Source organism: Streptomyces drozdowiczii, assembly GCF_026167665.1.
In the GTDB taxonomy this organism is placed as follows: domain Bacteria; phylum Actinomycetota; class Actinomycetes; order Streptomycetales; family Streptomycetaceae; genus Streptomyces; species Streptomyces drozdowiczii_A.
The window spans coordinates 1,491,494-1,549,164 of the sequence record NZ_CP098740.1 but is presented as its reverse complement, the minus strand read 5'-3'; the positions used below and the strand labels follow the sequence as shown (position 1 = coordinate 1,549,164).

The window sequence follows — 57,671 nt, the reverse complement described above, 5'->3', positions numbered from 1 at the left end:
AGCTCGAAGGGACCGGCCCCGGGGAAGTCGACGTGCAGCGTGCCGTCCGGGGCCTGGGTGACCCGGGTGCGCAGGATGTCGTGGTGCTCCTGGAGGCGGGTGAACGCCGCCTCGACGTGCGCGGGGTCGACGGGCCCGGTGAAGTGGTAGGCACTGCACAGGTTGAGCGCGGGGGTGCCGGGATACAGCGCCTCGTACGCCCACAGGTCCTGCTGGGCGGGGCTGAGCCGGACCGGACGGCCGGGGTCGCGGGGCGGGACCACGGCGGGCACGTCCCGCACCCGCCCGGCGGCCACGAGCCGGCGCAGCAGTTCGACGCGCTGTTCGCGCCCGAGGGCACTGAAGCGGTCGGCGAGGGAGGCGGCCGGCCGCGCTCCGGGGACGACGGGGGCGGTCATGACAGGCTCGCCTTCAGTTCGGCCAGCCGTTCGAGGCCGGAGAGTACGGAGTCGGTGCCGAGGCCGAAGTCGATGAAGCAGGCGACCTCGTCCACGCCCAGGTCGGCCAGGTCGGCCAGCATCTTGGCGCAGTGGCCGGGCGAGCCCAGCAGGCTGCCCCAGTTCAGGTAGCGCTCGAAGGCGAACTCCGCGAGCAGCGCGGTCTTCTCCTCGGTGAGCGCGGCGGTGTCCGCGTCGGCGGCGCGGTTGGCGGAGGTCTGGCGCAGGTAGGAGGTGAGGTACGCCTTCAGAGGCGCGGCGGCCAGCCGGCGCACCTCGGCGTCATCGGCGCCGACGTAGGTGTGCGCCATCAGCGTCACCCGGCCGTGCGCGTCGGTGCCGCGCTGGTCGGGGGCGGCGGCGCAGGCGGCGCGGTAGCGGGCGATGCGGTCGGCCAGCTCCTCCCGGCTCTGGCCGACGGTCGCGCCCAGCACGCCGCAGCGCAGCCGTCCGGCCGCCTCCCAGGTCGCGGGGTTGCCGGAGGTGGTCACCCACAGCGGCAGCGTCTCCTGCACCGGCCGGGGCTGGGGCAGCACACGCACCGGGGTGCCGGTGCCGTCCGGGAACTCGGCACCCTCGCCCGCCCACAGGGAGCGGAGCAGGGGGATGTTCTCCAGGGTGCGGGCGCGGCGGTCCTCGTACTGGCCGGGCGCGAGGGTGAAGTCCGCGGAGTGCCAGCCGGTCGCGACGGAGAGCCCGGCCCGGCCGTGCGAGAGGTTGTCGACGACCGCCCAGTCCTCCGCGACCTTTAGCGGGTGGTGGAGCGGCAGGACGACGCTGCCGGCCCGGATCCGGATGCGGTCGGTGGCCACGGCGAGCGCGGCGCTCAGCACCGGCGGGCTCGGGAAGACCTGCCCGACCTGCTGGAAATGGCGCTCGGGCGTCCACAGGGCGTGGAAGCCGAGCCGGTCGGCGGTGCGGGCGACGGTGAGGATGTCCTCGTACGTGCGTTCGTGCCGCACCTCACCGGTCGCGGTGCTGTCCGCACCGAAGAACATCACACTGAGGTCCACTGCCTGTCCTCCTGGTTACGGCTGCCGCGTCGGACCGCGGCCGGCTGGGGGTGGGGGCGACGCCGCGCGGGATGCGCGGCGCGCGGGGGATCGGGGCCGCCGCCGGACGCGCCTGCCCGGCGGCCGACTCGAGTTCCGCGGAGAGCGTGGCCACGGTGGGCGTGGCGAAGAGCTGCGCGGCGGTCACCGGACGGCCGGGGGTGCTGAGCCGGGCGGCGACGCGGACGGCGCGCAGCGAATTGCCGCCCAGCGCGAAGAAGTCGTCGTCGCGGCCGACCTGGGCCACGCCCAGGACCTCGCGCCACACGGCCCCGATGGTCTCCTCCGCGGGGCTTCCGGCCGCGGCCGGTGCGGGGCGGACGGCGGCCGGCAGCCGGTCGCGGTCGTCCGCGCGGCGCGGCGGCTCGGGCAGGCCGAGCGCGGACAGCGGGGTGTCCGGCGCGTCGGACAGGGCGGCCAGGGCGCGCGGCAGGGTGTCGGCGAGCCAGCTGACGAACGGCTCCTCCAGCGCTCCGGTCCGGTACTCGAAGGTGAGGGTGAGGCCGCCGGGGGTGCCGTCGGTGCCGGTGTCCTCCGAGACGTCGACAAGCAGGTCGAAGCGGGCGGACCCGGTGCGCACCAACTCCACGCCCCCCTCGGCGCCGGGCAGGGCGACCTCGGCGCGGGCGTTGTTCTGAAGCGCCAGCACCACCTCGGTGAACGGCTGCCGGCCGGGCCTGCGGGCCGGGTTGAGGGCGCCGACCACCTGCTCGAACGGCACGTCCTGGTGGGCGAGGGCGCCGAGGTCGGCGTCCCGGACCCGGGCCAGCAGCCCGGCCGGTCCGGGGTCGCCGGAGGCGTCGACGCGCAGCACCAGCAGGTTGACGAAGAAGCCGACGACGTCCTCGACGTCGGTGTCCGCGGCCCGCGCGGCCACCGGCGCGCCGATGGCCGTGTCCGGTCCGGTTCCGGCCGCCAGCAGCGCGGTGAGCAGGGCGGTGTGCAGGGCCATGAACAGGGTGGCGCCCCGGGCCCGCGCGGCCTCCTCGATCCGGGCGTGCGCCGCGGCGTCCAGCCGCCGTACGACGACCCCGGCGTCCGGGCCGGGCGCCGCGGGAGCACCCGGTCGGCGCGGCAGCAGCGGACCGTCGGCGTCGAGCCCGGTCAACCGCTCCTTCCAGTAGGCGAGCTGGCGGGCGGCCGGGGAAGCGGGGTCGGTGGGCCGGCCGAGCCCCGCCACCCGGCGGCGGGCGTGCTCGGCGTACGGGACGGTCAGCCGGGGCAGCGCGGCGGCCCGGCCCCCGGTGCGGGCGGCGTAGGCACGCGAGAGGTCGCGGAACAGCGGGCGCAGGGACCAGCCGTCGCCGGCGATGTGGTGCACCAGGACCAGCAGCGCGTGTTCGCCGGGCCGCTCCCGGAGGGTGAACAGCACCGCCCGGAAGGGGAGTTCGGCGGCCAGGTCGAAGCGGTGCCGGGCGGCCAGCTCGACGCGCGCGGTCAGTTCGGCCTCCGCTACCACCTCGTGCGCGAAGGGCGGCCGGGCCCGGTTCCCGGTCCGTACGCGCCGCACGGGGACGCCGTCGCTCTCGCCGAACAGGGTGCGCAGCACCTCGTGGCGGCCGGCCACGTCGGCGAGCGCTCCGGCGAGCGCGTCCGGGTCGACGGGCCCGCGCAGCCGGACCAGCATCGGCAGGTTGTAGGCGGCGCCCGCTCCGGTCCGGTCGAGGAACCACAGCCGCTGCTGGGCGTCGGAGACGGGCAGGGGGCCGGCCGGGGTGGCCGGCGCGGGCCGCCGCACCGCGGCCGGAGCGCGGTCGGCGAGGGGTGCGAGCCGGGCCGGGGTCGGCGCCTCGAAGAGCGTCCGGATGTCGATCTCGACGCCCAGCGCGGAGCGGATGCGCCCGGTGAGGCGCGCGGCGAGCAGTGAGTTGCCGCCGCGTGCGAAGAAGTCGTCGTCGGCACCGGCCGGCACCCCGAGGACCTCGGAGAACAGCGCGCACAGGGCGGCCGTGGTCGGGTCGGCGGTGCCGTCCGCCCTCGTGGCGTCCGGGGACGCGGCGGTGCCGGGGGCCGGGAGCGCGGCGCGGTCCAGTTTGCCGCTGGGCGTCAGCGGCAGCGCGTCCAGGGCGACGAAGGCGGCCGGCACCAGGTGCTCGGGCAGCAGGGCGGCGGCGTACGCGCGCAGGGCCGCGGCGAGGGGTGCGGGGGCGGTTCGCGGGACGACGTACGCGGTGAGCTGCCGGTCGCCCGCCGGGTGGGGGTGGACGGCGACCGCGGCCCGGTCCACGTCCGGGTGCCCGGCGAGCACGGCCTCGATCTCGCCGGGCTCCACGCGGAAGCCGCGTATCTTGACCTGGCTGTCGGCCCGGCCCAGGTGCTCCAGCACACCGTCGGCGCGGCGACGCACCAGGTCGCCGGTGCGGTACAGGCGTCCGCCGCCGGGGCCGGCCACGAAGCGCTCGGCGGTCAGCGCGGGCCGGCCGGTGTACTCGCGGGCGAGGCCCGCGCCGGTCGCGTACAGCTCGCCGGTGGCCCCGTCGGGGACCGGGCGGAGATCCTCGTCGAGGACGTACAGGCGTTTGCCGGCGAGCGGGCGGCCTATCGGGAGGGGCCCGCCGGACGCCAGGTCCGCGCCGGTGACCCGGTGGGTGGTGAGGAACACCATGCACTCGACGGGGCCGTAGCCGTTGCTCAGCCGCAGGCCGGGCCTGCGGGCCAGGGCGCGGGCGACGTGCGGGGGCGACAGCGCCTCGCCGCCGACGATCAGTTCGGCCGGTCCGTCGAGGAGGTCCGGGTACTCGTCCACCACCACGTTGAACAGCGACGACGACAGGTACATCGAGGTGACGCCGTGCGCGGCCACCAGCCGGGACATCTCCAGCGGCTCGGGCCGGCCGGGCGGGTGCAGCACACAGGTCCCGCCGTTGACGAGCGGACCCCACAGCTCCAGGGCGAACGCGTCCCAGGACAGCGGCGCGCACTGGAGCCAGACCGCCCCGGGGCCGAAGGACGCGAAGTCCTGGCCGGTGAGGGTCGCCGTGATCGCGTGGTGCGGCGCGGCGGCCCCCTTGGGGCGACCGGTGGAACCGGACGTGAACATCACGCAGGCGGGGGCGGCCGGGTCCACCGGCACCGCGCCGTGCGGCAGTGGGGCCAGGTCGGCGGCGTCCTCGGGGTGGACCGGCCGCCCGACGACGCCGTCGAGCGGTGTGCCGCGCGGCCCGACCACGGCGGTGACACCCGCGTCCGCCGCCATCGCGGAGAGCCGCGCCGCCGGGAAGGCGGGGTCCAGGACGACATAGGCGGCGCCGGCCTTGAGGACGCCGAGGACGGCGGCGACCAGGGCGGCCGACCGCTCCAGCCGGACGCCGACGGTGTCGCCAGGACGCACCCCGCGCGCCACGAGCAGGGCCGCGAACTCGGCCGCGCGCCGGTCGAGTCCGGCGTACGTCAGCCGCTCGGCCCCGGCCACCAGGGCGAGTGCTCCGGGGCGGGCGAGGGCCTGTTCCTCGACGTGCTCATGGACGCACTTCATCGCGGACCTCCTCGTGGCGCTCGGTCCGGTCACCGGCGTGTTCCTCCGCGGGGGCGGCGTCGGCGTCGGGCATCACCGTGTCGATCTCGCGGATGTTGCGGCTGGCCAGCCCCCACAGGGAGACCCCGATGCCGGCGAGACCGGCCAGGAAGAACATGCCGGCCATTCCGCTGCCGGGAGCGTCGCCGAACAGCGGGCCCAGGACGGTGAACAGGCCCGAGCCCCCGGCGGCCGCCGGTTCGAAGACGGAGTCGGCGAGCGGACCGGCCAGGGCGGTGGCCAGCGGCACGGAGATGTAGCCGAGGAACATCACCGCGCCGAAGACCCGCCCCTGCCACTCCTGCGGGACCTTGGTCTGCACGATCGCGTTCATCTGGGAGTTGACGATCGTCATCAGCAGGGCGCCGATCAGGACGGCAACCGACCAGCCCGCCGTGGAGTCCGCGAAGGCCATGCCGATCAGAGCGGACAGGCACATCCCGACGACGCCGAGCATCATGCCGCGCCCCCGGTCGCGCGGGCCTCCCCAGGCGGCCATCAGCAGCCCGCCCGCCACCCCGCCGATCCCGATCGCGGTGTTGACGGTGGCCAGCGCGGCGCTGTCGGCGCGCAGCAGCACCATCGGCTGGATCAGCGCGAATCCGAAGACCATCACCAGGTTGACCACGCAGAAGTTCACGATGAGGTCCCGGAGTCCCGGGGTGCGGAAGAGGTAGCGCAGGCCCTCGCCGGACTCCGCGGTGATCCGGCGGCGCGGCCCGGTGGGCGGCGGCGCGGGCCGGTCGCCGGTCAGCCGCACCACGCGTACGCCGATCAGCGCGACGGCGTAGCTGACCAGGTCGAGGAGCAGGGTCGGGCCTATCCCGAAGACGGTCAGCATCAGCCCGCCCAGGGCCGGTCCGCCGATGCTCGCGGCGCTCTTCGCGCTGCCCAGCAGGCCGTTGGCGCGCCCGAGCTGGTCCTTGCGGACGAGCAGCGGTACGGCCGAGGACAGCGCCGGGAACTGGAAGGCGGAGGCGGCGCCGAGCAGCGCGGTGGCCACGTAGACGTGCCAGGGATGCAGGGCGTCGAGATAGTGCAGCAGCGCCAGGCAGCCCACCACCAGCAGGCCCCCGGCGTCCGCCAGTTGGAGCGCGGTCCGTTTGCGCATCCGGTCGACGATCGCGCCGGCGACCGGGCTGAGCAGGGCCTGGGGGAGCAGCGCGCACAGCGAGAGCGCGGTGACGGCGCTCGCCTTCTCCCCGGAGGACCAGACGCTGACGACGAAGGCGAACCGGACCGCCGCGCTGCCGACCAGCGAGACGGTCTGGCCCGACCAGACCAGTAGGAGTGGGCCCATGCCGGCGAACCGGCCGGGCCCCGAGACGGTTGGAGTTGCTGTCACTGCACTGCCCCAGGACGGTCGCGTGCGGTCGAGGGAACCGGGGCAGATGGCCCGGACCCGCTCTCTCATGGGCCGTCAGCATGGGGGAGCGGATACCGTCGCGTTCCCGCCGGGATCACCTGAACGGGAATAAAACGGGAACGGAACGGGACCCGATCGGAAGGCGGCCGGGTCAAGGTCCCGGTGTCGTTTGTCCGCACACACCCGCAGAAGGAGTGCTGCCGTGAGAGTTCCGCGGGACCGATCGCCGGATGGGACCGAACTTGCCCACGCGCTCCAGGACTTGTCGTCCGTGGAGCGTTGGGCCGAGCTGGCCGCGACCGGCGGCACGCCGTCGTTCGCCGTCGGCGCACCCGCCGAAGGCCCCACGTTCGACGTGGAGACGGAGACGGTCGACGGGATGCACAGCGTGTCCCGGATCGTTCCGCCGCCCGCCGGGGAGGCGGAGCGGACAGCCATGCGCTCATTGGTGCGCTCGCTGCTCGATCTGGCCGGCCACGAGGCGGGACCGGCCCGCACCCAGGTGGTACTGACCGTCGCCGGACCGAAGGTGGTGGCCTGCAGCTTGCACGAATAACCCCAGGTCGGAGGCGGTTCCCCGGTGTTCCCGGGGCCGTTCCCTATGCGTTCCCGCAGGGCGGTAACGCACGGGGACCGGGCGGGGAACGGTCCCCCGGAAAGTCAGTGGTGTCAGGAAGCGGAAAACACCGCAAGCCGACACAGACACCACTCAAGGGGTATGCAATGGGACGCAAGGTCATCGGGTTCGTCGCTCTGCTCGTCGCCGCTCCGGTCATCGCTCTCGGCGGTCACACCGTCACGGCGGACAGCTTCCGGGCCGACAACCAGAACCCGACGGTCCCGCCGGCCGGTGTCGTCCAGATCGACAACCAGAACCCGACGGTCGTCACGCCGCGGGTCGTGCAGGTCGACAACCAGAACCCGACGGTCGTCACCCCGGGCGTGGTGCAGATCGACAACCAGAACCCGACCGTGGCCACGCCGCGGGTCGTGCAGGTCGACAACCAGAACCCGACGGTCGTCACCCCGGGTGTCGTGCAGGTCGACAACCAGAACCCCACCGTGACCGACCCGGCCACGCCCGACGACCACCAGAACCCGACCGTCCTCGCCGTCTGAGCCGCCGCCCCCGGCCCCGACGACGCGCCAGTGCCCCGCCCGGAGTCAGTCCGGACGGGGCACTGGCGTTTCGGCATCCGGCCGAGCGGAGGCTCAGCGGCGGCGCCGGTCCGGCGCGACACCCATCCGTTCGAACAGCTTCTCCGCCGCCGCCCGGTGGCCGGCGATGTCCGCCTCATCGCCCGCCGCGTCCGCCAGACCGCTCAGCGCGTACGCCTCCTCGATCCGGTAACTCATGGACGCCGCCAGCTCCCGCGCATTGGAGTGGAGTTCGCGAGCGGCCACCCGCTCGCCCTGCCGTCTTCGAAGCCGCCCGACGATGTTCTCCACCTTGGCGCGCCGCAGCGGCGACGCGTTCGACGCCACCAGCTCCAGCGCCTGCTCCGCCAGGTCCGGCACCCGCGCCGGCCGTCCGAGGTGCTCGTCCACGTCGGCCGACAGCGCCAGGGTCACCGCCACGTTCCCGGGGTCGGCGCCCTCGTCGAGGCGGGCGCGGGCCCGGTCCAGACTCAGGGCCGCGTCCTCCCACAGGCCCAGACCGGCGTAGGCGAAGGCGAGATCGGTGAAGGCGGTGAACTGGTTCTCGAACTGGCCGAGCCCCGTCTGGAGCTCTATCGCACGCAACGCCGCCGCCTTTGCCTCCTCGTGCCGGCCCCACTGCTCGTAGAGCGTGCTGAGCAGGGTGAGGCTGTCCGCCTCGGCGCGCGGGACGCCCAGTTCACGTTCGTAGGAGATGGCCCGCTGCAGATGCGTCAGCGCCTCGGGGAAGTTGCCGAGCAGGCTGTGGAACTGGCCGAGGGTGCCCTCGCTGTGCGCCTCGGTGTGCCGGTCCCCGATCCGGGCGGCGACGTCGAGGCCCTCCCGCGCCGCCTCCAGCCCTTCCTCGAACCGGCCCAGCCGCCAGCAGGCGACCCCCAGATTGGACAGGCTGGCGCCCAGCAGCGCGAGGTCGCCCAGCCGCTTCGCCGACGCCACCGAGGCCCGGCCCACGGCCCCGAACTCCTCCAGGTTTCCACGCGCGTTGAGCTGGAAGACGAGGTTGCGGCTCAGGCAGACGACGTACCGGTGCAGGCCCCGCCGCTCGGCCAGGTTCACCGCGGCCAGCAGTGCGTCCTGCTCCTGCGTGAACCAGGTCTGCGCCAGCTCCGCGTCACCGAGGTCGGGCAGGTCCGCCGAGGACTTCTCGATGCCGGTGGGGCGGTGGCGGCGGCCGGGGTAGAGGACGTCACAGGCCGCCTCGGTCGCGGTGAGGTAGTAGCAGAGCAGCCGTTCCACGGCGACCACCGCCTCCTCGCCACTGGGGTCGTCGGCGTCGAACAGGCTCTGTGCGAAGCTGCGCACCAGGTCGTGGAAGGAGTACAGCCCGATGTCCGGCTGGCGCAGCAGGTGTACGTCGAGCAGCCGCTCCAGGACGTCCTCGGCATCCCAGATGCCGCAGCCGAGCAGCGCCGCCGCCGCGTGCACGTTGATGTCGCCGCCCGGGTGCAGCGACAGGATGCGGAACGCGGTGCGGCTCTCCTCGTCCAGGGCCTGGTACGACAGGCGCAGGGTGGCGGAGACGCTGCGCGCCCCGGCGCTGAACTCGTCCAGCCGGCGCGTCTCGTCCCGTAGCCGCTCCGCGAGGTAACGCAGCGTCCAGCGCGGCCGGTTGCGCAGCCGGGCGGTCGCGATGCGCAGCGCGAGCGGCAGATGGTCGCAGAGGCGGGCCAGCTCGGCGGCGGCCTCCGGCTCGGCGGCCACCCGCTCCGTGCCCAGGGTCTCGGCCACCAGCGCGGCGCTCTCGCGCGGCGACATCACTCCGAGCGAGATCCAGTCCACGCCGTCCAGGTCGATCAGCCTGCTGCGGCTGGTGAGGATCACCAGGCAGCCGCTGCCGGTGGGCAGCAGCGGGCGGACCCCGGCGGCCTCGGCCGCGTTGTCGAGCAGGATCAGCAGCCGCTTGCCGGCGAGCGTGGCCCGCCACAGCGCGGTGCGCCCGGCCGTGTCGTCGGGGATGCGGTCCCCGGGGATGCCGAGCGCCCGGAGCAGGCCGTCCAGCGCGGTGCCGGTGGACACCGGCTGGTCGCCCGGGGTGTAACCGCGCAGGTCGATGTGGAGCTGCCCGTCCGGGTACTCGCCGACGAGCCGGTAGGCGGCCCGCACGGCCAGTGAGGTCTTGCCGCTGCCGCCCATGCCGTCGAGCGCCACGATCCGCGGGCCCTGCTCGCCCTTGTGGGTCGCCCGGCGCATCAGTTCGGCCAGCTCGACCTCGCGGCCGGTGAAGTCCGCCAGGTCGTAGGGCAGGGTGCACGGCGGCTCGGCCGGGAGTGGGGCCGCGGCGGCGGGCGGTGGCGGTGCGGCGGGCTCGGGGCCGCCCAGTTCCGGGCTCTCGCGCAGAATGCCCTCGTAGAGCTTGCCGAGCTGCGGGCCGGGGTCGACGCCGAGTTCCTCGACGAGCAGTTCCCGTACCTTGCCGTACTCCTCCAGCGCCTCGGCCTGCCGTCCGGACCGGTACAGCGCCAGCATCAGCTGGCCCCGCAGGGTCTCGCGCAACGGGTGCTGCGCCGTCAGTGCCCGCAGGTCCGGTATTAGTTCGGCGGATTCGCCGAGGGAGAGGCGCAGGGCCAGGTACTCCTCCCAAACCCCCAGCCGGCGTTCCTCGATGGTCGTCGCCGCGGCCTCAATGACCGGGCCCCCTGTACCCGAGAGGACCGATCCGCGCCAGAGCATCAGCGCGGAGCGAAGGATTTCGGCCGCCTCGGAAAGCCGCTGTCCGGCCGCGGCGCTTTTCGCCGCCTGGACCAGCATTCCGAATTCGGCCAGATCGCTCTGGCCCTCCTCCAGTTCCAGGCGATAGCCGGGCCCGTCGGTGAACAGCACGTCCACACCGCCGGGGATACGTTTCCGCAGATCCGCAACGGCCTTGCGGACCTGGTGGGACGCCGTGGCCGGCGGGTCCTCGTCCCAGGCCGCCTCCACCAGCCGGGTGACCGGAAGCACCTTGCCGGGGTCGAGCAGCAAAGTGGCCAGAACTCGTTCCTGAATGACCCCGCCGAGTTTCAGCCGGACACCATTCGACCATCCCTCCACGGGACCGAGGACATTGAACCGAAGTCGTTCTCCTGGCGCCGCCGTCACCGACGACCTCCCCCCTGGGTTTCGTCACTGCCGAGTGGTCCGAGCTACGCGCGGAGGTGATTTTAACTTCCCGGGCAAGGGCGCGGTACTGCGCCGGGAATGGTTCGGGAACGACCTCTTCCAGTCTCTTCCCGTGGCAGGCATCACGGCCGGCTACGGGGGACCCGCCCGGCATCCGGCGGGGCCGAGGACGAAGGAGACACCGATGAATTCCGATTCCGCACCCGGCCTCGATGCGCTGCTGCAGAACGCGCGGCGGCGGGCGGGACTCACCCAGGTCCAGCTCGCCGGGCTGGCCACCGTGAGTGTGCGCGCCATCCGCGATCTGGAGCAGGGCCGGGTACGCAGCCCGCGCAAGGACACCCTCCGGCTGCTCGCCGACGCCCTGCGGATGAGCGACGCCCGCCGCGTCGAGCTGGAGCTCGCCGCCGACGCACACGCGGCCGGCCGGGTCCTTCAGTCCCTCTACAGTGCCGAACTCGCCTCCCCGCCGCCCCCGTTGCACCCGCTGATCGGCCGCCGGGCCGAACTGGACGCGCTGGTCGAGCGGCTGGAGACCGGGCGCGACCGGCTGCTGACCCTCGTCGGCCTGCCCGGGGTCGGCAAGTCCCGGCTGGCGCAGGAGGCCGCGCTGGTGCTGCACGCCCGGAACCGGATGCCGGTGGTGTGGGTGCCCATGGACGGGTCGGCGGACGCCGTCGTCCGGGGACCGCAGGCCCCGCTGGCCGACTGGGTCCGTACGCTGGTGCGCGACGGCGACCGCTTCGAGGAGCTGACGGCGGTCATCGGCGCGAAGCCCACCCTGATCGTGCTGGACGGCGCCGACGACGTGGTGCCCCTGGCATCGGTGCTGGGCCTGCTCAGCGCCTGCGAACAGCTCAGAATCGTCGTCACCGCCCGGCGCGCGAGCCGCCCCCGGCCGGGCGGCTGCTCCCGCTGGCCCCGCTGCCGGCGCCCGCCCGGGCCCGGCCGGACCCGCGCAGCCGGGCGACTCCCTCACCGCGGGGCGGCCCGGGGTCGAGCTGATGCTGTCGTACGTCAGCCACATGCGGCCCGACCTGCTGCTCACCGACGCGGTCGTCGCCTCCGTCGCCGGCATCTGCCACCACATGGACGGCATTCCGCAGGCGTTGGAGGCCGCTGCCTCCTGGCTGCTGCTGTACTCGCCCGACCAGCTCCTGGGAACGGCGCGCACGGCACCGCTGACGCTGGTCGACGGTGTGGTGCCGGCGTCGGAGCGTCCGGAGGGCGGACTCGGCGCGACGCTGGGCGCCGCGCTGGACGAACTGGAGCCCGAGGCGGCCGAGCTGCTGACCGTCCTGGCCGGGCTGCCCGAGCCGTGGACGGTGGACGCGGCGGCGCGCGCGGCCGGCAGACCGCTCGCCGACACCGCGCGCGACGTGCACGGCCTCCTGCTGCGCGGGCTCATCCGGCAGCACACCCCGGAGCCGGACGGCCCCGTCGGCTTCACCGTCCTGAACCTGATCCGCGCGCTGGCGGCGTCCCGTCGGCCCTCCCCGGCACTGACCGCCGCCGCGAGCTGAAACCCCTTCCACCACCCCGTCGAAAGGCACCCCCATGCGCAACCTCATCTCCCTCGCCGACCTCACCCCGGCCGAACTGCACCGGATCGTGCGGCGCGCCGCGTTCTTCGGGCAGGAGGGCGTCGACCGGCGCTCGCTCGCCGGGAAGCAGGTCGGCGTCTTCTTCCGCAAGTCCTCCACCCGCACCCGCACCTCCTTCTGGAGCGGGGCCACCCGGCTCGGCGCCGACGTCGTCACCTTCGGCCCCGACGAGCTCCAGCTCTCCACCGGCGAGACCGTCGAGGACACCGCACGGGTGCTCGGCCAGTACCTGGACGCCCTGGTCGTGCGCACCAACGGGGACGTCGAGGAGATCCGCCGCCTCGGCAGCAGCCCGGACCTCGCGGTCGTCAACGCGCTGAGCCTGGACGAGCACCCCACCCAGGCCGTCGCCGACCTCGCGACGCTCACCGAGCGGTTCGGCTCGCTGGACGGGCTGCACCTGCTCGCCGTCGGCGAGGGCAACAGCTCGGGCGCCGCCCTGGCCCTCGCCACCGCCCTCACGCCCGGCCTGCGGCTGACGCTGCTGTGCCCGAGCGGTTACGAGGTCCCCAAGGACAAGCTGGACCTGGCCGACGAACTGGCGGGCGGACGCGCCTCGGTCACCCAGGTGACCAGCCTGGACGAGGTCGAGGGACCGGCCGACGCGATCTACACCAGCCGCTGGCAGACCATGGGCGTGCCGAAGGCCGACCCGGACTGGCTGACCGCGTTCGAGGGCTTCCGCATCGACGACGCCTTCCTCGACCGGTTCGGCGGACCGGACACGGTGTTCCTGCACGACCTGCCCGCGGTGCGCGGCCAGGAGGTCACCGACGAGGTGCTGGACGGCCCGCGCAGTGTGGCCTGGCGGCAGGCACACCACAAGATGACGGCGGCGATGTCGGTCCTGGAGTGGTGCGTGACCGGCTGAGCGCGCGAAAAGGGGCCGGCCGGACTGGATTCCTCCAGTCCGGCCGGCCCCTTTTTCCCGGACTCAGCCCGTCAGCGCGGCGACGACCGAACGCGGCCGCATATCCGTCCAGTTGGCCTCGATGAAGTCCATGCATTCCTGCTTTCCGCTTTCTTCCTTCACCGTGTTCCAGCCGGCCGGCCGCTCGATACGCGCGGGCCAGAGGGAGTGCTGTCCCTCGTCGTTGACCAGCACGACATAACGGCCCTCGGAGTCCTCGAACGGATTCGTCGTCATGATGACCACCTCTGCGAAGTCGGTTAGTGGAAAAGACGTTAGATCCCGGCGGGCACGGACGCGGGCAGCCCGCCGGGCAGTTGGGCGGCACCCGGACGGTGTGCGACGACCGCGATGCCGGTCGCGACGGTGGCCGCCCGCACGGAAGCCAGCGCCTCGCGCAGCAGCTCCGCCCGCTCGGCGGCACTCCCGGCAGGACCCGGCCGGCCCGCCCGTACGAGAATCGACGCGGCCTCCAGCACCGCCACCTGTGCCTCGCCCAGCGCCTCGCTGCGGTCGATGCCGACCCGGGCGCGGTCCAGTACGTCCTCCAGCGTCTCGGTCATGTCCTCGCTCCTCACTCGGATGTCGTGCCGTCAGTATCGGGAGTCGGCGAGCCCCCGGCGGCCTCCGCGCCCCAACTGCTGCCGTGCTGCCCGCTGGTTGCCGCCGGGGGCGCCGGAACCGCGGCCGGACCGAATCTACGGTGATGTCCGAAGGGAATCCCCGGGACCCATCCGGTGCCGGCGGAACTCCTTTCTTCCCTGTCATCCCATGATGTGGACGAAACGAACATGAAGCCTGTGGAATGGGCGGATCGCCCCCGATCCGGGCCGCTGGACGTCGTCGTTACCGGGCTGCCGTCCGACGCGCACACCTGGAATCTCGTATTCATCCAGTTGCTGCTCGAAGACCTCGGGCACAAGGTCGTCAATCTGGGTCCGTGTGTTCCCCAGGACGAAATAGTGGAATCCTGCTGCAAGTTCGAACCCGACCTGCTGGTCGTCAGCAGCGTCAACGGACACGGCCACCACGACGCCGGGCCGCTGATCGAGGCGATCAGGTCGCGTTGGGAACTGGCGGGGATGCGGGCCGTCATCGGCGGCAAGCTCGGCGTCGGCGGCCCGGACCGGCAGCGGTCCGGCGAACTCGTACGGGCCGGCTACGACGCGGTCTTCGAGGACGGCGGCGACCTGGAGGCATTCTCCTCCTACGTCGGCTCGATGGCGGTGACGCCGTGAACTCCGGGGCGCCCGCGCCGTCCTTCGGGCGTTTCGTCGCCGCCGCCCAGGCCCGCGGCACGCTGGTGGTGCAGCCGCGGATGGGGTTCTCGGACCCCGTCCGGATGCGCGCGGGACTGCGGGCCACCCGGGCCGCCGCCGACGCGGTCGTCGGCACCCTCACCATCGACAGCTACACCCGCGTCGGCGACGAGCCGTCCGCCGTACGGGCCCTGCGCGACGGGGTGCCGCTCAACGGATTCCCGATCAGCTCCTACAGCCCGCACACCGCGGCGTGGGTGCTGGACGGCGGACCGAGCGCCGGCTTCCCCGTGCAGGTCAGGCACGGCTCGGCGCGCCCCCGGCGGATCGTCGCCGCGCTGACCCGGCTCGGCCTGGACGCCACCGAGGGCGGCCCGGTGTCGTACTGCCTGCCCTACGGCCGGGTCCCGCTGCTGGACTCGGTACGCAACTGGCGCGAGAGCTGCGAGGCGCTGGCCGGGCTGCGGGCATCCGGCGCGGAACCGCACCTGGAGACGTTCGGCGGCTGCATGCTCGGCCAGCTCTGCCCCCCGGGGCTGCTCGTGGCGATCTCCGCACTGGAGGCGCTGTTCTTCCACGCCGCCGGCCTGCGCAGCATCTCCCTCAGCTACGCCCAGCAGACCAGCCCCGCACAGGACCGGGACGCGGTGCGCGCGCTGCGCCGGCTGGCCGGCGAACTCCTGCCCGACACCGACTGGCACGTCGTCCTCTACACCTACATGGGCCTGTTCCCCAGCACCCGGCGCGGTGCCCTGGACCTCCTGGAGCGCTCGGCCGAACTGGCCGTCGAGACCGGCGCCGCCCGGCTCATCGTGAAGACGACGGCGGAGTCGCACCGCATCCCGACCGTCGCCGAGAACGTCGAGGCCCTGCGGACCGCCTCCCTCGCGGCGGCCCGCCACCGCGCCCGGCCCGGCGGCACCGCACGGCCCGCCGAGGACACCGGCAACCCCGTGTACACGGAGGCCCGCGCCCTGGTGGACGCGGTGCTCGAACTCGACCGGGACCCCGGCCGGGCCCTGCTGAAGGCGTTCGCGCGCGGTGTGCTCGACGTCCCGTACTGCCTGCACCCCGACAACGCCGGCCGGAGCAGGAGCGCCATCGACCGCGAGGGCCGCCTGGTGTGGTCGGAGATCGGCGCGATGCCCATCGGCGGCGTCTCCCGGCGCGGACGACGCCTGACGGCGGCGGGCCTGTACGACGCGCTCTCGTTCGTACAGCGCCGCCACGACACCCCACACACCCAGGAGGCAGCAGCATGACCAGCACCAGTACCCCCGCGTTCCCGACCTCGCCCGACCAGCACCTGACGCGGGAGGCCACCCGGGCCACCCTGCGGGTCCAGTCCCGCATGCTGGCCGCGACCCGCGCCTTCCTGACCGCACGCGGCTTCCAGGAGCTGCTGCCGCCGGTGGTCGGCCCGGTCACCGACCCCGGCATCCGCGGTTCCAAGCAGGTCGACGTCGACTTCTACGGCCACAAGTACAAGCTGATGACCAGCGCGATCCTCTACAAGCAGGCGTCGCTGCTGGCCTTCGACAAGATCTTCTACATCGCGCCGAACGTCCGCCTCGAACCTCTGGAGACGGCCGTCACCCACCGCCACCTCGCCGAGTTCCACCAGATCGACGTGGAGATACGTGACGCCCGCCGCGAGGACGCGATGGAGACCGCCGAGGAACTGGTGGCACACGTCGTGGCCGAGGTGGTCCGGGAGCAGCCGGGCGACCTGGAGCTGCTGGGCCGGGACGCCGACGCCTTCCGCGAGGTCGTCCGGGGGCCTTCGCCCGGACCACGCACCGCGAGGCGACCGCCGACCTGCAGGCCCTCGGCCACCCGCAGGACCCCGGCGCGGAGATCGACTGGCAGGGCGAGGAGATCATCTCCGCGAAGAGCAGCAGGCCGTTCTTCGTCGTCGACTATCCCAAGGGCTCACGCGGCTTCTACGACCGCGAGGACCCCGCCGACCCCGGCGTGCTGCGCAACTTCGACCTGATCGCGCCCGAGGGCTACGGCGAGCTGGCCAGCGGCAGCGAGCGCGAGCACGACTACGCGGCCCTGGTCACCCGGATGCGGGAGACCGGCGAGAACCCCGCGAAGTACGGCTGGTACCTGGACCTGGCCCGGCGCGGCATCCCCGCCAGCTCCGGCTTCGGCATCGGTCTCGAGCGCTTCACCCGCTACGTCACCGGACGCACTGCGGTCTGGGAGGCCAGCGCCTACCCGAAGGTCCCGGGAGTGGTGTCGGCATGAGCGCGCACCTGAGCGCCGCCGGCTTCCCCGAGGAGCAGGTACGGCACCGGGCCAGGACCGGCGCCGCCGCCGCGTTCCCCGCCCTGGAGGGCTACGGCAGCGGTCTCCTCGGCTCCGTCCCGGCCGGGCAGGACCCCGAGGACCTGCTGGAGCGGGCCCGGATCGTGCCGCCGGTCTTCATGCCGGAGCGGCTGAAGAAGCTCATCGAGCTGGCCCGCGAACCGCTCTACACGGACGTCGAACTCGACGCCGCGATCGGCGGGTTCGCCGCGCCGCTGCCGCTGTACGTGTCGGCGTTCGGCTCCACCCAGGTCGCCAGCCGCGACCTCGGCGAGGCCGCGGGCCGGCAGGCCGGACGGCTCGGCATCCCGATGGTCGTCGGCGAGAACGTCGTCCCCGTCAACGGCTACCGCGCCGCCGCCGAGGACGCGGTCTCGCCGCTGCTCGGCCGCATCGCCGCCTACGCCGAAGCCGCCGCGCACGGCAACGACGCGCTCGGCGGGGTCGTCGTACAGCAGTCCACCGAGGACGCCGACGCCGAGGTGTGGAACCAGGTCTACAGCGACCCGGTGACCGAGCCCCTGCTGTCCTCCGGCCGGCTCGCCTTCGAGCTGAAGGTGGGCCAGGGCGCGAAGCCCGGCCTCGGCGGCCTGACCGTCCTGGGGCGCGAGGCCGCCGGGCGGGTGGCCGGGCAGTACGCCACCGACGAGGTGTTCGGCACCGGGGACCGGGTGCTGAGGATCAGCAGCCCCGGCACGTTCACCGAGGAGATCCTGCGCCAGCAGATCCGGCTGATGCGCAACAACTTCCCCCGGGCCCGGGTGTGGGTGAAGCTCCACCCCGGCCGTGACGTGGCGCACGCCGCGGCCACCGCGTGGGCGGCGGGGGCGGACTCCGTCACCGTCGACGGCGCGGAGGGCGGCACGGCCTGGGCCCCCAGCGGCTTCCTCGCCCGGGTCGGGCTCCCGCTCGGCGAGTGCCTGGCCCGGATCGGCCGCACCGGCAACTGCCTGCTGGCCAGCGGGCGCATGTGGGAGGGCACCCGGGCCGTGAAGGCCCTCGCGCTCGGCGCCCATGCGGTGGGCCTCGGCCGGGCCGCGCTCCTCGCGGTCGACGAGGACCCGGACGACGGGCTCGTCCGGCTCGTGGAGAGCATCGCCCTGGAGATGCGGCTGCTGATCAGCGCCGTCGGCAAATACCGGGTGGACGCGCTGGACGCCGAGGACGTCCTGCTGCCGGCCCCCTGACCCGCGAGGCACGCCCCGCAGTACGCCCGGACGCGTCCGGGCCCACCAGCACCCCCGTTCCGCCCGTCCCGTGGCTCCCGCCGGTCTCCCGGTCGCCGCGAGCCGGCCCACCGAGCTTCCGGCCAACCGAGCCTCCCGAGAAGGTGTGTCGAGATGTCCCCTCAGCAAGCCGAACCGCTTATCCCCCAGGGCGCCGACAGCACGGCCGCCCGCGTCAGCGCGTACAACGACACCGCGGTCGACCTCCCCGTCGGAACCCTGCACGGGATGTTCGGCGCGCAGGCGGCCCGCACCCCGGACGCGGTCGCCCTGGTGGCCGGGGGCCGCGAGATCACCTACCGGGAGCTGGACGCCGCCTCCGACGCACTGGCGCACCGCCTGGCCGCCGCCGGTGTGCGCCCGGCCGACGCGGTCGGCCTGCTCTTCGACCGCTCCGCGGCGTACGTGGTGACCGTGCTGGCCGTGCTCAAGGCCGGCGGCGTGTACGTGCCGCTGGACCCGCGCCAGCGGGCCGAGCGGCAGAGCTGGATCCTGGACAACACCTCCGCCGTGCTGCTGGTGACGGACCGGCAGGAGGCCACCGCGACCGCCTTCGCGGGCGAGCTGCCGGTCGTGCGGGTGGACGACGCCGGCGTGCTGGCGCACCGGGCGCTGCCCGCGCCGGACGTCGAGGTCCACCCCGACCAGCCGCTGTACGTCATGTTCACCTCCGGGTCCACGGGCACCCCCAAGGGAGTCGTCAACACCCACCGCAACGTGGTGGAGCTGGCCCTCGATCCCGGCTTCGGCACCGCCGCCCACGAGCGGGTCCTCGCCTACTCGCCGCTGGCCTTCGACTCCTCGACGTACGAGCTGTGGGTGCCGCTGCTGCGCGGCGGTCTGGCCGTGGTCCTGTCCGCCCCCAAGATCGACCTCGGGGAGCTGGCCGACGCCGTGGTCCGCCACGGTGTCACCGCCGCCTACTTCACCACCGCCCTGTTCGACGCGATGGCCGGCGAGGCCGTCGGGGCGCTGGGCCGGCTCCGCGAGATCTGGACCGGCGGCGACGTGCTGTCGGAGACCGCGCTGCGCCGCGTCCTCGACACCTGCCCGGACACCCGGGTCGTGCATGTGTACGGCCCCACCGAGGCGACCGTCTTCTGCAGCTACCAGGCGTTCGGGCCCGACACGCGCACCCTGGAGCGGCTGCACCTCGGCGTGCCGATGGCGAACACCGCGATGTACGTGCTCGACGCCGGACTGCGGCACACCGCACCCGGCGAGACCGGTGAGCTGTACGTCGCCGGGCCGCACCTCGCGCAGGGCTACAGCCGCCGCCCCGGCACCACCGCCGAACGCTTCACCGCCGACCCGTTCGGCCCGGCCGGCAGCCGCATGTACCGCACCGGCGACCTCGCCGCCTGGAACGAGCACGGCGAGATCGTCTTCCAGGGCCGCGCCGACCAGCAGATCAAGCTGCGCGGCAACCGCATCGAGCCCGGCGAGATCGAGACGGTCCTCACGCACCACCCCTCCGTGGTCCAGGCCGCCGTGATCGTCCGCGAGGACCGCCCCGGCGACAAGCGCCTGGTCGCGTACGTCGTCCCGGCCGCCGGGCAGGGCGTCGACCCCGCCGCGCTGATCCGGTACGCCGCCGGTGAACTCGTCGAGTACATGGTCCCGTCGGCGGTCGTGCCGCTCGACGCGCTGCCGCTGACCGCCAACGGCAAGCTGGACCGGCGGGCCCTGCCGGCGCCCGCCGCCGCCACCAGGGCCGACGGCCGCACCGCCCGCAACGGTGTCGAGGAGGTACTCGGCGGCCTGTTCGCCCACGTCCTGGGAGTGCCCTCGGTCGGCATCGACGACGACTTCTTCAACGTCGGCGGCCACTCGCTCCTCGCCACCCGCCTGGTCAGCCGGGTGCGGACATCCCTCGGCGTCCAGCTCTCCCTGAGGGAGTTCTTCGAGTACCCGACGGTCGCCCGGCTCGCCGAGCACATCGCCTCCGCGGCCGGCGGGTCCGGCCGCCCCGAACTGACGGCGGCCGAGCAGCGGCCCGATCTCCTCCCGCTGTCGGCGGCCCAGCAGCGGCTGTGGTTCCTCGACCAACTGGAGGGCCCCTCGGCCACCTACAACATCCCGCTGACCGTGCGCGTACGCGGCGAACTCGACGTGCGCGCACTGGAGTCGGCCTTCACCGACGTGGTCGCCCGGCACGAGAGCCTGCGCACCGTCCTCGTCGCCGACGGCGCCGGCGCCCGGCAGCGCGTGCTGCCCGCGGACGCGGCCCGCGTCGACCTCCCGGTCACCGCAACGGACGCGACGGCGGCGCCGGGCCTGCTGGCAGCCGAGGCCGCCCGGCCCTTCGACCTGGCCGGTGAACTCCCGCTGAGGGCGCACCTGTTCAGCCTCGGTAAAACCGAACACCTGCTGCTGGTGGTGATGCACCACATCGTGTCCGACGGCTGGTCCTACCAGCCGCTGATGCGGGACCTCTCCACCGCCTACACGACCCGGGCACGCGGCCAGCGGCCCGCCTGGGAGCCCCTGCCGGTGCAGTACGCCGACTACACCCTCTGGCAGGAGAAGCTGCTGCGGGGCTGCGAGGGGGAGCAGCTCGACTACTGGCGGACCGCCTTGGCGGACCTGCCGGAAGAGGCGACGCTGCCGGCCGCCCGTCCGCGCCCCGCCGTCGCCTCCTACCGCGGTGCCACCCACACCGTGCACTGCCCGCCCGGGGTGCATGCGGCGCTCGCCGCGCTGGCCCGCGAGTCCGGGGCCTCGGTGTTCATGGTGGCGCAGGCGGCGGTGTCGACGCTGCTGTCGCGGTCCGGCGCCGGTACGGACATCCCCGTGGGCTCCCCGATCGCCGGCCGCACCGACCAGCAGCTCGACGATCTGGTCGGGTTCTTCGTCAACACCCTCGTGCTGCGGACGGACTTGAGCGGTGACCCGACCTTCCGTGAGCTGCTGCACCGGGTGCGGGAGACCGACCTCGCGGCCTGGGCCCATCAGGACCTGCCGTTCGACCGGCTGGTGGAGGTCATCAACCCGGAGCGGTCCGCGTCCCGGCACCCCCTGTTCCAGGTGATGCTGACCCTGACGGACGCGGCGACCCCGACCCTGACCGCCGACGGACTCGACACCGAAGCCGAGTTCACCTGGCTGCGGGCCGCCAAGTTCGACCTGACCTTCTCCTTCGCCGAGCACCGCGGCCCGGACGGCACCCCCGGCGGCCTGGACATCACCGTCGAGTACGCCACCGACCTCTACGACGCCGACGCCGTCGAGGCGAGCGCCGACCGCCTCCTGCGGCTGCTGCACGCGGCGGCCGGCACGCCGGACGTTCCGGTCGGTGAACTGGATCTGCTCTCGTCCGACGAGCGGGAGCTGCTGCTCGCGGGGCGGGCCGGTGCGGTCACGGAGGACGCGGGTGCGGGTCTGGGGGAGTTGTTCGCGGCGCAGGTGGCCCGGACTCCGGACGCGGTGGCGCTCGTGGAGGGCGCGCGGGAGCTGACGTACCGCGAGCTGGACGCACGAGCGAATGCGTTCGCGCGTCGGCTGATCGCCGAGGGTGTGGTGCCGGGTAGCCGGGTCGCGTTGTTCCAGGAGCGTTCGGTGGACGCGGTGGTGGCGACGCTCGGTGTGGTGAAGGCGGGTGCGGTCTACGTGCCGCTGGACACCCGCTACCCGATGGAGCGCGTGGAGCTCATCGTCGGCCAGTCGGACGTCGGGTTCTTCGTCACGGGGAGCGATGCCGAGGCGTTGCGGCTCCCGGCGGGCGTCAAGGTGCTGACCGGTGGGGTGCCGTCCGAGGACGGTACGGATCCGGGGGTGCGGGTGCATCCGGACCAGGTCGTGTACGCGATGTTCACGTCGGGTTCGACGGGTGTGCCGAAGGGTGTTGCGGTGACGCACCGTAATGTGGCGGATCTGGCGCGGCAGGGGATGTACGCGAATGGCGCGCATCGTCGGGTGTTGTTGCACTCGCCGTTGGCGTTCGACGCCTCCACGTACGAGATGTGGGTGCCGTTGCTGTCGGGCGGCACGCTGGTCGTGGCCCCGGCGGGGCACCTGGATCCGGTCGCGTACGGCAGGCTGATCGCGGAGCACGGTGTTACGGCGTTGTGGCTGACGACGGGGTTGTTCCGGCTGGTGGCCGAGGAGGCTCCGGAGACGTTTGCCGGGGTGTCGGAGGTGTGGGCCGGGGGTGATGTGGTGCCGCCGGAGGCGGTGCGGCGGGTCCTGGACCGTAACCCGGGTATCGCGGTGGTCAACGGCTACGGCCCGACGGAGACCACGACGTTCGCGGCGACACACCGGGTGGCGGGCGCCTTCGCGGGTTCGGGTGCGGTGCCGATCGGGCGGGCGCTGGACAATCACCGCCTGTACGTACTGGATTCGGGGCTGCGGTTGGTGCCGCCGGGTACGCCGGGGGAGTTGTACATCGCGGGTGCGGGGTTGGCGCAAGGCTATCTGGACCGGCCGTCGCTGACTGCGGACCGTTTCGTCGCCGACCCGTACGGTCCGGCCGGCGGGCGGATGTATCGCACCGGTGACCTGGTGCGCTGGAACGGCGAGGGCGCGCTCGAATACCTGGGCCGCGCCGACCAGCAGGTCAAGCTCCGTGGTTTCCGTATCGAGTTGGGCGAGATCGAGTCGGTGCTCGCGGGTCACCCGGCCGTGGGCCAGGCGGTGGTCTCCGTCCGCGAGGACCGCCCCGGCGACAAGCGCCTCGTCGCCCACGTCGTCGGCGACGGCCTCGACCTCGACGAGCTGCGCCGGCACGCCGCCGCGCTGCTGCCCGACTACATGGTCCCCTCCGCCATCGTGCCGATGGACGCGATCCCGCTCACCGCCAATGGCAAGGTCGACCGCAAAGCCCTGCCCGCGCCGGTGGCCGGTCAGGACACCGCCGAGGGACGCGCCCCGCGCACTCCGGCCGAGGAGCTGCTGTGCGGGCTGTTCGCCGAGATCCTGGGCGCCTCCGTCGTCACCGTCGACGACCACTTCTTCCACCTCGGCGGGCACTCGCTGCTCGCCACCCGGCTCATCAGCCGCGTCCGGCAGGCGTTCGGCGTGGGCATCACCGTCAAGGACCTCTTCCAGGGGCCCACCCCGGCGGCGCTCGCCGAGCTGGTCGAGGCGCGGGTGGGCGAGGACGTACAACGCCCGGCGCTGCGGCCGGCCGCCCGGCCCGAGCGGGTGCCGCTGTCGTTCGGGCAGCGCCGGCTCTGGTTCCTGGACCAGCTGGAAGGGCCCTCGGCCACGTACAACATCCCGCTCGCGATGCGGCTCACCGGGGCCGTGGACACCGAGGCGCTGCGGCTCGCGCTGACCGACACGGTCGTGCGCCACGAGAGCCTGCGCACGCTGTTCTCGGCGACGGACGGCGAGGCCGGGCAGGTCGTACTGCCGGCCGGTGAGATCCGCCTCGACCTGCCGGTCGTGCCCGCCGAGGAGCACACCCTGGACGGCCTGCTCGGCGCGGAGGCCGCCCGCACCTTCGACCTGGCGGCCGAACTCCCGCTGCGCGCCGCGCTCTTCCGTACCGGGCCACGGGACCATGTGCTGCTCGTCGTGATGCACCACATCGTCTCCGACGGCTGGTCCACGGCGCCCCTCCTGCGCGACCTGGGCACGGCCTACGCGGCCCGGGCCGAGGGCCGGGCCCCCGCGTGGGAGCCGCTGCCGGTGCAGTACGCCGACTACACCCTCTGGCAGGAGGAGCTGCTGGCCGCGGACGGTGAGCGGCAGGCCGAGTTCTGGCGGCGGACACTGGGCGAGCTGCCGGAGGAGGCCACCCTGCCCGCCGACCGTCCGCGCCCGGCGACCGCGACCTTCCGCGGTGCCACGCACGCCGTCCGGTGCCCGGGAGAGCTGCACGAGGGGCTGACCCGGCTGGCCCAGGAGACCGGCACGACGCTCTTCATGGTGGTCCAGGCCGCGGTGGCGACCGCGCTGGCCCGCTCCGGCGCCGGCACGGACCTCCCGATCGGGGCGCCGATCGCCGGCCGTACCGACCAGCGCCTGGACGATCTCGTCGGCTTCTTCGTCAACAGCCTGGTACTGCGCACCGACGTCGAAGGGGACCCGTCCTTCCGCGAACTGCTCGACCGGGTCCGGGAGACGGACCTCGCCGCGTGGGCCCACCAGGAACTGCCGTTCGACCGGCTCGTGGAGATCCTCAACCCCGAGCGCAGCACTGCCCGGCACCCGCTGTTCCAGGTCGCGCTCACCCTCCAGGACGCCGCGAAGCCGGCGCTCGAACTCCCCGGCGTGCACACCGAGTCGGGCTTCACACCGCTGGAGATCGCCAAGTTCGACCTGACCTTCTCCTTCCACGAGCACCGCACGCCCGACGGCCGGCCCGACGGCCTGGAGGTGGCCGTCGAATACGCGACGGACCTCTACGACGCGCGGACCGTCGAAGGACTCACCGACCGCCTGGTGCGGCTCCTCGGGTCCGCCGTCGCCACCCCGGAACTGCCGGTCTCGCAGCTGGAGTTCACCGGTGCCGAGGAGCGGGGGCGGTTGCTGGAGCTGGGCGCGGGCCCGGTGACCGACGGCGCCCTGCCCGAGGCCGGCCTCGCGGAGCTGTTCGCCGCGCAGGTGGCCCGCACCCCGGACGCGGTCGCGGTGGCATCCGACGAGCGCTCCTTCACGTACGCCGAACTCCACGCCGAGAGCGACCGGTTCGCCACCCGTCTTACCGGCCTCGGGGTCGGTCCGGAGTCCGTCGTCGCCGTGATGATGGAACGCTCCGCCGACCTCCTCGTCGCCATGCTCGCGATCGTCAAGGCGGGCGGCGCCTACGCGCCCCTCAACCCCGCCGACCCGGACACCCGGCACGCCCAGATCCTCGGGGAACTGGACGCGCCGGTCCTCATCACCGACCGGGCGCTGGCCGACCACACCCTCGTCACCACCGCCAGGACACGGGGCCTCGTGGTGGACGCCAAGGACCTCTCCGGCCGCCCCGTGCGCCGGCCCGGCGTGGCCACCCACCCCGACCAGTGGCTGTACGTCATGTTCACCTCGGGCTCGACCGGTGTCCCGAAGGGCGTCGCGGTGACCCACCGCAACGTCGCGGACCTGGCCCGGCAGCGGATGTACGCGGGCGACGCCCACCGCAGGATCCTCTTCCACTCCCCGCACACCTTCGACGCCTCCACCTACGAGATCTGGATTCCGTGGCTGACCGGCGGCACGGTGGTCGTCGCACCCCGCGGGCACCTGGAGGCCGACACGCTGGGCGGTCTGCTCGCCCGCAACGAGATCACCAGCCTGTGGCTGACGGCGGGCCTGTTCCGGGTGCTCGCAGAGGAGGTGCCGCAGGCGTTCGCGACCGTCCGGGAGGTGTGGGCGGGCGGCGACGTGGTGCCGCCCGAGGCGGTGCACCGCATCCAGGAGCACTGCCCGGACACCACCGTCGTCAACGGCTACGGGCCCACCGAGACCACGACCTTCGCCGCTTCCCACCGGGTGCGCCGCCCCTGCGACTACCCCGGCTCCGTGCCGATCGGCGAACCCCTCGACAACCACCGGCTCTACGTCCTCGACCCGGCGCTCCAGCCCGTGCCGGCGGGCGCGCCCGGCGAGCTGTACATCGCCGGTGCCGGACTGGCGCGCGGTTACGTGGGCCGCCCGGCGCTGACCGCCGAGCGCTTCGTGGGCGACCCGTTCGGGGCCCCGGGCACCCGCATGTACCGCACGGGCGACCTGGTCCGGTGGGACCGGAACGGCTCCCTGGAGTACCTGGGCCGCGTCGACCAGCAGGTCAAGCTGCGCGGCTTCCGCATCGAGCTGGGCGAGATCGAGACCGCGCTCACGGCGCACCCGGCCGTCGTGCGGGCCACCGTGATCGTCCGCGAGGACCGCCCCGGGGACAAGCGGCTCGTCGCCTACCTGGTGACCGCCGAGGGCGGCGTCGACCTGGGCGACCTGCGCCGGCACACCGCGGAGGCGTTGCCCGAGTACATGGTCCCCGCCGCCTTCGTACTGCTCGACGCGATCCCGCTCACCGCCAACGGCAAGATCGACCGGCGCGCGCTGCCCGCGCCGCAGGTCGTCGACGACGTCGTCGGACGCGCCCCGCGCAACCCGCGGGAGGAGATCCTGTGCGGGCTGTTCGCGGCGGTCCTCGGACTGCCGTCGGCCACCATCGACGACCACTTCTTCCACCGCGGCGGTCACTCGCTGCTCGGTACCCGCCTCATCAGCCGTATCCGGCAGGCATTCGGTGTGCAGCTCGGCGTGAAGGACCTCTTCCGGTACCCGACCGTGGTCGCCCTCTGCGAGCGGGTCACCGAGCGCATCGCCGAGAGCAGCGGCGAGGCGCCCCGTGCCGCGCTGACCCGGGCCGCCGAGCGTCCGGAGCGCGTCCCGCTCTCCTCCGCGCAGCAGCGGCTGTGGTTCCTGGACCAGATGGAGGGCCCCTCGGCCACCTACAACATCCCGATGGCGCTGCGGCTGACCGGGGCGCCGGACGTCGGCGCGCTGCGGCAGGCGCTTACCGACCTGGTGACCCGGCACGAGAGCCTGCGCACCGTCTTCCCCGTCCACGACGGCAAGGCGTACCAGGAGGTGCGCGCGCCGCAGCCCGTGGAGCTGCCGGTGCTGCCGGTCACCCCGGACACCCTCGCGGCCGGGCTGGCGGAACTCTCCGCCACGGCCTTCGACCTCGCGGCGGGCTTCCCGCTGCGGGCGGGCCTCTTCCGGCTCGGCGAGGAGGACCACGTCCTGCTGCTGGTGCTGCACCACATCGCCTCCGACGGCTGGTCCAACGCACCGCTGTTCCGCGACCTGTCCGCCGCCTACGCGGCACGGACCGAGGGCCGCGAGCCGAACTGGGAGCCGCTGCCGGTGCAGTACGCCGACTACGCGCTCTGGCAGCAGCAGCTCATGGCGGACGACGAGGAGCGCCAGCGCGACTTCTGGCGCCGCACCCTGGCCGACCTGCCCGAGCAGGCCACCCTGCCCGCCGACCGTCCGCGGCCGGCCACCGCGTCCAACCGCGGCAGCACCCGCACCGTGCGCACCGGAGCGGCGCTGCACCGGGCACTCACCGCGCTGGCCCTGGACTCCGGCACGAGCCTGTTCATGGTGGCCCAGGCAGCCGTCTCCGCCCTGCTGGCCCGCTCCGGCGCCGGGTACGACGTGCCGCTGGGCTCCCCGGTCGCCGGCCGCACCGACCAGCAACTCGACGACCTGGTCGGGTTCTTCGTCAACACCCTGGTACTGCGGACGGACTTGAGCGGTGACCCGACCTTCCGTGAGCTGCTGCACCGGGTGCGGGAGACCGACCTCGCGGCCTGGTCCCACCAGGACCTGCCGTTCGACCGCCTGGTGGAGATCCTGAACCCGGAGCGCACCCCCGCCCGGCACCCGCTCTTCCAGGTCATGCTGACCCTCGGTGACACGAGCGCCGAACCGCCCGAACTCCCGGGCCTGGAAACGGCGTACGAGTTCTCCAAGGTGGAGATCGCCAAGTTCGACCTCACCTTCGGCTTCGCCGAGAACCGGGGCCCCGACGGCGAACCGGACGGCCTGGACATCACCGTCGAGTACGCCACCGACCTGTACGACGCGAGCACCGTGGAGGCGAGCGCGAACCGGCTCGTCCGGCTCCTCGAAGCGGTGGCGGACGACCCCGAAGTCCTGCTCAACGAGATCGAGCTGCTGTCCCCCGATGAGCGGGAGCTGCTGCTCGCGGGGCGGGCCGGTGCGGAGACGGAGGACGCGGGTGCGGGTCTGGGGGAGCTGTTCGCGGCGCAGGTGGCCCGGACTCCGGACGCGGTGGCGCTCGTGGAAGGCGCGCGGGAGCTGACGTACCGCGAGCTGGACGGGCGGGTGAACGCGTTCGCGCGTCGCCTGATCGCCGAGGGCGTGACCCCGGGCAGCCGGGTCGCGTTGTTCCAGGAGCGTTCGGTGGACGCGGTGGTGGCGACCCTCGGCGTGGTGAAGGCGGGCGCGGTCTACGTACCGCTGGACACCCGCTACCCGATGGACCGCGTCCAGCTCATCGTCGGCCAGTCGGACGTCGGCTTCTTCGTCACGGACCGCGAACGCGGAGCGGTGCCGCTGCCGGAAGGCACCAAGGTGCTGACCGGCGGGGCGACCGCGGAGGACCGCACCGACCCGGGCGTGCGGGTGCATCCGGATCAGGCGGTGTACGCGATGTTCACCTCGGGTTCGACGGGTGTGCCGAAGGGTGTTGCGGTGACGCACCGTAATGTGGCGGACCTGGCGCGGCAGGGGATGTATGCGAATGGTGCGCACCGTCGGGTGTTGCTGCACTCGCCGTTGGCGTTCGACGCCTCCACGTACGAGATGTGGGTGCCGTTGCTGTCGGGCGGCACGCTGGTCGTGGCCCCGGCGGGGCACCTGGACCCGGTCGCGTACGGCAGGCTGATCGCGGAGCACGGTGTCACGGCGTTGTGGCTGACGGCGGGCTTGTTCCGGCTGGTGGCCGAGGAGGCTCCGGAGACGTTTGCCGGGGTGTCGGAGGTGTGGGCCGGGGGTGATGTGGTGCCGCCGGAGGCGGTGCGGCGGGTCCTGGACCGCAACCCGGGCATCGCGGTGGTCAACGGCTACGGCCCGACGGAGACCACGACGTTCGCGGCGACACACCGGGTAGCGGGCGCCTTCGCGGGATCGGGCGCGGTGCCGATCGGGCAGGCGCTGGACAATCACCGCCTGTACGTACTCGATTCGGGGCTGCGGTTGGTGCCGCCGGGTACGCCGGGGGAGTTGTACATCGCTGGTGCGGGGTTGGCGCAGGGGTACCTGGACCGGCCGTCGCTGACTGCCGACCGTTTTGTCGCCGACCCGTACGGGCCGGCCGGCGGGCGGATGTATCGCACCGGTGACCTGGTGCGCTGGAACGGCGAGGGCTCGCTCGAATACCTGGGCCGGGCCGACCAGCAGGTCAAGCTCCGTGGTTTTCGTATCGAGTTGGGCGAGATCGAGTCGGTGCTCGCCGGTCACCCGGCCGTGGGCCAGGCGGTGGTCTCCGTACGCGAGGACCGCCCCGGCGACAAGCGCCTCGTCGCCCACCTCACCGCCCAGGACGGCGCGCCGGTCGACCTCGCGGACGTCCGGCGGCACACCGCGGCGCAACTGCCCGAGTACATGGTGCCGGCCGCTCTGATGGTGCTCGACGCGATCCCGCTCACCGCCAACGGCAAGGTCGACCGCAAGGCGCTGCCGGCGCCGGAGGCACCCGAGGAGGCCCCGGCCGGACGCGCGCCGCGCACCCCGAAGGAAGAGGTGCTCTGCGGGCTCTTCGCCGAGATCCTGGGCCTCCCCGTCGTCACCGTCGACGACCACTTCTTCCACCTCGGCGGGCACTCGCTGCTCGCCACCCGGCTCGTCGGCCGGATCCGCACCGCGCTGGGGGTCGAGATCTCCGTGGCGACCCTCTTCGAGAACCCGATCGTGGCAACGCTTGTCGAGAAGCTCGACGGCGCCGAGGCCGCAAGGCCGAAACTGCGGCCGATGCGCCGGATGGGAGCGACCAAGTGATCCCCTTGTCCTTCGCCCAGCAGCGTCTGTGGTTCCTCGCGCAGATGGAGGGGCCCTCGACCACCTACAACATTCCGCTCGCCGTCCGGCTCACCGGAGCGCTCGACCAGGACGCGCTGCGGGCCGCCCTGACCGATGTCGTCGTCCGGCACGAGAGCCTGCGCACCCTTTTCCCGGACGACAACGGAACCCCCTACCAGCACATTCTCGACGAGAACGAGGTGGACTTCCCGCTCCCCGTGGTGCCCGCCGCCGCGGACTCCCTGGCGGCCGTCCTCGCCGACGAGTCGGCCCAGGTCTTCCACCTCGCCGAGGACCTGCCGATCCGGGCCCGGCTGATCGCGCTCGCCGAGCGGGAGCACGTCCTGCTGGTCGTCATGCACCACATCGTCACCGACGGCGGCTCCACCGGACCGCTGCTGGCGGACCTCGCCGCTGCCTACGGGGCGCGTGCCCGGGGCGCGGCCCCCGACTGGGAACCGCTGCCGGTGCAGTACGCCGACTACACGCTCTGGCAGCAGGAACTGCTCGGTGACGCCGACAAGCCGGAGTCCACCGCCTCCCGCCAACTGGCCTTCTGGAAGGAAGCGTTGGAAGGGCTGCCGGAGGAGACCACCCTGCCCGCCGACCGGCCCCGGCCGGCCTCCGCGTCCTATCGGGGCGCGCTGTGCACCTACCACCTCCCGGCCGACCAGCACACCGGACTCACCGCGCTGGCCCGGGAGTCGGGGGCCACCCTCTTCATGGCGGTGCAGGCCGCGGTCGCCACGGTGCTGTCCCGCACCGGAGCCGGCTCCGACATCGCCCTCGGCTCCCCGGTCTCCGGGCGCATCGACGAGGCCCTGGACGGTCTGGTCGGCTTCTTCGTCAACACCCTGGTGCTGCGCACCGATCTGTCCGGCGATCCGAGCTTCCGGGAGCTGCTGGGCCGGGTACGCGCCACCGACCTGGCGGCCTGGAACAACCAGGACCTGCCCTTCGACCGGCTGGTGGAGGTCCTCAACCCGGAGCGTTCGGCGTCCCGGCACCCGCTGTTCCAGGTCATGCTCACCCTGGGCGAGGCCGGCTCGAACGCGGTCGGCTTCCCCGGCCTGGACGCCCGGACCGAGTACAACGAACTCCAGATCGCCAAGTTCGACCTGACCTTCGGCTTCGCCGAGCACCGCACCGGCGACGGGCGGCCGGGCGGCCTGGACATCACCATCGAGTACGCCACCGACCTGTACGAGGCCCGTACCGTCGAGGCCCTGATGGCCCGGCTGCGGCGGCTGCTGGAAGCGGTGCTGACCTCCCCGGACACCCCGCTCTCCGTGCTGGACCTGCTCGGCGAGCACGAACGCCGGCTGCTCCTGGAGGAGTGGGCCGGCCGGGTCACCGAAGCGCCGGACGCGGGCCTGGCCGAGCTGTTCTCCGCACAGGCCGCCCGCACCCCGGACGCCGTCGCCATGGTCGACGAGTACGAGGACCACAGCTACCGCGAACTGGACGAGCTGACCAACCGGCTGGCGCACCACCTGATCGCCCTCGGCATCGGCCGCGGCGACGTGGTCGGCGTCCTCATGGAACGCTCCGCCGGGCTGCTCACCGCGCTGCTCGCGATCGTCAAGGCGGGCGCGGTGTACGCGCCGCTGAACACCACCGACCCCGACACCCGCCTGAGCCAGATCCTCACCGACACGGGCGCCCCCGTGCTGCTCACGGACCGGGCGCTCGCCGACCACCCGGTCGCCGCCTCGACCGCGGCCCGCGTCGTCGTCCTGGACGGCACCGCGCTCCCGGCGGACCTGCCGGTCACCGCGCCGGTCACCGGCGCCCACCCCGACGAGCCGGTGTACGCCATGTTCACCTCGGGCTCGACCGGTGTCCCGAAGGGCGTCGCGGTGACCCACCGCAACGTCGCGGACCTGGCCCGGCAGCGGATGTACGCGGGCGGCGCCCACCGCAGGGTGCTGTTCCACTCGCCGGCCGCCTTCGACGCCTCGACGTACGAGATATGGGTGCCGTGGCTCAACGGCGGCACCCTCGTCGTCGCCCCGCCCGGCCACCTCGATCCCCTGGCCTACAAGGAGCTGGCCGACACCTACGGCATCACCGGCATGTGGCTGACGGCCGGCCTGTTCCGGGTGCTGGCCGAGGAGGCCCCGGAGACCTTCGCCGGGATCCGGGAGGTGTGGGCGGGCGGCGACGTGGTGCCGCCCGAGGCGGTGCGCCGTATCCAGGAGCACTGCCCGGACACCACCGTCGTCAACGGCTACGGACCCACCGAGACCACGACCTTCGCCGCCACCCACCGGGTGCGCCGCCCCTGCGACTACCCGGGCACGGTGCCGATCGGTGAACCCCTCGACAACCACCGGCTCTACGTCCTCGACCCGGCGCTGCGGCTGGTGCCGCCCGGGACACCGGGCGAGCTGTACGTGGCGGGCGCGGGACTCGCCCAGGGCTACCTGAACCGGCCCGGCCTCACCGCGGAACGCTTCGTGGCCGACCCGTTCGGCGCCGCCGGCACCCGGATGTACCGCACCGGCGACCTGGTCCGCTGGAACCACGAGGGCTCCCTGGAGTACCTGGGCCGGGCCGACCAGCAGGTCAAGCTCCGCGGCTTCCGCATCGAGCCCGGCGAGATCGAGACCGCGCTCACCGCGCACCCGGCCGTCGCCCAGGCCACCGTGATCGTCCGCGAGGACCGCCCCGGGGACAAGCGGCTCGTCGCCTACCTGGTCGGCGCCCAGGACACCCGGCCCGACCCGGAGGAGGTGCAGCGGGAGGTCTCCGCCGCACTGCCCGACTACATGGTCCCGTCCGCCTTCGTGGTCCTCGACGCGCTGCCGCTGACCACCAACGGCAAGGTGGACCGGCGGTCGCTGCCCGCGCCCGCGCAGAGCACGGACGGCGGCGGGCGCGCCCCGCGCAACCCGGCCGAGGAGGTGCTGTGCGGGTTGTTCGCGGCGGTCCTCGGACTGCCGTCGGCCACCATCGACGACCACTTCTTCCACTGCGGCGGCCACTCGCTGCTCGGCACCCGCCTCATCAGCCGCATCCGCGCGGTGTGGGACGCCGACATCACCATCCGCGACCTGTTCCGCTGCCCGACCGTCGCGCTGCTCGCCGAACGGCTCGCCGAGGCCGACGGCGGTGTACGCCGCCCCGCCCTCGCGCCCCAGGAACGGCCCGAGCGCGTCCCGCTCTCCTCCGCGCAGCAGCGGCTGTGGTTCCTGGACCAGATGGAGGGGCCCTCGGCCACCTACAACATCCCGATGGCGCTGCGGCTGACCGGCACCCTCGACACGGAAGCCCTGCGGCAGGCCCTCACCGACCTGGTTGCCCGGCACGAGACGCTGCGCACCGTCTACCCGGTGCACGACAACACCCCCTGGCAGCGGGTCCTGCCCAGCGTTCCCGTCTCCCTGCCGCTCACCGACACGTCCGAGGCGGACCTGCCGGCGCTGCTCGGCGCCGAGGCCGCGCACACCTTCGACCTCAAGAGCGAACCGCCCTTCCGGGTGCGGCTGTTCCGGCTCGGTGCGCAGGCGCACGCGCTGTCCCTGGTGATCCACCACATCGCCACCGACGGCTGGTCCAACGCCCCGCTGTTCCGCGACCTCTCCGCCGCCTACACGGCCCGGACCGAAGGCGCCGCACCCGAGTGGGAGCCGCTGCCCGTCCAGTACGCCGACTACGCGCTCTGGCAGCAGAGGCTGGCCGGTGACGAGGAGGAGCGGCAGCTCGCCCACTGGAAGGAGGCCCTCGCCGGACTTCCCGAGGAGGCGACCCTGCCGACGGACCACCCCCGCCCGGCCACCGCCTCCAACCGGGGCCGCACCCACACCGTCCACGCCGACGCGGCCCTGCACCGGGCGCTGACCGCGCTGGCCCAGGAGACCGGCTCGACCCTCTTCATGGTCGTCCAGGCCGCTGTCTCCACCCTGTTGTCCCGCTCCGGGGCCGGACCGGACGTGCCCCTGGGCTCACCGGTCGCGGGCCGCACCGACCAGCAACTCGACGACGTCGTCGGGTTCTTCGTCAACACCCTGGTGCTCCGCGCCGACCTGGGCGGCGACCCGAGCTTCCGCGAACTGCTGAGCCGGATCCGGGAGACCGACCTCGCGGCCTGGGCCCACCAGGACCTGCCGTTCGACCGGCTCGTGGAGGCGCTGAACCCCGAGCGCACCGCCGCCCGGCACGCCCTCTTCCAGGTCATGCTCACCCTCGGCGAGGCGTCCGCGGCGGCGCCCCGGATCGGCGGCCTCGACGGCGAGTTCCTCTTCCCGTCCGCCTCGGTGTCGAAGTTCGACCTGACCTTCGCCTTCGCCGAGCGGCGCGGCCCGGACGGCATGCCGGACGGCCTCGACGTCACCATCGAGTACGCCACCGACCTCTACGAGGCGAGCACCGTCGAGGCGACCGCCGACCGGCTGCTGCGGCTGCTCGCCGCCGCCGTCGCCGACCCCGGACTCCCCGTCACCGAGCTGGAGTTCCTCTCCGGCGGGGAGCGGGCCCGGGTGCGTGAGTGGAGCGGCGCACAGCTGCCGGCCCCCGCCCTCGGACTGGACGGCCTCTTCGCCGCCCAGGCCGCCCGGACCCCCAACGCCCTCGCCCTGGTCCACGAGGAACAGCGGCTGACATACGCCGAACTCGACATCTGGTCCAACCGGCTGGCCCGGCACCTGACCGCGCGCGGCGTCGCCCCCGGCACTCTCGTCGCCCTGCACCTGGAACGCTCACCGCACCTGATCGCCGCGATCCTCGCGGTGCTGAAGGCGGGCGCCGGCTACACCGTCCTCGACCCGCAGTTCCCGGCCGCCCGGCTGACCACCGTGCTCGACCAGACCCGGCCGTCCGCCCTGGTCACCCAGAGCCACCTGACCGAACTGCCCACCGAGACCGCCCGCATCGACCTGACCGAGGACTCCCCGGCGGTCAGTACGCTGCCCGGCACGGCCGTGGCGACGGGCGGACACCCGGAGGCCACCGCCTGCGTCATGTTCACCTCGGGCTCCACCGGCGTGCCCAAGGGCGTCGCCGCCTCGCACCGGGCGCTCGCCGCCACCTTCATCGGGCCGGACTACCTCGACTTCGGCCCCGGCCAGACGTACTTGCAGAGTTCCCCGGTGTCCTGGGACGCCTTCGCGCTGGAGGTGTTCGGGCCGCTGCTGCACGGCGGGGTGTGCGTACTCCAGCCCGGGCAGCACACCGACCCGCACCGGATAGCGGAGCTGGTGGAGCAGCACGGGATCACCACCCTGCAGATGTCGGCGAGCCTGTTCAACCACATGCTGGACGAGCACCCGGCCGTCTTCGCCCGGGTGCGGGAGGCCATGACGGCGGGCGAGGCCGCCTCACCCGCCCACACCGCACGGGCCCTGGCCGACCATCCCCACCTGAACCTGGTCAACGGCTACGGCCCCGCCGAGAGCATGGGCTTCACCACCGCCCACCGCATCACCGGCCCGGCGCCCGCCATCCCCATCGGCCGGCCGATCGCCGGCAAGCACGCCTACGTCCTCGACGGGAACCTGCGGTTCCTGCCGCCCGGCGTCCCCGGCGAGCTGTACGTCGCAGGACACGGCCTCGCCCACGGCTACGTCGGACGGCCCGCGCTCAGCGCCGAGCGGTTCGTCGCCGACCCGCACGGGCTGCCCGGCAGCCGCATGTACCGCACCGGGGACCTGGCGCGCTGGAGCAGGGAGGGCGCGCTGGAGTACCTGGGGCGTGCCGACCAGCAGATCAAACTGCGCGGGTTTCGCATAGAACCGGGCGAGATCGAGTCCGTGCTGCTGCGGCACCCCGGGGTGGCCCAGGCCGCCGTGCTGATCCGCGAGGACCGGCCCGGCGACAAGCGGCTCGTGGCCTACGTGGTCGCCGCCGACGCGGCGAACCGGCCCATCGACGTACCGGAGCTGCGCCGGCACGCGGCGGCGGCCCTGCCCGAGTACATGGTGCCCGCCGCCGTCGTCCCGCTGGAGGCGCTGCCGCTGACCGTCAACGGCAAGCTGGACCGCCGCGCGCTGCCCGAGCCCCCGCTCACCGAGGCCGTCGCGGGGCGGGCGCCGCGCACCCCGGCCGAGGAGATTCTCTGCGGTCTGTACGCGGCGGTCCTCGGGGTGCCGTCGGTCTCCGTGGACGACCACTTCTTCCACCTCGGCGGCCACTCGATGCTCGCCACCCGGCTCATCGGCCGCATCCGCGCGGTCTGGGGGACCCCGGTCACCATCCGGGACCTGTTCCAGCACCCCACCCCGGCCCAGCTCGCGGAGCACATCGACCGCGACAACGGCGGGGACCCGCTGGAGACGATGCTGCCCATCCGCGCCCTCCCCGCCTCCGGCGCCGCGGGCGCCGGGCAGGCCCCGCTGTTCTGCGTGCACCCGATCTCCGGGATGAGCTGGTGCTACGCCGGACTGCTGCGGCACCTCGGCGACCGGCCGCTGTACGGGCTCCAGGCAAGGGAGTTGACCGATCCGGCCGGCCGCCCGGCGAGCGTGCCGGACATGGCGGACGACTACCTCGCCGAGATCCGCTCCGTCCAGCCGCACGGCCCCTACCACCTGCTGGGCTGGTCCTTCGGCGGCCTGGTCGCGCACGCCGTGGCGGCCCGGCTGGAGGAGGCCGGGGAGGAGGTCGCGCTGCTCGCGCTGCTGGACGCCCACCCGCTGCCCGACGGGTTCACCGCCCCGGCGGTCGACGGACACGAGGTGCTCACCGCGTTCCTGGGCGCCCGGGGTGCCGAACTCGACGTGCGGTGCGCCCGCTCGGCGCCCGACCCGGCCGAACTCGCCGAGGTGCTGCGGCGGGAGGACCCGATCCTCGGCGCCCTGGAGCCGGTGCAGGCGGCGGCGGTCGTCGAGGCCACCGCGGCGCACCTGCGCATGCGCTACCGGTACGTGCCGGAACGCCGGTTCAGCGGCCCGGCGGTCTTCTTCGGCGCGGCCCGCACGCCGGCCGCGGCCACCGGCGCCGACGCCTGGGCGCCGTACGTGCTCGGCCGGGTCGAGGAGCACGAGATCGACTGCGAGCACTGGGCGATGACGGGCACCGAACCGCTGCGCGAGATCGGCAAGATCCTTGCCGAACAGCTCAAGGGGGTGCCCCGCTAGGACCCGTCCGACCAGGTGCCCGGATCCGCCGTGAGGCGGGTCCGGGCACCTTCGCGTGTCCGGACACCGGCCCGCCGCCAACCTGCCGCCCACGCCGCCGGAACGGGGGGTGCGCGCGCCGTAGCGTAACGGTGTCCGCAGGTCACGGCTTCATCGGCGACAGAGAGTCAAGGACATGGTGGATCATTCCGACTGGCGTGTCGGGGCAGCTTCGTCCCCCGTCCATCACGGCGAGATTCTGCAAGGTGTCTTCACCGGCCGCGCGGGACTCGTACGGGGACTGGTGACACTGCCCTGCACCATTCACACCACCCGGGCGACCTTCACCCCGGCGCCCGGCGCCGCGGTCACCGTGTCCCCGGAGTGGCGGAGCAAGGCGCGGCGCGCGGCCGAACTGGCCGTGCGGACGGTGGTGCCGGCGGACGCCGGCCCGGTCGGCGGCCACCTCGAACTGGCGGGCGACGTCCCGCTGTGCCGGGGGTTCGGCTCCTCCACCAGCGACGTGCTGGCGGCCGTCTGGGCCGTGAAGGACGCCTTCCGCGCCCCGCTGCCGCCACGCGAGGTGGCCCGGCTCGCGGTGCGCGCGGAGACCGCCTCCGACTCCCTGATGTTCGAGGACTCCACGGTGCTGTTCGCGCAGCGCGAGGGCACCGTCATCGAGGACTTCGGCTACCGGATGCCGCCCCTGCGGGTGCTGGGCTTCGGCTCCCGCCCCTCCAACCGGGGCAAGGGCGTCGACACGCTCGCCCTGCCGCCCGCCCGCTACGACGCGGCCGAGATCGACCGGTTCACCGAGCTGCGCCGGCGATTGCGCGAGGCCATCCAGACGAAGGACTGCGCACTGCTCGGCGCCGTGGCCACGGCCAGCGCCGAGATCAACCAGCGGCACCTGCCGGTCCCCGGCTTCGACCGGATCCGCGACATCGCCCGCACCTCCGGCGCGGTCGGCGTACAGGTGGCGCACAGCGGGGACATCGCGGGACTCCTCTTCGACCGGGACGACCCGCAGGCCGACGCGCACGTCGCAGCCGCGAGCGAACTGCTGCGCGGCAGCGGCATCGACGAGCAGTGGAACTACACGACGGGTGACTGACATGACGACGACGACCCTGCCCCGAGCCCATTCCTCGATCGTGGAGGCCACCGAGCTGCCACGCATCATCAAGGTGGGCGACAACCTCTACGCGGCGGCCTTCAGCCTGATGAAGCTGCTGCCCGCCCGCTACATCATCGACCGGGCCGAGGCCGCCGGGGTGCTCACCCCGGGCACCCCGGTCATCGAGACCTCCTCCGGCACGTTCGCGCTGGGCCTGGCGATGGTGTGCGGGCTGCGCGGCTACCCGCTGACCATCGTCGGCGACCGCGCGATCGATCAGGAACTGCGCACCCGGCTGGAGATGCTGGGCACCACGGTGGAGATCGTCGAGCACACCGGTGAGGCCGGCGGCATCCAGGGCGCCCGGCTGGCCCGGGTCGCCGAGCTGTGCAGACAGCACCCGGACGCCTTCGTCCCCGGCCAGTACGACAACCCCGACAACCCGGGGGCGTACGGAGTCGTGGCCGACCTGGTCGCCGACACCGTCGGAGCCGTCGACTGCCTGGTGGGCCCGGTCGGTTCGGGCGGCTCGACCGGCGGACTCGCCGCGGCGCTCCGGCCCCGCAACCCGCAGCTCCACCTGGTCGGCGTCGACACCCACGGCAGCATCATCTTCGGCACCCCGGACGGCCCGCGCACCCTGCGCGGCCTCGGCAGCAGCATCCACCCGGGCAACGTGCGGCACAGCGCCTACGACGAGGCGCACTGGGTCACCGCCCCCGAGGCGTTCCACGCGACCCGCGAACTGTACCGGGGCCACGGCCTGTTCATGGGCCCGACCAGCGGCGCGTCCTTCCAGGTGGCGTCCTGGTGGGCCGCGGCCAACCCGGACAGCACGGTCGTGATGGTGCTGCCCGACGAGGGCTACCGCTACCAGTCCACCGTCTACAACGACGCCTGGCTCGCCGAGCAGGGCATCGTGCCCGCGCCCGCCCCCGGCGGCGCCCCGGTCACCGTGGAGCACCCGCTGGACGCGCCGCCCGTCTGGTCGCGCCTGATGTGGGCGCGGCGCGGCTTCGACGACGTGATGATGCCGGAGATGCCGTCGTGAGCGGCCGGCTGCTGCTCCTGGTGGAGTCCAACACCACGGGAACCGGGCGGCTGTTCGCCCGCCGGGCCGTCGAACTCGGCGTCGTGCCGGTGCTGCTGTGCGCGGACCCGGACCGCTACCCGTACGCGGCCGAGGACGGCCTGCGTACCGTCGTCACCGACACCGCCGACCCGGACCGGCTGGCCGCCACCGCCGAGCGGCTGGCGGCCGACACACCGGTGGCCGGAGTACTGACCAGCTCCGAGTACTACGTGCCCGCCGCCGCCGCCCTGGCCGCACGGCTCGGCCTGCCCGGCCCGTCCGCGGACGCCGTGCGGGCCTGCCGGGACAAGGCCGAGCAGCGCCGGACACTGGCCGCCGCCGGGGTGGGCGTGCCCACCTTCGCCGTCGTGTCGACCCCCGCCGCCGCCCGGTCCGCGGCGGCCCACCGGATGCCGGTCGTCGTCAAGCCGTCGCAGGGCTCCGGCAGCCTGGGCGTGCGGTTGTGCGCGGACCTCGACGAGGTCGAGGCGCACACCCGCACCCTGCTGGCGGCCGGCGTCAACGAGCGCGGGGTGGCCGTCCCGGGACGCGTCCTGGTCGAGGAGTACCTGACCGGCGCCGAGTACTCCGTGGAGGTGTTCGGCACCGAGGCGGTGGTCACCGTCGCCAAGCACGTCGGGCCGCTGCCCTCCTTCGTGGAGGTCGGCCACGACCTGCCCGCCGCGCTCCCGGCCGAGGTGGAGCGGGAGCTCGGGCGCACCGCCGTGCGGGCGGTGACGGCCCTCGGCCTCGGATGGGGCGCCGCCCACGTCGAACTGCGGCTGGACGGGGCGTCGGCCAAGGTGATCGAGGTCAACCCCCGCCTGGCCGGCGGAATGATCCCCGAACTGGTCCGCCGCGCCTGCGGGGCCGACCTCGTGCGCGCCCAGGTGCTCGCCGCGCTCGGCCGCCCGGCGCACCCCGAGCACACCGGCCGGGGCCGCGCCTCCATCCGCTTCCTGACCACCGACCGCGACGGCGTCCTGGCGCCCGACCTGACCGGCGCCCTCGCCCGCGCCCGGGCCGTGCCCGGGGTGGCGGAGGCGGTCCTCTACCGCTCGCCCGGCGAACCGGTCGGCCCCGCCGCCGACTTCCGGGGCCGGCTCGGCCACGTCATCGCGGTCGCCGACCGCGCCGCCGCGGCGGCCGACGCCGCCGAGCTGGCGGTGGCGGAGCTGGCCGGAGCGATCACCCCCACGGCCACCGACCGCGAGGAGGCGCTGACATGAGCGTCGACCGCCTCCTGCCGCTCCTTACCCCCGAGGAACCGTCATGACCGCCCTGTCGCACGACGGGGTCCGCACCGGGCGGCTCAGCTCGGCCCTGGACCCCGAGGCGCACGCCATCGTCTACGCCCCGTTCACGGACGCGGGGGACGCCGACCCGCTCGGCGACGAGCTGCGCCGCATCAGCGAGGTCGACCGCGCCCACCTGATCATGCTCACCGAGCGGGGCGTCGTGGAGCCGGGCCGTGCCGCCGCCCTGCTCCGGGCCGTGGAGGAACTGCGCGCCGCCGACTTCGGGCCGGTGCGCGGACGCCCCATGCCACGCGGGGTGTACCTGGCGTACGAGGGCCACCTCATCGAGACGCTGGGGGACACCACCGGCGGTGTCCTGCACACCGGCCGCTCCCGCAACGACCTCAATGCCACCACCGCCCGGCTGCGCGCCCGCACCCCGTTCCTCGCCCTGCTGGACGCGGTGGACGGTCTGGCCGACGTGCTGCTCGCGCGGGCCGCCTCGTACGCGGACGTGACCATGCCCGCGTACACCCACGGCCAGCCGGCCGTGCCGATCACCTACGGCCACTACCTGGCCGGCGTCGCGGGCGGTGTGCTCCGCGCCTACGGCCGGCTCCTCGAAGCCGGCGACCAGCTGGACGTCAACCCGCTGGGCGCCGGGGCCGTCGGCGGCACCTCCGTCCCCGTCGACGCGGAACGCACCGCGGAACTCCTCGGGTTCACCGCGACCGTGCCCAACTCCGTGGACGCCGTCGCCTCCCGTGACTTCGCCCTGGCGCTGCTGTCCGCGTCCGCGATGCTCGGCGTCACCCTCGCCCGGGCCGCCCGCGACCTCGGCGTGTGGACCTCCGAGGAGTCGGGGCTGCTGCGGGTCACCGACACCATGGTCGGCTCCAGCTCGATGATGCCGCAGAAGCGCAACCCCTTCCCGCTGGAGCACGTCCAGGGCCGCGCCACCGCGAGCCTGGGCGCCTTCGTGGCCGCCGCCACGGCGATGACCACGGCCGGCTACACCAACGCCATCGCCGTCGGAACCGAGGCCATGCGCCACCTGTGGCCGGGCCTCGGCGACACCACCGACGCCGTGACGCTGCTGAGGCTGGTCGTGGCCGGGACCGAGCCGTGCCCCGACCGGATGGCCGAACGCGCCCGCGACGGCTTCACCGCGGCGACCTACCTGGCCGAACGCCTCGTCGCCGACGGTATGCCGTTCCGCGCCGCGCACCACCGGGTGGGCGAGACGGTACTGGAGGCCCTGGAGTCGGGCCGCTCCCTGGAGGAGACGGCCCGGTTCGACGGCGACCTCGCCCCCGACCGGGTCGCGGCGGCCTGCGCCTTCGGCGGCGGCCCCGGCGCGGACGGGCTGCCCCCGCTGCGCGACCTGCTCACCCGGCACCGCGCCGAGACCGCCGCCCGGCGCGACCGCTGGTCGGCCGCCGCCGCGCTCCTCGACGAAGCCGTCGGAAAGGCGGTACGCGCATGAGCACCGAACCGATCGCGGAAACCCCGGCCCCACCGGCCCCGTCCCTCGCCGGGCACCGCGACTTCCGCCTGCTGTGGATCGGCGAGACCACCAACCGCGTCGGCATCAACATCACCACCGTCGCGATGCCGCTGGTCGCCGTGGTCACCCTGAACGCCAGCACCCTCGCGGTCAGCGTGCTGGCCGCGGTGCCCTGGCTGCCCTGGCTGCTGATCGGCCTCCCGGCCGGTGCCTGGGTGGACCGGATGCGGCGCCGCCCGCTGATGCTGGTCTGCAACGCCTCCTCGGTCGTGCTGCTCGCCAGCGTGCCGGTCGCTGCCTGGCTCGGCGTGCTCACCATGACCCAGCTCCTGGTGGTGGGCCTCCTCAACGGCCTGGCCGCGGTGTTCTTCGGCATCTCGTACAAGGTCTACCTGCCGTCCATCGTGGACCGCGGCCTGCTCCAGCAGGCCAACGCCCGGCTCCAGGGCAGCGAATCGGTCGCGCAGGTCGCCGGCCTCGGCGGCGGCGGCCTGCTCGCCCAGGCATTCGGCGCCGTCTCCGGACTGCTCGTCAACGCCTGCACCTTCGTCGTCTCGGCGCTGTGCCTGTTCGGCATCCGCAGCCGGGAGAAGATGCCCGAGCCCCCGCCGAGCGCACCCCGCTGCGCCGCGAGGTGGGCGAGGGCCTGCGCTACGCCGCGCACGACCCGTACCTGCGGGTGCTGACCGCGTACGGCACCGTCACCAACCTGCTGCTGACGGCGTATCAGGCGATCATGCCGGTGTTCATGATCCGCCAGCTGGACGTCCCCGAGGGCGCCACCGGCTGGCTCATGGCCTCCAGCAGCATCGGCGGGATACTCGGCGCGCTCGGGGTCAAGCGGGTCACCGCCCGCTGGGGCACCGCCCGCGGCCTGCTGGTCGCCACCGTCGGCACGGCCCCCTTCGGCCTGCTGATCCCGATGGGCGGCAAGGGCTGGATGCTCGCCGCGCTGGTGGCGGGCAACGCCCTGCTCGCCGTCGGCGTGGTGCTCGCCAACGTGGTCCAGGGCGCCTTCCGCCAGCAGTACTGCCCGCCGCAGCTTCTCGGCCGCGTCACGGCCTGCATCTCGGTCGCGAGCTTCGGCGCCATCCCGTTCGGCTCCCTGCTCGGCGGTGTGCTCGGCACGGCACTCGGACTGCGCCCGACGCTGTGGCTGCTCACGGCCGGACTCGCCGTCACCCCGCTGCTGCTCCTGGCCGGACCACTGCGTGCGCGACGCGACCTGCCCACCGCGCCCGGTGACGCGTGACACCCGACCGGACCCCGCGAGGACGAACAGGAGGGATCCCGTGGACCGCGTGGACCGCATGGACGAAACACCGCCGTGGGTCGCCCGCGAGCTGCCTTCCCCGGGCTCGCCCGACCTCTGGCTGCTGAGGGTCCCGGACGCCGCCGCCGGCGCCCTGGACGAGGCGGTGCTCGACGCCACCGAGCGCCGCCGGGCCGCCGCCCTCGTGCACGGCACGGACCGCGTTCGGTTCACCGCCGCGCACGTCGCCCTGCGGCGCCTCCTCGGCGCGTACCTGCGCCGGCCCCCCGAGGAGATCCGCTTCGGCCGGGAGACCTGCCCCTGCTGCGGTGGGCCGCACGGCCGGCCCACCGTGCTCGGCCCGGGCCGCGACGAGCTGTTCTTCTCCCTGTCCCACCGGGGCGACCTCGCCCTCGTCGGCACGGCCGCCGTACCGATCGGCGTCGACGTGGACCTGGTCGCCGATCCGGAGGCGGGCGCCGAACTGGCCACCATGCTGCACCGCGCCGAGCAGCGGGAACTCGCGGCGCTCCCGCCCGCCCTGCGGCCCCGCGCCCTGGCCCGGCTGTGGACCCGCAAGGAGGCCTACCTGAAGGGCCTCGGCTCCGGACTGGGACGCGACCCGTCCCTGGACTACGTCGGCTCCGCACCCGGGGGCCCGGCACCACCGGCCGGCTGGACCCTGCTGGACGTCCCCGTGGACCGCGGTTACGCGGCGGCCGTGGCGGTACGCGGCGAACTCGCCGTACCGGACCCGACCGTCGTCCGCCTCGAGGGTTCCCTGGCCGCCGAACTGGTACGCGCGACGCCGCCCGTGCTCCTGACGGGAGGGAGGCCGAGCTGACCGCCCGCCGCCCGGCACACCACTTCATCCTTCCTACGAACCTTGGGACCGACCATGTCACATGCTGTGCACCAGGCCCCCGCGGCCCACCTCCCGCGCGTCCACGCCGCCGACGGAACCATGACCGGCGCCCAGTCACTGATCCGCTCCCTCGAAGACGCCGGCGCGGACACGGTGTTCGGGATTCCCGGCGGCTGCATCCTCCCGGCCTACGACCCGCTGATGGACTCCACCAGAATCCGCCACGTCCTGGTCCGGCACGAGCAGGGCGCGGGCCACGCGGCCACCGGCTACGCGCAGGCCACCGGGAAGGTGGGCGTCTGCATCGCGACCTCCGGCCCCGGCGCCACCAACCTGGTGACGCCGATCGCCGACGCCCACATGGACTCCGTGCCGCTCGTGGCGATCACCGGCCAGGTCCCGTCGCAGGCAATCGGCTCGGACGCCTTCCAGGAGGCGGACATCGTCGGCATCACCCTGCCGATCACCAAGCACAACTTCCTGGTCACCTCGGCCGAGGACATCCCCCGGGTGATCTCGGAGGCGTTCCACCTGGCCGCCACCGGCCGACCGGGTCCGGTGCTCGTCGACATCACCAAGGACGCCCTCCAGGCCCGCACCCGCTTCGTCCCGTCCGGGGCCGCCCACCTGCGCGGGTACCGGCCGCGCACCCGCCCGCACCCGGGTCAGGTCCGGGAGGCGGCCCGGCGGATCGTGGCCGCCGAGCGGCCCGTCCTCTACGTCGGCGGCGGTGTCCTGAAGGCGCGGGCCACCGCCGAGCTGCGCGACCTGGCCGAGCTGACCGGCGTACCGGTGGTGACCACGCTGATGGCGCTCGGCGCCTTCCCCGGCAGCCACCCCCAGCACCTGGGCATGCCCGGCATGCACGGTGACGTGGCCGCGGTGGCCGCCCTCCAGAGGGCGGACCTGGTCGTCGCCCTCGGCGCCCGCTTCGACGACCGGGTCACCGGCCGCCCGGACACCTTCGCCCCGCACGCCGCCGTGATCCACGCCGACGTCGACCCGGCGGAGATCGGCAAGAACCGCGCCGTGGACGTGCCCATCGTCGGCGACGCCCGCGAGGTGATCGGCGCTCTCGCGGAGGCCGTCCGGGCCCTGGGCGGGGCCGGTCGGCGCACCGCCTGGTGGCAGGACATCGACCGCTGGCGGACCACCTACCCGCGCGGCTACGAGCTGCCCGCCGACGGCACCCTGTCCCCGCAGCTCGTCATCGAACGCATCGGGCAACTGGCGCCCGAGGGAACCCTGTTCGCGTCCGGGGTCGGCCAGCACCAGATGTGGGCCGCGCAGTTCCTGCCGCACGAGGAGCCGGGCACCTGGTTCAACTCCGGCGGCGCCGGGACGATGGGGTACGCGGTGCCGGCCGCGATGGGCGCCAAGGCCGGACGGCCCGACCGCACCGTCTGGGCGATCGACGGCGACGGCTGCTTCCAGATGACCAATCAGGAACTCACCACCTGCGCCCTGAACAACATCCCCATCAAGGTCGCCGTCATCAACAACGGCGCCCTGGGGATGGTCCGCCAGTGGCAGAACCTCTTCTACGACGCGCGGTTCTCCAACACCGTGCTGCACGACGGCGCCACCAACGCCGCCACCGGCTCCACCCTGGGCGTCGGCTCCGCCGCCAACCGCGGCACCCGCGTCCCGGACTTCGTCATGCTCGCCGAGGCGATGAACTGCGTCGGACTGCGCTGCGAGACCCCCGAGGAGCTGGACGCGGTCATCGACAAGGCCAACTCGGTCACCGACCGTCCCGTGGTCGTGGACTTCATCGTCCACGAGGACGCGATGGTCTGGCCGATGGTCCCGGCCGGCACCTCCAACGACGACATCATGGCCGCCCGAGACGTCCGCCCGGACTTCGGCGACGCGGCGGACGACTGAGAGGACCCTCCGACATGACCCAGCACACGCTCTCCGTCCTGGTGGAGAACACCCCGGGCATCCTCGCCCGGATCGCCGCGCTGTTCTCCCGCCGCGGCTTCAACATCGACTCGCTCGCCGTGGGCACCACCGAGCACCCGGACCTCTCCCGCGTCACGATGGTGGTCCGCGTCGAGAACGAACTGGCCCTGGAGCAGATCACCAAGCAGTTCAACAAGCTCGTCAACGTCCTGAAGGTCGTCGAGCTGGAGAACACCGACGCGGTCCAGCGGGAACTGGTCCTGGTGAAGGTCCGGGCCGACAACAACGCCCGCGCCCAGGTGCTGGAGATCGCCGGCCTGTTCCGCGCCCGCGCCGTCGACGTGGCCCCCGAGTCGGTGACCCTGGAGGCGACCGGCGACGGCGACAAGCTCGACGCGATGCTGCGGATGCTGGCGCCGTTCGGCATCAAGGAGCTGGTGCAGTCCGGGGCCATCGCCATCGGCCGGGGCTCCCGCTCGCTCACCGAACGCACCGCACGCGAGGCCCGCCCGCTCCGCATCACCGACTCCCCGGCGAAGACCGCCCGCACCGCCTGACCCCCACCGTCACCCCCGTCACCCTCACCCCGTACACCAAGGAGAAGACCCAGTGGCCGAGCTGTTCTACGACGACGATGCCGACCTGTCCATCATCCAGGGCCGCAAGGTCGCGGTCATCGGTTACGGCAGCCAGGGCCACGCCCATGCGCTGTCGCTGCGTGACTCGGGTGTCGATGTCCGTGTCGGTCTGCACGAGGGTTCGAAGTCCAAGGCGAAGGCCGAGGAGCAGGGCCTGCGTGTGGTGACGCCGTCCGAGGCCGCGGCCGAGGCGGACGTCATCATGATCCTGGTCCCGGACCCGATCCAGGCCCAGGTCTACGAGGAGTCGATCAAGGACAACCTCAAGAAGGGTGACGCGCTGTTCTTCGGCCACGGCCTGAACATCCGCTTCGACTTCATCAAGCCGCCGGCCGATGTCGATGTCTGCATGGTCGCCCCGAAGGGCCCGGGTCACCTGGTCCGCCGCCAGTACGAGGAGGGCCGCGGTGTTCCGTGCATCGTGGCGGTGGAGCAGGACGCCACGGGCAATGGCCTGGCGCTCGCCCTGTCGTACGCGAAGGGCATCGGCGGCACCCGTGCCGGGGTGATCAAGACGACGTTCACGGAGGAGACGGAGACGGACCTCTTCGGTGAGCAGGCCGTTCTCTGCGGTGGTACGGCCGCTCTGGTGAAGGCCGGTTTCGAGACGCTGACGGAGGCCGGTTACCAGCCGGAGATCGCGTACTTCGAGTGCCTGCACGAGCTGAAGCTCATTGTGGACCTGATGTACGAGGGCGGTCTGGAGAAGATGCGCTGGTCGATCTCGGAGACCGCCGAGTGGGGTGACTACGTGACCGGTCCGCGGATCATCACGGACGCCACGAAGGCGGAGATGAAGAAGGTTCTCGCGGAGATCCAGGACGGCACGTTCGCCAGGAACTGGATGGCGGAGTACCACAACGGTCTGCCGAAGTACAACGAGTACAAGAAGGCGGACGGCGACCACCTGCTGGAGACCACGGGCCGTGAGCTGCGCAAGCTCATGAGCTGGGTCAACGACGAGGACGCGTAACACCCCCGCGCCGGGGGCGGGTCAGCCCGCCCCCGGCGCACGCCTCACCGCCGCAACGCCTCCGCGACGACCTGCACCAGATGGCGGCTGTCCAGGCCCGCCAGGTCACGGACCTGCGTGCGGCAGGAGTAGCCGTCCGCGAGGACGCGGCGGTCCGGGGCCGAGGACGCCTTGGCGAGGATGCCGTCCCGGGCGATCTTCTCGGAGACCTCGTAGTGGCCCTTCTCCATGCCGAAGTTGCCCGCCAGGCCGCAGCAACCGGACGAGACCTCGACATCGCAGCCCATGGACTCCAGCAGCGAGCGGTCCGCCTCGTAGCCCATCACCGCGTAGTGGTGGCAGTGGGGCTGGACCAGGAGGTGTTCCGCTGCCTGCGGGGGAGTCCAGTCGATCGAGGTGAGGAATTCCGCCACCGTGCGGACCGCGCCCGCGAGTTCGACGGCGCCGGGGTCGTCCGGCAGCAGCTCCACCAGGTCCGAGCGGAGCGTGGCCGTGCAGCTCGGCTCGATGCCGATCACCGTGCGGCCGGCCCGGACGTGGGGGAGCAGCAGGTCCACCGTGGCCCGGAGCTTCGCCTTGGCGGCGGTCAGCTGGCCCGTGGAGATCAGGGTCAGCCCGCAGCAGGCGCCCGGGGCGGCGATCTCCACGTCGCAGCCGGCCGCCGTCAGGACCTCCACGGCGTCCCGGGGGATGTCCGGCGCGAGCGCGTCCGAGAAGGAGTCGACCCAGAGCAGCACCTTGGGTCCGTCCGCCCTCGAAGCGGCGGCCCCGCCCCACCGGAACGGCTTCGCCGGCAGCGGCGGCAGTGAGCGGCGGGGGTCCGCGCCCATCAGGGTCATCATCGTCCGCCGCAGCACCGGCACCCGGCCCGCCAGATTGACCAGCGGCGCCACCGGCGCGAGCAGGCGCAGCCACTGCGGGAGCCGCCCCAGCGTGTAGTGGCTCAACGGGCGGCGGCGGCCCTTGTACGTCTGGTGCAGGGCCTCCGACTTGAACGCGGCCATGTCGATCCCCGTCGGGCAGTCGTTGGCGCACGCCTTGCAGCTCAGGCACAGGTCCAGCGCCTCATGGACCTCAGGGGAGCTCCAGCCCGCCGAGACGAAGCCGCCGTTCAGCATCTCCTGGAGCGCCCTCGCCCGCCCCCGCGTGGAGTCCTTCTCGTCGCGGGTGGCCGTGTACGAGGGGCACATGAAGCCGCCCTGGCCGCGCAGGTCCGCCCGGCACTTCCCCACCCCGACGCACCGGTGCACGGCGTCCGTGACGTCCCCGCCGTCGTGCGCGAACGCGAAACCGTCGGTCGCCCGCAGCCGCCGCGCCCCCGGCCGCCGGAGGTCCGCGTCCAGCGGCGCCGGGCGGACGACGACACCGGGGTTCATGACGTCGTCCGGGTCCAGGAGCGCCTTGAACGCCTCCATCGCGCGCAGCGCCTCGGGGCCGTACATCGTGGGCAGCAGCTCGGAGCGGGCGCGGCCGTCGCCGTGCTCGCCGGAGAGCGACCCGCCCTGCTCGGCGGCCAGGGCGGCGGCGCGTTCGAGGAAGTCGCGCATCGGCCCGCCCCCGGCGTCGAGCGGGAAGTCGATGCGGGCGTGGACGCACCCGTCGCCGAAGTGACCGTAGGCCAGCCCGGAGAGCCCCTTCTCGGCCATCAGCGCCTGGAGCCCGCGCAGATAGTCCCCGAGCCGCTCCGGCGGCACGGCGGAGTCCTCCCAGCCGGGCCACGCCTGCTTGCCGTCGGCGGTGCGACCGGCCAGCCCGGCCCCGTCGGCGCGGATCTGCCAGAGCCGGGTCGCCTCGGGGCCCGCCGGCAGGACCACGCTGTCGGCGGCGTGCGAGGCGGCGACGAGCGCCCGCGCCGACGCGACCGCCTCCGCCGAGGTCGCCCCGCCGACCTCCGCGATCAGCCAGCCACCGCCCCCGGGCAGCGCGGGTACGGCCGCGTCGCCGTGCGCCCGGCGCACCACGTCCACGAGCTGCGCGTCCAGGCCCTCCAGCGCGAGCGGGCGGAACGGCAGCAGGTGCGGCACATCGTCCGCGGCCGTCGCCATGTCCGCGTAACCGAGGACGGCGAGCGCCGGGGCGGGGGCCTGCGGGACCAGCCGGACCGTGGCTTCGAGGAGGACGCCGCAGCTGCCCTCCGTGCCGGTCAGCGCGGCCGCGAGGTTGCGCCCGTTCTCCGGCAGCAGGTGCTCCAGCGAGTAGCCGGAGATCTGCCGCCCGAACCGCCCGAACTCGGTCCGCAGCACCGCCAGATGCTCCGCGACGAACGCGTCGAGCCCGGGCACCGCGTGAAGCGCCTCAGGTCCCGAGCCCGCCGTGATCACCTCGCCCGTTCCCGTCAGCCAGGTCATCGACACCACGTTGTCGGCCGTACGCCCGTACGAGAGGCCGTGCGGCCCGCACGCGTTGTTGCCGATCATCCCGCCGATCGTGCAGCGGGTCGCCGTCGAGGGGTCGGGCCCGAACCGCAACCCGTGCGGTAGGGCCTTCTTCTGAAGGGCGCTCAGGACCGCTCCCGGCTCGACCACGGCCGTCGAGGTGTCGGGGTCGACCGACAGCACGCGGTTCATCGAGCGGGAGAAGTCGATCACCAACCCCGGCCCCACCGCGTTCCCGGCGCACGAGGTCCCGCCGCCCCGGACGGTGACCGGGACGCCGTGCTCACGCGCGATCCGGACCGCGGCGATCACGTCCTCCTTCGAGCGCGGCATGAGCACGGTCCCCGGGACGATCCGGTAGTTCGACGCGTCGGTCGAGTAGACCGCCCGCGTCGTCGCCGAGGCGTCGACGAGATCGCCCAGCTTCCCGCGCAGGGCGTCGAGAAACGCCTCGGTGAGGGGGATCGGGGCGTCTGCCATGGTCGCGTCCATCGGGTGCTGCTCCTGGGGGGCGTCGGTTCTGGTGGTGCGGGCACGGTCCCGCCGTGCCACAGGCGTAAGCGCGGTTACGCCATCCTCATCGCAGCACCAGCTTCCGGGGGACCGCACTCGCCGCGTCCCGCAGCCATCCCGCGTCCAGCCCCTCCCCGGCCAGCGCGGCGATGAGCTGTTCGAGGGCGGCGGCCGGCTCCGGGCTGTCCGGCTGCCCGGCGTCGGAGGCCAGCACCAGGCGCGGCCCCGCCGCCCGCGCGACCTCGGCCAGGCGGGCCGGGGTCATCCCCGGCTGGTGGAGGAGCTGGTACGCCGTGATCTCGACGTACGCCCCGCGCGCCGCCAGCTCCGCGATCTCCACCGGCTCCATCCCGGGCACCGTGTACGAGGGGTGCGTGAGCAGGAACCGGCCGATGCCCCGGGCCTCCGCCGCGTCCAGCAGCCACCGGCACTCCGGGCCGCTGACATGGCCCGTGCACAGCACCGCGTCGTGCTCCGCGATCAGGTCCAGGACGAGCGCGGCGTCCCGGGCGGTCGGGTGATCGGCGTCCAGGACCGGCGGGACGGCCAGCGCGGTGCGGCCCAGCCGTTCGTCCAGGTCGCCCAGGCGGGGGAGCCCGGCGCTCTCCTGGGTGTGGGCGTCCGCCGTGGGGAACCAGACGACGCGCCCGCCCGTGGACAGGGCCGACAGGACCGCCGCCGGGTTGATCCCGCCGACGGCCCGGTTCAGGGTGATGCCGCCGACGACGTCCAGACCGGTCGAGCGGGCGAGGGCGCTGGCCCGGCCCACCGTCGACTCGTGGTGCGCCTTCAGGACGAAACCGCTGTAGCCGGCGGCCGCGTAACCGGCCGCGATCTGGTCGTCGTGCCCGATCCGGGCGAGGACGTCGGGGGCGGCGTGGACGTGCACGTCAAACATGGAGCGGCTCACTCTCGGAGGACTTCGGGGCCGGGGTCGTCCCGGCGGGTGCGGGGAGGAGGTCGGTCCTCGCCTCCGCGCGCATCGGGACCTCCGCGCGCAGCCGGCGCAGGGCCGCCAGGTCGAGTTCGGCGACCGCGGACCCCGGCTCGTCGCCCAGCTCCGCGAGGGCCCGGCCGTCCGGGCCGAGCACGCGCGAGCCGCCCCAGAACCGGGAACCGCCTTCCGTGCCGCACCGGTTGACGAAGACGACGTAGCACTGGAGCAGCACGGCGGCGTGCTCCAGGATCACTTCCCAGGTCCGGCGGATCCGCGCCTCGTCCTCACCGGCCATGCTGGCGACGGGCACGAACAGCACCTCGGCGCCGCCCTGCGCCGCCAGCCACGGCACGATCGGGTGCCACATGTCGTTGCAGATGGCGGTGGCGACCGTGGCCGCGCCGAAGTCCGCGGTACGTAGTCCGTCGCCCGCCTGGAACGACAGGTGCTCGTTCCACGGCGCGTACGAGACGGGGTGCAGCTTGTCCTGGAGGTGCCGGGTCCCCGTCAGCGGGTCCCCCAGCAGGTAGCTGTTCCAGGGCAGCCCGGACGGGTTCCGCCGGGCGAAGCCCACGCCGACCCCAGCGGAGACCAGGGCCTCCAGGCGCGGGTCGTCGACCGACAGCAGGTCCGCGTCCCGGTGCGGGGTGAAACCGTAACCGTGGGCGGAGAGTTCGGGCGTGAGCGCCAGGTCGACCGGGCCGCTCAGGCCCTCGTGAAGCTCCCTGATTCCGGCCAGGTTGGCGTCCACCGCACCGAACTCGGGGGCGTTCTGGAGCAGTCCGACGCGCAGCGTCGTCAGGCCAGCTTGTTGGCGCTGAGCCACTGGTGTGCCACCTCCTCGGGGCGCTTGCCGTCCACGTCGATCCGCGCGTTGAGCCGCTGCATCTCGGAGGTGGTCAGGAGTTCCGCGACGGGGGCCATCGCGGTCCGGATCTCCGGGTACTTCTTCAGGGCCGCGCTCCGGACGTTCAGCGACAGGTTGTACGGCGTGAAGTACTTCTTGTCGTCCTTCAGGACGGTCAGCCCGAGGGCGGCGATCCGGCCGTCGGTCGCGAAGACCTCGCCCGCGCTGCACGGGTTCCCCTTGGCGACCGCGTTGTAGATCGGCCCCTCGGCCAGCTCCGCCACCTTGTTCTTCGCCAGGCCGAAACCGTACGCCTTCTTGAGCCCGGTCCAGCCGTCGTCCCGGCCGAAGAACTCCGAGGCGCCGCAGAACCGCGCCTTCGACGGGTCCTTCTCCGCCAGTCCGGCGTAGTCGGAGAGGGTCGAGACGCCCAGCTTCCTCGCGGTCCGGGTGCGCATCGCGAGGGCGTAGGTGTTGTTCGCGGCAGCCGGGGGCAGCCACACCACGCCGTTGCGGGACTCGTCCAGGGTGCGCACCTTCTCGTACACGGCCTTGGGATCGGTGGTGCTGCCCTGCTGTTTCAGGGCCAGCCAGCCGGTGCCGGTGTACTCCCAGTACATGTCGACGGAACCGGCGGTCAGCGCCGAGCGCACGGCGTTGGAACCGCTCATGCCGCAGGTCCGCTTCACCTGCGCCGCCTGCGCCTCCAGCCGCTGGGCGGTGATCTCGCACAGCAGCAGCTGCTCGGTGAAGCTCTTCGACGCGACCTTCACGGTGGCCCCTTGAGGGGCCCCTCGGCCGCGGGTCCGTCGCCCTGCCCGGGCGGGTTCGCGGTGAGAGCGCAGCCGCTGGTGAGCACGAGGCCGAGCGCACTCGCCACCACCACCCTGTACGTACGCATGCTGAAGCCCTTTCGTGGTGCCTGAGAGGTGTACGGGGATGACCGGCGCCGCTACATGCCGCGCGGCCGCAGGGCCCGCTCGGCGAGACCGGCCAGCCAGTCGACGGCCAGGGCCAGGGCCATCGTGAGCGCGCTGCCCACCACGAGCACCGGAGTCCGGTCCAGGGAGATGCCGGAGGAGATGATGGAGCCGAGCCCTCCGGCGTTGGTGAAGGCGGCCAGGGTGGCGACGCCCACGTTCAGGATCAGGGCCACCCGGATGCCCGCCAGCATCACCGGGACCGCCAGCGGCAGTTCGATGGTGAACAGGATCTCCCGGCGGCTCATCCCCATGCCCCGCCCCGCGTCGATCAGCGCGGGGCTGACCTGCCGGATACCGACCATGGTGTTCCGGAGCACGGGCAGCAGGGCGTAGAGGACCAGCGCCACCACGGCCATCCAGAAGCCGACGCCCACGACCATGGCCAGGATCACCAGCACCCCGATCGACGGCACCGCCTGGCTGGCGTTGGCCGCCGCGAGCACCACCGCACCGGCCCTGCTGATCCCCGGCCGGGTCAGCAGCACCCCGAGCGGGACCCCGATGACGATGGTCAGCAGCGTCGAGGCGACGACGAGCTGGATGTGCTGCCACAGCGCGGTGAGCACGACCTCCGAGGTCAGGCTCCGGCTCTCCACCGAGTCCAGGTCGCGCGTCCCGATGTACGCCCACAGCGCGCCGAGCAGGACGAGGACGACCACGGGTGGCACCCAGCTCCGCGACCGGCGGACCCCGGTCCGGGCGGCCCCCGCCGCCTGCACGGCCCCGGCGCTCACGAGAGCACCTTCGCGGGCCGGGCGGCCGCGGTGAGCAGGGACTGGAGGTCCAGGAAGCGGCCGTCGTCCCCGGCGACCTCGATGCCCTCCGCGCCCGCCGCCAGGACGAGTTCGAGCGCCTTGTGGACGGAGTCCCCGGCGCCGACCGCCACGGTCCGCGCCGCACCGGCCGCCTGCGCCGGGGCGGACGCCAGGACGTCGGCGACCTTGAGGAGGGTGAGGCGGCGGACCGGGGCGCCCGAGCCGATGAAATCGCGTACGAAGTCGTCGGCCGGGTGGGACAGGATCTCCAGCGGGGTGTCGTACTGCGCGAGCCGGCAGCCCGGCCCGAAGACGGCGATCCGGTCGCCCAGGCGCAGCGCCTCGTCGATGTCGTGCGTGACCATCACGATGGTCTTGCGGATACGTTCCTGGAGCCGCAGGAACTCGGCCTGGAGCTTCTCCCGCGCGATCGGGTCCACGGCACCGAACGGCTCGTCCATCAGCATCACGGGCGGATCGGCGGCCAGCGCGCGGGCCACGCCCACCCGCTGCTGCTGCCCGCCGGACAGCTGCTTGGGATAGCGGTCGGCGTAGGTGGCGGGATCGAGGCCCACCATGTCGAGGAGTTCCCGCGCCCGTTCGCGCCGCTCGGCCTTCTTCACGCCGAGCATCTTGGGCACCAGGGCGATGTTGTCGGCGATCGACAGGTGGGGGAGCAGGCCGATCTGCTGGATGACGTAGCCGATGGAGCGCCGCAGTTCGTCCACGTCGGTGTGCGTGACGTCCTTGCCGTCGATGAGGATCCGGCCGTCCGTCGGCTCCACCAGGCGGTTGATCATCCGCAGCGTGGTCGTCTTGCCGCAGCCGGACGGGCCGACCAGGACGACGAACTCGCCGCGCCGGATCTCCATCGACAGCTCGGAGACGACGGCCTTCTCCTGGCCCGGATAGCGGGCGGAGACCCGGTCCAGCCGGATCATGGCGTCGGGGTGCGGGGCGGACCGGTCAGACATGGGAACCTCGCAGGGCAGTGATCTTGGCTATCGCGATGAACAGCAGGTCGAGGACCAGAGCGACGAGCACCACTCCGATCACTCCGGACAGGGCTTCCTCCAGCGCGTTGGCCCCGCCGATACGGTCGAGCCCCCGGAAGATCAGCTGGCCCAGGCCGGGGCCCCGGACCACGGCACCGATGGCCGCCGTCGCGACCAGCATGATCGTCGCCGTGCGGATGCCGTTCAGGATGACCGGCCAGGCCATGGGCAGGACCACCGTGCGCATCCGCCGGGCCGGTCCCATGCCGAGGCCGCGCGCCGCCTCCACGACCGCCGGGTCGACCTCCTCGATGGCCGTGACCGCGTTGCGCAGGATCGGGAAGACCCCGTACACGGTCAGGGCGACGATCGTCGGGGCGACGCCGAGGCCCATGACCGGGATCATCAGCGCGAACAGCGCGAACGACGGAATCGTCAGCAGGGAGCCCGTGAAGGACAGCAGGACCTGGCGCGGACCGGGCGCGGCGTGGGTGAGCACGGCGAGCCCGACGCCGATGACGGAGGCGATCCCGACGCTGATCAGCACGAGTTCGATGTGCTGCTGGGCCAGGAACAGCAGGTACTCGGTGTTGTCCGACATGTAGGAGAAGAGGTTCACGGCGCCGCCGCCCTCGTGCCGGCGGGCCCGGACGCGGGCAGGGGGCGATCAGGGTGTCGCATGGTGTTCTCCGGTTCTGCGGTTCTCCGGGGCGCGGGCGGGGACGGGGCGGCCGGCTGCGGCGGCCGTTCAGAGATCGCTCGGGCCGGCGCCGGGGCGCGCGTCCGAGCCGAGGGAGGAGTGCAGGGTCCGCGTCGTGGCGAGCAGGTGCCCGGCGAGGGACTGGATGTGCGGCTCGATCCGGAACGCGGGGCCCGAGATGTTCACCGCGGCCTTGATCCGGCCCGTGAAGTCCCGGACCGGCGCCCCGATGCCGACCAGCTCCGGGTCGAAGATCCGGTTCGCGACCGTGTAGCCGCGCACCCGGGCCTCCTTGACCTGGGCCAGGAACGCCTTGGCCTCGCGCTCCGAGCCCCCTTCGCCCCGCCGGACGAGGTCGAGGATGTGCTCGTCCTCGTAATCCATCAGCAGGGCCATGCCGCTGGAGCTGCGGTGCGCCGGGATCGTCCGGCCCACCCAGTTCACGGCCTCGATCGAGCGCCGGGAGCCCTCCGAGAGGACGGTGAGCACCTCGCCGTCGCTGAGGACGCTGAGGTAGGTGCGCTCGCGTACGGTCTCGGTCAGCCTGAGCAGCAGGGGCGCCGCGAGTGTCGTCAGCCGCTGGTCGCCGGCCCGCACCGCGAGGGCGAACAGCCGCCAGCTCAGCTCGTACCCCATCGAGGGGCGCCGGGCGACCATGCCGGTCTCCAGCAGGCTCTTGAGCTGCCGGGACACGACGGACTTCTCGCGGCCGAGCACCCTGGCCACGTCGGCCACGCTCATCCCGTCCGGGAACACGGCCGGGTCCGCCGACGCGAGCGCGTCCAGCACCGCCATCACGCGCGAGGCGCCACTGCGTGCGGCGGGAGTGTTCTTCTGCTCAGAGTGCTCAGAGGCCATACCGAATCCTTGGTAGCGGTATGAATAGATAGACGGATCGCGACGATACATGCAACGCGCGATTGCGTTTTCTGCACCGCCCGGCCCCGGCCGCCCCCGGTGCGGGGGCGGCGCGGCACGCGGGGTCAGGCCGAGACGGTCCGGGCCGGAGCGGCGGACTCGGTGAACGCCACGTCGAAGAAGTCCCGCAGCCGGTCGCAGAGGGCCACGAACTCCGGGTGGTCCACGAACATGAAGTCGTTGTGCCGCCCGTCGATCGTGTAGAGCGTCTTGGGCGAGGCGGCCGCCTCGTACAGGGCCGCGGCCTCGTCGTACGGGTGCAGCGAGTTGCGCTCGCCGTGGGCGAGGAACAGCGGGGTCGGCGCGAGGTTCGCCACCACGTTCTGCACCTTCAGGTCGAGGATCGACTCGGTGAACTGGAGCCGGGTCGGGTGCCCGAAGCCGTAGACCTGCGACAGCTCCTTCTCGACGTAGTCGCCGGTCGCCGGGTCGAGCGGGTAGTGCTCGAAGGTGTCCGCGAGCCGGGACTCGCCGTTCAGCACCCGGTTCGTCCGGTCCTCGGCCACCTCGGCGACGATCTTCTGGAACTCGTCGTAGGTGTGGATGGACTTGAGCCAGCGCTCACCGTCGTAGAACCCGTTCAGCGAGGCGACGCCGGCGACGTCCCCGCCCTTCTCGGCGGCGAGGATGACGTTGGCGGCGCCCATGCCCCAGCCGACGAGCCCGATGCGCCGGGGGTCGATGCCCTCCTGCGCGCGCAGGAACGTGACGGCGTTGCGCACGTCCTGGGCCTGCTCCTCGATGAGCACGCGGCCCTTCTCGCCCTCGCTGTCGGCCATGCCCCGGTAGTCGAAGCCCAGGCAGACGAAGCCGCGCTCGGTCATCCGCTCCGCGAACATCTTCGGATAGAACTCGTTGAAGCCCTGGTAGCCGGAGTTGACGACGAGCGCCGGGCGCGGGGCGCCGTCCCGCGCCGCGTCCTCCGGGTAGTAGAGGGTCGCTTCGAGGCGGCTGCCTTCGCTGTAGAACGCGGTGTCCTTCTGAATCACGGTCATTCCTCGGGTCGGTCCGGGTCTCTCCGGTGGCCACTCTCCCGACGCGATGCGGTCAACGCAACCATGCAGTGCAGTTTCTGCAACACACGGGCCGGGTCCGCTGCGTGGTGGCCAAGCCCCCGCGACGGGCCCGAGTTGCCGGTGACCAGGTCTGTAATGGCCGAGTAACGGCCCGCTCCTACGGTTCGCGCACCTCGTATGTGCTGTCACTCGGAGGAGTGCTCGATGCCCCAGCTCCAACCGTCCAGGCGCAGAGGCGCCGTATGGACGGTGGCCTCGCTCGCCGCGGCTGCCCTGCTCACCACCCCGCTGCCCGCCCTCGCGGCGGACTCCCCGTCCCCCTCCGCCATCGCCTCGGCCAAGGTCGACTCCTCGCTCGAGAGCGCGGTGCGTGACGGCAAGGACGCCACCTTCTTCGTGGTCCTGAAGGACCGGGCCGACCTGTCCGGCGCGAAGAAGCAGAAGACGCACGCGAAGAAGGCCACCGCCGCGTACGGCGAACTCCGTGCGCACGCCAAGTCCAGCCAGAAGTCGCTCAACGCCTTCCTGGACAAGAAGAAGGTCGGCCACCAGGACTTCTGGATCGCCAACGCGGTCAAGGTC

38 protein-coding genes and 2 pseudogenes (2 of these 40 running past the window's edge) are annotated in these 57,671 nt (G+C 73.4%); 23 read left to right on the top strand and 17 right to left on the bottom strand.

What is annotated here, in order from left to right:
• The 4 genes in view from NEH16_RS06815 to NEH16_RS06800 are tightly spaced (each overlapping or abutting the next) and all read right to left on the bottom strand, a layout consistent with a single transcriptional unit that may run on beyond the window.
• Nucleotides 1-398, bottom strand: partial view of a condensation domain-containing protein gene (locus tag NEH16_RS06815; RefSeq protein ID WP_343299510.1) — the beginning only. Its footprint begins 2,299 nt before the window's first position; the window shows 398 of its 2,697 coding nt (coding positions 1-398); it begins with the start codon at nt 396-398; its stop codon lies beyond the left edge, outside the window.
• Nucleotides 395-1,450, bottom strand: coding sequence for a MupA/Atu3671 family FMN-dependent luciferase-like monooxygenase (locus tag NEH16_RS06810; protein ID WP_073967613.1), 1,056 nt, complete (start codon nt 1,448-1,450; stop codon nt 395-397). Before NEH16_RS06810 ends, NEH16_RS06815 begins: the two co-directional genes overlap by 4 nt.
• The gene (locus NEH16_RS06805; RefSeq protein ID WP_265540106.1) at nt 1,401-4,964 is read right to left on the bottom strand and encodes an amino acid adenylation domain-containing protein; all 3,564 of its coding nucleotides are present in this window, start codon (nt 4,962-4,964) and stop codon (nt 1,401-1,403) included. Before NEH16_RS06805 ends, NEH16_RS06810 begins: the two co-directional genes overlap by 50 nt.
• Nucleotides 4,948-6,303, bottom strand: coding sequence for an MFS transporter (locus NEH16_RS06800; protein ID WP_073967615.1), 1,356 nt, complete (start codon nt 6,301-6,303; stop codon nt 4,948-4,950). Before NEH16_RS06800 ends, NEH16_RS06805 begins: the two co-directional genes overlap by 17 nt.
• A gap of 337 nt (nt 6,304-6,640) precedes the next feature.
• Here NEH16_RS06800 and NEH16_RS06795 point away from each other — a divergent pair, with 337 nt between their 5' ends.
• Both NEH16_RS06795 and NEH16_RS06790 read left to right on the top strand, forming a co-directional pair.
• Entirely contained in the window at nt 6,641-6,925 is a 285-nt protein-coding gene (locus NEH16_RS06795) for a hypothetical protein (protein ID WP_265540104.1), read from the top strand.
• A 167-nt stretch (nt 6,926-7,092) separates the two neighbouring features.
• Nucleotides 7,093-7,488, top strand: coding sequence for a hypothetical protein (locus NEH16_RS06790; RefSeq protein ID WP_265540102.1), 396 nt, complete (start codon nt 7,093-7,095; stop codon nt 7,486-7,488).
• A gap of 93 nt (nt 7,489-7,581) precedes the next feature.
• On the opposite strand, the gene NEH16_RS06785 is transcribed toward NEH16_RS06790, so the two are convergent.
• On the bottom strand, nt 7,582-10,557 hold the full coding sequence (locus NEH16_RS06785; protein ID WP_265540100.1) for an AfsR/SARP family transcriptional regulator: 2,976 nt from the start codon (nt 10,555-10,557) through the stop codon (nt 7,582-7,584).
• On the opposite strand from NEH16_RS06785, the pseudogene NEH16_RS33835 reads away from it, so the two are divergent.
• From NEH16_RS33835 to NEH16_RS06775, 3 genes and pseudogenes are all read left to right on the top strand, one after another.
• Nucleotides 10,511-11,011, top strand: a pseudogene (locus NEH16_RS33835) (helix-turn-helix domain-containing protein); the annotation flags it as partial. The gene NEH16_RS06785 and the pseudogene NEH16_RS33835 overlap by 47 nt on opposite strands.
• 619 nt (nt 11,012-11,630) lie before the next feature.
• Entirely contained in the window at nt 11,631-12,149 is a 519-nt protein-coding gene (locus NEH16_RS06780; RefSeq protein ID WP_265540098.1) for a hypothetical protein, read from the top strand.
• A gap of 34 nt (nt 12,150-12,183) precedes the next feature.
• The gene (locus NEH16_RS06775) at nt 12,184-13,101 is read left to right on the top strand and encodes an ornithine carbamoyltransferase (RefSeq protein ID WP_073967620.1); all 918 of its coding nucleotides are present in this window, start codon (nt 12,184-12,186) and stop codon (nt 13,099-13,101) included.
• A gap of 63 nt (nt 13,102-13,164) precedes the next feature.
• On the opposite strand, the gene NEH16_RS06770 is transcribed toward NEH16_RS06775, so the two are convergent.
• Entirely contained in the window at nt 13,165-13,377 is a 213-nt protein-coding gene (locus tag NEH16_RS06770; RefSeq protein ID WP_073967621.1) for an MbtH family protein, read from the bottom strand.
• 38 nt (nt 13,378-13,415) lie between these two features.
• Nucleotides 13,416-13,703: a hypothetical protein gene (locus NEH16_RS06765; RefSeq protein ID WP_073967622.1), complete on the bottom strand. Its 288-nt coding sequence runs from the start codon at nt 13,701-13,703 to the stop codon at nt 13,416-13,418.
• Between the two features lie 228 nt (nt 13,704-13,931).
• On the opposite strand from NEH16_RS06765, the gene NEH16_RS06760 reads away from it, so the two are divergent.
• The 17 genes and pseudogenes from NEH16_RS06760 (at nt 13,932) to ilvC (ending at nt 47,050) form a co-directional block, all read left to right on the top strand.
• Nucleotides 13,932-14,378, top strand: coding sequence for a cobalamin B12-binding domain-containing protein (locus NEH16_RS06760; RefSeq protein ID WP_073967703.1), 447 nt, complete (start codon nt 13,932-13,934; stop codon nt 14,376-14,378).
• A complete protein-coding gene (locus NEH16_RS06755; RefSeq protein WP_265540095.1) occupies nt 14,375-15,661 on the top strand; it encodes a methylaspartate mutase in 1,287 nt (428 codons plus the stop codon). Before NEH16_RS06760 ends, NEH16_RS06755 begins: the two co-directional genes overlap by 4 nt.
• Nucleotides 15,658-16,059: pseudogene (locus NEH16_RS33635) on the top strand (amino acid--tRNA ligase-related protein); the annotation flags it as partial. The gene NEH16_RS06755 and the pseudogene NEH16_RS33635, both read left to right, overlap by 4 nt.
• Nucleotides 16,060-16,217: 158 nt before the next feature.
• Nucleotides 16,218-16,652 carry an amino acid--tRNA ligase-related protein gene (locus NEH16_RS33630; RefSeq protein ID WP_343299530.1) on the top strand — a complete coding sequence of 145 codons (435 nt, stop codon included), beginning with the start codon at nt 16,218-16,220 and terminating at the stop codon, nt 16,650-16,652.
• Nucleotides 16,649-17,899, top strand: a complete 1,251-nt coding sequence (locus NEH16_RS06745; protein WP_265540093.1) for a glutamate synthase-related protein — start codon at nt 16,649-16,651, stop codon at nt 17,897-17,899. Before NEH16_RS33630 ends, NEH16_RS06745 begins: the two co-directional genes overlap by 4 nt.
• A 153-nt stretch (nt 17,900-18,052) precedes the next feature.
• Nucleotides 18,053-29,404: a non-ribosomal peptide synthetase gene (locus NEH16_RS06740; RefSeq protein WP_265540091.1), complete on the top strand. Its 11,352-nt coding sequence runs from the start codon at nt 18,053-18,055 to the stop codon at nt 29,402-29,404.
• A complete protein-coding gene (locus tag NEH16_RS06735) occupies nt 29,401-36,501 on the top strand; it encodes an amino acid adenylation domain-containing protein (protein WP_265540090.1) in 7,101 nt (2,366 codons plus the stop codon). Before NEH16_RS06740 ends, NEH16_RS06735 begins: the two co-directional genes overlap by 4 nt.
• A 283-nt stretch (nt 36,502-36,784) precedes the next feature.
• On the top strand, nt 36,785-37,594 hold the full coding sequence (locus NEH16_RS06730; RefSeq protein ID WP_265540089.1) for a kinase: 810 nt from the start codon (nt 36,785-36,787) through the stop codon (nt 37,592-37,594).
• Between the two features lies 1 nt (nt 37,595).
• Nucleotides 37,596-38,648, top strand: coding sequence for a PLP-dependent cysteine synthase family protein (locus NEH16_RS06725; RefSeq protein ID WP_242442199.1), 1,053 nt, complete (start codon nt 37,596-37,598; stop codon nt 38,646-38,648).
• Nucleotides 38,645-39,898 carry an ATP-grasp domain-containing protein gene (locus NEH16_RS06720; RefSeq protein ID WP_265540087.1) on the top strand — a complete coding sequence of 418 codons (1,254 nt, stop codon included), beginning with the start codon at nt 38,645-38,647 and terminating at the stop codon, nt 39,896-39,898. The genes NEH16_RS06725 and NEH16_RS06720 overlap by 4 nt, the downstream gene beginning before the upstream one ends.
• 43 nt (nt 39,899-39,941) lie before the next feature.
• On the top strand, nt 39,942-41,393 hold the full coding sequence (locus NEH16_RS06715; protein WP_265540085.1) for an argininosuccinate lyase: 1,452 nt from the start codon (nt 39,942-39,944) through the stop codon (nt 41,391-41,393).
• A complete protein-coding gene (locus NEH16_RS33625; RefSeq protein ID WP_343299508.1) occupies nt 41,390-42,100 on the top strand; it encodes an MFS transporter in 711 nt (236 codons plus the stop codon). Before NEH16_RS06715 ends, NEH16_RS33625 begins: the two co-directional genes overlap by 4 nt.
• Nucleotides 42,049-42,666 (top strand): MFS transporter, encoded by a 618-nt coding sequence (locus tag NEH16_RS33620; protein WP_343299507.1) that lies wholly within the window; start codon nt 42,049-42,051, stop codon nt 42,664-42,666. The genes NEH16_RS33625 and NEH16_RS33620 overlap by 52 nt, the downstream gene beginning before the upstream one ends.
• Before the next feature lie 40 nt (nt 42,667-42,706).
• Entirely contained in the window at nt 42,707-43,510 is an 804-nt protein-coding gene (locus tag NEH16_RS06705; RefSeq protein WP_073967632.1) for a 4'-phosphopantetheinyl transferase family protein, read from the top strand.
• Between the two features lie 54 nt (nt 43,511-43,564).
• Complete coding sequence (locus tag NEH16_RS06700; protein WP_265540082.1) at nt 43,565-45,418, top strand: acetolactate synthase large subunit; 1,854 nt, start codon at nt 43,565-43,567, stop codon at nt 45,416-45,418.
• 14 nt (nt 45,419-45,432) lie between these two features.
• Nucleotides 45,433-45,996: an acetolactate synthase small subunit gene (gene ilvN, locus NEH16_RS06695; RefSeq protein ID WP_073967634.1), complete on the top strand. Its 564-nt coding sequence runs from the start codon at nt 45,433-45,435 to the stop codon at nt 45,994-45,996.
• A gap of 52 nt (nt 45,997-46,048) precedes the next feature.
• Complete coding sequence (gene ilvC, locus NEH16_RS06690) at nt 46,049-47,050, top strand: ketol-acid reductoisomerase (protein WP_265540079.1); 1,002 nt, start codon at nt 46,049-46,051, stop codon at nt 47,048-47,050.
• Between the two features lie 44 nt (nt 47,051-47,094).
• Here ilvC and NEH16_RS06685 read toward each other — a convergent pair whose 3' ends face one another.
• The 10 genes from NEH16_RS06685 to NEH16_RS06640 all read right to left on the bottom strand — a co-directional run bounded on the left by NEH16_RS06685 (nt 47,095) and on the right by NEH16_RS06640 (nt 57,062).
• Nucleotides 47,095-49,917, bottom strand: coding sequence for an FAD-binding and (Fe-S)-binding domain-containing protein (locus NEH16_RS06685; RefSeq protein ID WP_265540077.1), 2,823 nt, complete (start codon nt 49,915-49,917; stop codon nt 47,095-47,097).
• Nucleotides 49,918-50,002: 85 nt separating this feature from the next.
• On the bottom strand, nt 50,003-50,836 hold the full coding sequence (locus tag NEH16_RS06680) for a DUF6282 family protein (protein WP_265540075.1): 834 nt from the start codon (nt 50,834-50,836) through the stop codon (nt 50,003-50,005).
• A complete protein-coding gene (locus NEH16_RS06675; protein WP_265540073.1) occupies nt 50,829-51,701 on the bottom strand; it encodes a carbon-nitrogen hydrolase family protein in 873 nt (290 codons plus the stop codon). Before NEH16_RS06675 ends, NEH16_RS06680 begins: the two co-directional genes overlap by 8 nt.
• A complete protein-coding gene (locus NEH16_RS06670; protein WP_265540071.1) occupies nt 51,674-52,495 on the bottom strand; it encodes a glycine betaine ABC transporter substrate-binding protein in 822 nt (273 codons plus the stop codon). The genes NEH16_RS06675 and NEH16_RS06670 overlap by 28 nt, the downstream gene beginning before the upstream one ends.
• A complete protein-coding gene (locus NEH16_RS06665; protein ID WP_265540069.1) occupies nt 52,492-52,623 on the bottom strand; it encodes a hypothetical protein in 132 nt (43 codons plus the stop codon). Before NEH16_RS06665 ends, NEH16_RS06670 begins: the two co-directional genes overlap by 4 nt.
• A 51-nt stretch (nt 52,624-52,674) precedes the next feature.
• Nucleotides 52,675-53,439, bottom strand: a complete 765-nt coding sequence (locus NEH16_RS06660; protein ID WP_265540067.1) for an ABC transporter permease — start codon at nt 53,437-53,439, stop codon at nt 52,675-52,677.
• Entirely contained in the window at nt 53,436-54,434 is a 999-nt protein-coding gene (locus NEH16_RS06655) for an ABC transporter ATP-binding protein (RefSeq protein ID WP_073967640.1), read from the bottom strand. The genes NEH16_RS06660 and NEH16_RS06655 overlap by 4 nt, the downstream gene beginning before the upstream one ends.
• Nucleotides 54,427-55,074 carry an ABC transporter permease gene (locus NEH16_RS06650; protein WP_265540065.1) on the bottom strand — a complete coding sequence of 216 codons (648 nt, stop codon included), beginning with the start codon at nt 55,072-55,074 and terminating at the stop codon, nt 54,427-54,429. Before NEH16_RS06650 ends, NEH16_RS06655 begins: the two co-directional genes overlap by 8 nt.
• Nucleotides 55,075-55,203: 129 nt before the next feature.
• Nucleotides 55,204-56,013 carry an IclR family transcriptional regulator gene (locus NEH16_RS06645; RefSeq protein ID WP_265540063.1) on the bottom strand — a complete coding sequence of 270 codons (810 nt, stop codon included), beginning with the start codon at nt 56,011-56,013 and terminating at the stop codon, nt 55,204-55,206.
• Between the two features lie 125 nt (nt 56,014-56,138).
• Complete coding sequence (locus tag NEH16_RS06640) at nt 56,139-57,062, bottom strand: alpha/beta hydrolase (protein ID WP_265540062.1); 924 nt, start codon at nt 57,060-57,062, stop codon at nt 56,139-56,141.
• A gap of 231 nt (nt 57,063-57,293) precedes the next feature.
• Between NEH16_RS06640 and NEH16_RS06635 the strand changes: the two genes are divergently transcribed.
• On the top strand, nt 57,294-57,671 hold the beginning of the coding sequence (locus NEH16_RS06635) for a S8 family serine peptidase (protein ID WP_265540060.1). It continues 2,214 nt past the right edge of the window; 378 of the gene's 2,592 nt are visible here — the first part of the coding sequence; the start codon lies at nt 57,294-57,296; the stop codon falls past the right edge of the window.

Coding starts and splice junctions, on each gene's coding strand:
- NEH16_RS06805 (WP_265540106.1), bottom strand. CDS start 4,964: ATGAAGTGCGTCCATGAGCACGTCGAGGAACAGGCCCTCGCCCGCCCC.
- NEH16_RS06685 (WP_265540077.1), bottom strand. CDS start 49,917: ATGGACGCGACCATGGCAGACGCCCCGATCCCCCTCACCGAGGCGTTT.
- NEH16_RS06790 (WP_265540102.1), top strand. CDS start 7,093: ATGGGACGCAAGGTCATCGGGTTCGTCGCTCTGCTCGTCGCCGCTCCG.
- NEH16_RS06770 (WP_073967621.1), bottom strand. CDS start 13,377: ATGACGACGAATCCGTTCGAGGACTCCGAGGGCCGTTATGTCGTGCTG.
- NEH16_RS06655 (WP_073967640.1), bottom strand. CDS start 54,434: ATGTCTGACCGGTCCGCCCCGCACCCCGACGCCATGATCCGGCTGGAC.
- NEH16_RS06700 (WP_265540082.1), top strand. CDS start 43,565: ATGTCACATGCTGTGCACCAGGCCCCCGCGGCCCACCTCCCGCGCGTC.
- ilvN (WP_073967634.1), top strand. CDS start 45,433: ATGACCCAGCACACGCTCTCCGTCCTGGTGGAGAACACCCCGGGCATC.
- NEH16_RS06775 (WP_073967620.1), top strand. CDS start 12,184: ATGCGCAACCTCATCTCCCTCGCCGACCTCACCCCGGCCGAACTGCAC.
- NEH16_RS06645 (WP_265540063.1), bottom strand. CDS start 56,013: ATGGCCTCTGAGCACTCTGAGCAGAAGAACACTCCCGCCGCACGCAGT.
- NEH16_RS06760 (WP_073967703.1), top strand. CDS start 13,932: ATGAAGCCTGTGGAATGGGCGGATCGCCCCCGATCCGGGCCGCTGGAC.
- NEH16_RS06740 (WP_265540091.1), top strand. CDS start 18,053: ATGTCCCCTCAGCAAGCCGAACCGCTTATCCCCCAGGGCGCCGACAGC.
- NEH16_RS06715 (WP_265540085.1), top strand. CDS start 39,942: ATGACCGCCCTGTCGCACGACGGGGTCCGCACCGGGCGGCTCAGCTCG.
- NEH16_RS06780 (WP_265540098.1), top strand. CDS start 11,631: ATGCTGTCGTACGTCAGCCACATGCGGCCCGACCTGCTGCTCACCGAC.
- NEH16_RS33625 (WP_343299508.1), top strand. CDS start 41,390: ATGAGCACCGAACCGATCGCGGAAACCCCGGCCCCACCGGCCCCGTCC.
- NEH16_RS06725 (WP_242442199.1), top strand. CDS start 37,596: ATGACGACGACGACCCTGCCCCGAGCCCATTCCTCGATCGTGGAGGCC.
- NEH16_RS06665 (WP_265540069.1), bottom strand. CDS start 52,623: ATGCGTACGTACAGGGTGGTGGTGGCGAGTGCGCTCGGCCTCGTGCTC.
- NEH16_RS06680 (WP_265540075.1), bottom strand. CDS start 50,836: ATGTTTGACGTGCACGTCCACGCCGCCCCCGACGTCCTCGCCCGGATC.
- NEH16_RS06745 (WP_265540093.1), top strand. CDS start 16,649: ATGAGCGCGCACCTGAGCGCCGCCGGCTTCCCCGAGGAGCAGGTACGG.
- NEH16_RS06765 (WP_073967622.1), bottom strand. CDS start 13,703: ATGACCGAGACGCTGGAGGACGTACTGGACCGCGCCCGGGTCGGCATC.
- NEH16_RS06800 (WP_073967615.1), bottom strand. CDS start 6,303: ATGGGCCCACTCCTACTGGTCTGGTCGGGCCAGACCGTCTCGCTGGTC.